The organism is Streptomyces verrucosisporus (assembly GCF_017114865.1).
Classification (GTDB): Bacteria; Actinomycetota; Actinomycetes; order Streptomycetales; family Streptomycetaceae; genus Streptomyces; species Streptomyces fenghuangensis.
Genome location: NZ_JADEYH010000028.1, coordinates 1 through 56,398 on the forward strand (window position 1 = coordinate 1; position 56,398 = coordinate 56,398).

48 protein-coding genes (1 of these 48 cut by a window edge) are annotated in these 56,398 nt (G+C 73.1%); 21 read left to right on the forward strand and 27 right to left on the reverse strand.

Going from position 1 to position 56,398, the window contains the following annotated elements:
* Positions 1-167: 167 nt before the first annotated feature.
* Positions 168-596, reverse strand: a complete 429-nt coding sequence (locus tag IQ279_RS23180; protein WP_206351106.1) for a hypothetical protein — start codon at positions 594-596, stop codon at positions 168-170.
* 516 nt (positions 597-1,112) lie between these two features.
* On the opposite strand from IQ279_RS23180, the gene IQ279_RS23185 reads away from it, so the two are divergent.
* Positions 1,113-1,538 carry a cupin domain-containing protein gene (locus tag IQ279_RS23185; RefSeq protein ID WP_206351108.1) on the forward strand — a complete coding sequence of 142 codons (426 nt, stop codon included), beginning with the start codon at positions 1,113-1,115 and terminating at the stop codon, positions 1,536-1,538.
* A gap of 458 nt (positions 1,539-1,996) precedes the next feature.
* The gene (locus IQ279_RS23190) at positions 1,997-2,653 is read left to right on the forward strand and encodes a lytic polysaccharide monooxygenase (protein ID WP_241028600.1); all 657 of its coding nucleotides are present in this window, start codon (positions 1,997-1,999) and stop codon (positions 2,651-2,653) included.
* Positions 2,654-2,743: 90 nt separating this feature from the next.
* Here the strand turns inward: IQ279_RS23190 and IQ279_RS23195 are convergent, their stop codons facing one another.
* From IQ279_RS23195 to IQ279_RS23215, 5 genes are all read right to left on the reverse strand, one after another.
* On the reverse strand, positions 2,744-3,478 hold the full coding sequence (locus IQ279_RS23195; protein WP_206351112.1) for an HAD family hydrolase: 735 nt from the start codon (positions 3,476-3,478) through the stop codon (positions 2,744-2,746).
* Between the two features lie 31 nt (positions 3,479-3,509).
* Positions 3,510-3,911, reverse strand: a complete 402-nt coding sequence (locus IQ279_RS23200; RefSeq protein WP_206351114.1) for a hypothetical protein — start codon at positions 3,909-3,911, stop codon at positions 3,510-3,512.
* Positions 3,908-4,210: a hypothetical protein gene (locus IQ279_RS23205; RefSeq protein WP_206351116.1), complete on the reverse strand. Its 303-nt coding sequence runs from the start codon at positions 4,208-4,210 to the stop codon at positions 3,908-3,910. Before IQ279_RS23205 ends, IQ279_RS23200 begins: the two co-directional genes overlap by 4 nt.
* Positions 4,211-4,323: 113 nt before the next feature.
* Positions 4,324-5,655 (reverse strand): deoxyguanosinetriphosphate triphosphohydrolase, encoded by a 1,332-nt coding sequence (locus IQ279_RS23210; RefSeq protein ID WP_206351183.1) that lies wholly within the window; start codon positions 5,653-5,655, stop codon positions 4,324-4,326.
* A gap of 39 nt (positions 5,656-5,694) precedes the next feature.
* Complete coding sequence (locus tag IQ279_RS23215; RefSeq protein ID WP_206351118.1) at positions 5,695-6,546, reverse strand: sirohydrochlorin chelatase; 852 nt, start codon at positions 6,544-6,546, stop codon at positions 5,695-5,697.
* Between the two features lie 256 nt (positions 6,547-6,802).
* Between IQ279_RS23215 and IQ279_RS23220 the strand changes: the two genes are divergently transcribed.
* Positions 6,803-8,929 carry a molybdopterin oxidoreductase family protein gene (locus IQ279_RS23220; RefSeq protein ID WP_241028605.1) on the forward strand — a complete coding sequence of 709 codons (2,127 nt, stop codon included), beginning with the start codon at positions 6,803-6,805 and terminating at the stop codon, positions 8,927-8,929.
* A gap of 10 nt (positions 8,930-8,939) precedes the next feature.
* The gene (locus tag IQ279_RS23225) at positions 8,940-9,098 is read left to right on the forward strand and encodes a hypothetical protein (protein ID WP_206351122.1); all 159 of its coding nucleotides are present in this window, start codon (positions 8,940-8,942) and stop codon (positions 9,096-9,098) included.
* 64 nt (positions 9,099-9,162) lie between these two features.
* On the opposite strand, the gene cutA is transcribed toward IQ279_RS23225, so the two are convergent.
* Complete coding sequence (gene cutA, locus IQ279_RS23230) at positions 9,163-9,501, reverse strand: divalent-cation tolerance protein CutA (RefSeq protein WP_206351123.1); 339 nt, start codon at positions 9,499-9,501, stop codon at positions 9,163-9,165.
* Positions 9,502-9,599: 98 nt separating this feature from the next.
* On the opposite strand from cutA, the gene IQ279_RS23235 reads away from it, so the two are divergent.
* The 5 genes from IQ279_RS23235 (at position 9,600) to nirD (ending at position 16,284) form a co-directional block, all read left to right on the forward strand.
* Positions 9,600-10,295 carry a SanA/YdcF family protein gene (locus IQ279_RS23235; RefSeq protein ID WP_206351126.1) on the forward strand — a complete coding sequence of 232 codons (696 nt, stop codon included), beginning with the start codon at positions 9,600-9,602 and terminating at the stop codon, positions 10,293-10,295.
* Positions 10,296-10,457: 162 nt separating this feature from the next.
* Entirely contained in the window at positions 10,458-11,732 is a 1,275-nt protein-coding gene (locus IQ279_RS23240) for a cytochrome P450 family protein (RefSeq protein ID WP_206351128.1), read from the forward strand.
* A 129-nt stretch (positions 11,733-11,861) separates the two neighbouring features.
* Positions 11,862-13,217 (forward strand): NAD(P)/FAD-dependent oxidoreductase, encoded by a 1,356-nt coding sequence (locus IQ279_RS23245; RefSeq protein ID WP_206351130.1) that lies wholly within the window; start codon positions 11,862-11,864, stop codon positions 13,215-13,217.
* 2 nt (positions 13,218-13,219) lie between these two features.
* Positions 13,220-15,853, forward strand: coding sequence for a nitrite reductase large subunit NirB (gene nirB, locus IQ279_RS23250; RefSeq protein WP_206351132.1), 2,634 nt, complete (start codon positions 13,220-13,222; stop codon positions 15,851-15,853).
* Positions 15,850-16,284: a nitrite reductase small subunit NirD gene (gene nirD, locus IQ279_RS28560; protein WP_206351134.1), complete on the forward strand. Its 435-nt coding sequence runs from the start codon at positions 15,850-15,852 to the stop codon at positions 16,282-16,284. The genes nirB and nirD overlap by 4 nt, the downstream gene beginning before the upstream one ends.
* Positions 16,285-16,481: 197 nt before the next feature.
* Here nirD and IQ279_RS23260 read toward each other — a convergent pair whose 3' ends face one another.
* The gene (locus IQ279_RS23260) at positions 16,482-17,897 is read right to left on the reverse strand and encodes an endo-1,4-beta-xylanase (RefSeq protein WP_206351136.1); all 1,416 of its coding nucleotides are present in this window, start codon (positions 17,895-17,897) and stop codon (positions 16,482-16,484) included.
* Positions 17,898-18,089: 192 nt separating this feature from the next.
* Between IQ279_RS23260 and IQ279_RS23265 the strand changes: the two genes are divergently transcribed.
* The 6 genes from IQ279_RS23265 to IQ279_RS23290 all read left to right on the forward strand — a co-directional run bounded on the left by IQ279_RS23265 (position 18,090) and on the right by IQ279_RS23290 (position 26,324).
* Positions 18,090-19,109 carry a LacI family DNA-binding transcriptional regulator gene (locus IQ279_RS23265; RefSeq protein WP_206351185.1) on the forward strand — a complete coding sequence of 340 codons (1,020 nt, stop codon included), beginning with the start codon at positions 18,090-18,092 and terminating at the stop codon, positions 19,107-19,109.
* 157 nt (positions 19,110-19,266) lie between these two features.
* Positions 19,267-20,604: an ABC transporter substrate-binding protein gene (locus tag IQ279_RS23270; protein ID WP_206351137.1), complete on the forward strand. Its 1,338-nt coding sequence runs from the start codon at positions 19,267-19,269 to the stop codon at positions 20,602-20,604.
* Entirely contained in the window at positions 20,601-21,506 is a 906-nt protein-coding gene (locus IQ279_RS23275; protein WP_307792496.1) for a carbohydrate ABC transporter permease, read from the forward strand. The genes IQ279_RS23270 and IQ279_RS23275 overlap by 4 nt, the downstream gene beginning before the upstream one ends.
* Positions 21,503-22,423, forward strand: coding sequence for a carbohydrate ABC transporter permease (locus tag IQ279_RS23280; RefSeq protein WP_372445217.1), 921 nt, complete (start codon positions 21,503-21,505; stop codon positions 22,421-22,423). Before IQ279_RS23275 ends, IQ279_RS23280 begins: the two co-directional genes overlap by 4 nt.
* A 47-nt stretch (positions 22,424-22,470) precedes the next feature.
* Positions 22,471-24,738: a beta-xylosidase/alpha-l-arabinosidase gene (locus IQ279_RS23285; RefSeq protein WP_206351139.1), complete on the forward strand. Its 2,268-nt coding sequence runs from the start codon at positions 22,471-22,473 to the stop codon at positions 24,736-24,738.
* A gap of 428 nt (positions 24,739-25,166) precedes the next feature.
* Positions 25,167-26,324 (forward strand): alkaline phosphatase PhoX, encoded by a 1,158-nt coding sequence (locus tag IQ279_RS23290; protein ID WP_206351141.1) that lies wholly within the window; start codon positions 25,167-25,169, stop codon positions 26,322-26,324.
* A 429-nt stretch (positions 26,325-26,753) separates the two neighbouring features.
* On the opposite strand, the gene IQ279_RS23295 is transcribed toward IQ279_RS23290, so the two are convergent.
* Positions 26,754-29,549, reverse strand: coding sequence for a glycosyl hydrolase (locus IQ279_RS23295; protein WP_206351143.1), 2,796 nt, complete (start codon positions 29,547-29,549; stop codon positions 26,754-26,756).
* Between the two features lie 88 nt (positions 29,550-29,637).
* On the opposite strand from IQ279_RS23295, the gene IQ279_RS23300 reads away from it, so the two are divergent.
* Entirely contained in the window at positions 29,638-29,970 is a 333-nt protein-coding gene (locus IQ279_RS23300; RefSeq protein ID WP_206351145.1) for a Rid family hydrolase, read from the forward strand.
* Between the two features lie 50 nt (positions 29,971-30,020).
* Here IQ279_RS23300 and ppdK read toward each other — a convergent pair whose 3' ends face one another.
* Both ppdK and IQ279_RS23310 read right to left on the reverse strand, forming a co-directional pair.
* Positions 30,021-32,759 (reverse strand): pyruvate, phosphate dikinase, encoded by a 2,739-nt coding sequence (ppdK, locus tag IQ279_RS23305; RefSeq protein WP_206351147.1) that lies wholly within the window; start codon positions 32,757-32,759, stop codon positions 30,021-30,023.
* Between the two features lie 471 nt (positions 32,760-33,230).
* Positions 33,231-34,436, reverse strand: a complete 1,206-nt coding sequence (locus IQ279_RS23310; protein ID WP_206351148.1) for an ROK family transcriptional regulator — start codon at positions 34,434-34,436, stop codon at positions 33,231-33,233.
* 330 nt (positions 34,437-34,766) lie between these two features.
* On the opposite strand from IQ279_RS23310, the gene IQ279_RS23315 reads away from it, so the two are divergent.
* Positions 34,767-36,242: an MGH1-like glycoside hydrolase domain-containing protein gene (locus tag IQ279_RS23315; protein WP_241028601.1), complete on the forward strand. Its 1,476-nt coding sequence runs from the start codon at positions 34,767-34,769 to the stop codon at positions 36,240-36,242.
* Positions 36,243-36,284: 42 nt separating this feature from the next.
* Here IQ279_RS23315 and dusB read toward each other — a convergent pair whose 3' ends face one another.
* From dusB to IQ279_RS23330, 3 genes are all read right to left on the reverse strand, one after another.
* Positions 36,285-37,427, reverse strand: coding sequence for a tRNA dihydrouridine synthase DusB (dusB, locus tag IQ279_RS23320; protein ID WP_372445218.1), 1,143 nt, complete (start codon positions 37,425-37,427; stop codon positions 36,285-36,287).
* Between the two features lie 85 nt (positions 37,428-37,512).
* The gene (locus IQ279_RS23325) at positions 37,513-37,842 is read right to left on the reverse strand and encodes a hypothetical protein (protein ID WP_093849050.1); all 330 of its coding nucleotides are present in this window, start codon (positions 37,840-37,842) and stop codon (positions 37,513-37,515) included.
* A gap of 278 nt (positions 37,843-38,120) precedes the next feature.
* Positions 38,121-39,503, reverse strand: a complete 1,383-nt coding sequence (locus tag IQ279_RS23330; protein WP_206351154.1) for a glycine--tRNA ligase — start codon at positions 39,501-39,503, stop codon at positions 38,121-38,123.
* A gap of 172 nt (positions 39,504-39,675) precedes the next feature.
* Here IQ279_RS23330 and IQ279_RS23335 point away from each other — a divergent pair, with 172 nt between their 5' ends.
* The 4 genes from IQ279_RS23335 (at position 39,676) to IQ279_RS23350 (ending at position 43,040) form a co-directional block, all read left to right on the forward strand.
* A complete protein-coding gene (locus IQ279_RS23335) occupies positions 39,676-40,755 on the forward strand; it encodes a metal ABC transporter substrate-binding protein (RefSeq protein WP_241028602.1) in 1,080 nt (359 codons plus the stop codon).
* Between the two features lie 11 nt (positions 40,756-40,766).
* A complete protein-coding gene (locus tag IQ279_RS23340; RefSeq protein ID WP_206351156.1) occupies positions 40,767-41,570 on the forward strand; it encodes a metal ABC transporter ATP-binding protein in 804 nt (267 codons plus the stop codon).
* Positions 41,567-42,487 (forward strand): metal ABC transporter permease, encoded by a 921-nt coding sequence (locus IQ279_RS23345; protein WP_206351157.1) that lies wholly within the window; start codon positions 41,567-41,569, stop codon positions 42,485-42,487. Before IQ279_RS23340 ends, IQ279_RS23345 begins: the two co-directional genes overlap by 4 nt.
* 127 nt (positions 42,488-42,614) lie before the next feature.
* Positions 42,615-43,040 (forward strand): Fur family transcriptional regulator, encoded by a 426-nt coding sequence (locus IQ279_RS23350; RefSeq protein WP_307792497.1) that lies wholly within the window; start codon positions 42,615-42,617, stop codon positions 43,038-43,040.
* Between the two features lie 86 nt (positions 43,041-43,126).
* Here the strand turns inward: IQ279_RS23350 and IQ279_RS23355 are convergent, their stop codons facing one another.
* The 13 genes from IQ279_RS23355 to IQ279_RS23415 form a co-directional block, all read right to left on the reverse strand.
* Positions 43,127-43,990: an isoprenyl transferase gene (locus IQ279_RS23355; RefSeq protein ID WP_241028603.1), complete on the reverse strand. Its 864-nt coding sequence runs from the start codon at positions 43,988-43,990 to the stop codon at positions 43,127-43,129.
* A 90-nt stretch (positions 43,991-44,080) separates the two neighbouring features.
* Complete coding sequence (gene recO, locus IQ279_RS23360) at positions 44,081-44,830, reverse strand: DNA repair protein RecO (protein WP_206351159.1); 750 nt, start codon at positions 44,828-44,830, stop codon at positions 44,081-44,083.
* Positions 44,831-44,901: 71 nt separating this feature from the next.
* A complete protein-coding gene (locus tag IQ279_RS23365; RefSeq protein WP_206351160.1) occupies positions 44,902-45,594 on the reverse strand; it encodes a tellurite resistance TerB family protein in 693 nt (230 codons plus the stop codon).
* Between the two features lie 277 nt (positions 45,595-45,871).
* Positions 45,872-47,638: a 2-isopropylmalate synthase gene (leuA, locus tag IQ279_RS23370; RefSeq protein ID WP_206351161.1), complete on the reverse strand. Its 1,767-nt coding sequence runs from the start codon at positions 47,636-47,638 to the stop codon at positions 45,872-45,874.
* A gap of 309 nt (positions 47,639-47,947) precedes the next feature.
* Positions 47,948-48,919 (reverse strand): GTPase Era, encoded by a 972-nt coding sequence (gene era / locus IQ279_RS23375; RefSeq protein ID WP_206351163.1) that lies wholly within the window; start codon positions 48,917-48,919, stop codon positions 47,948-47,950.
* Between the two features lie 64 nt (positions 48,920-48,983).
* Positions 48,984-49,349: a cytidine deaminase-like protein gene (locus tag IQ279_RS23380; RefSeq protein WP_206351164.1), complete on the reverse strand. Its 366-nt coding sequence runs from the start codon at positions 49,347-49,349 to the stop codon at positions 48,984-48,986.
* A 107-nt stretch (positions 49,350-49,456) separates the two neighbouring features.
* Positions 49,457-50,830: a hemolysin family protein gene (locus IQ279_RS23385; RefSeq protein WP_206351166.1), complete on the reverse strand. Its 1,374-nt coding sequence runs from the start codon at positions 50,828-50,830 to the stop codon at positions 49,457-49,459.
* Complete coding sequence (gene ybeY, locus IQ279_RS23390) at positions 50,827-51,324, reverse strand: rRNA maturation RNase YbeY (RefSeq protein WP_206351168.1); 498 nt, start codon at positions 51,322-51,324, stop codon at positions 50,827-50,829. The genes IQ279_RS23385 and ybeY overlap by 4 nt, the downstream gene beginning before the upstream one ends.
* A gap of 21 nt (positions 51,325-51,345) precedes the next feature.
* Positions 51,346-52,374, reverse strand: coding sequence for a PhoH family protein (locus IQ279_RS23395; RefSeq protein ID WP_206351169.1), 1,029 nt, complete (start codon positions 52,372-52,374; stop codon positions 51,346-51,348).
* Between the two features lie 105 nt (positions 52,375-52,479).
* Positions 52,480-53,601 carry a PfkB family carbohydrate kinase gene (locus IQ279_RS23400; RefSeq protein WP_206351170.1) on the reverse strand — a complete coding sequence of 374 codons (1,122 nt, stop codon included), beginning with the start codon at positions 53,599-53,601 and terminating at the stop codon, positions 52,480-52,482.
* A 53-nt stretch (positions 53,602-53,654) separates the two neighbouring features.
* Complete coding sequence (locus tag IQ279_RS23405) at positions 53,655-54,971, reverse strand: enolase C-terminal domain-like protein (protein ID WP_206351171.1); 1,317 nt, start codon at positions 54,969-54,971, stop codon at positions 53,655-53,657.
* A gap of 249 nt (positions 54,972-55,220) precedes the next feature.
* Entirely contained in the window at positions 55,221-56,126 is a 906-nt protein-coding gene (locus IQ279_RS23410; protein ID WP_206351172.1) for a ribonuclease Z, read from the reverse strand.
* A gap of 5 nt (positions 56,127-56,131) precedes the next feature.
* A protein-coding gene (locus tag IQ279_RS23415) for a histidine triad nucleotide-binding protein (RefSeq protein WP_206351173.1) crosses the window boundary here: on the reverse strand, positions 56,132-56,398 show its 3' portion. Its footprint extends 108 nt past the window's final position; the window shows 267 of its 375 coding nt (coding positions 109-375); its start codon lies beyond the right edge, outside the window — the gene reads right to left on this strand; the stop codon is at positions 56,132-56,134.

Here is a 56,398-nt window from a genome sequence, read left to right on the forward strand (position 1 = left end):
CGTGGTGGCCGGGGGCGTGAAGGAACCCGCCCACCCGTCACGGAGCGTGCACACGATGCACGTCGCCGGACCGGGGAACAGCGAACGCGGGAACCCAGCGCATCCAACACCGTTCGGGATGCGCGCAGTTCCGGGAGCCGGCATCAGATGCCACTCCTGGACACTGTTTAGGAACGGTACAGGAAGACCACCGATCCCTGGTCGAGCCTGAGCCACTCGCGCCGGGCGCTGCCCCGGAGCGCGGTGAGGCTGAACCGGTGCGCCCGCACCTCGCTGCGGTACCGCAGGTCGATACGCGGATCGCCCTCCGCCTCGGCCAGTTCCCGGATCGCCCCGTCCAGCCCGGCGCCGCCGGTCCCCAGGAACGCCTCCGCCGCGCGCACCGCGCGGGCAGCGGCGGTGCAGTAGACGTCGTTCCGGCCCGCCACCCGCCGTACGTACCCCCGCAGCCACCCGTACTCCGCCGGGAGTCCGTCCGCCAGCTCGGCGGCCCGCCCGGCATGGCGCGCGGCCGCCTCCGCCGCCGGCGCCTGCACCTGTGGCAGTCCGCTGACCATCGCGTTCTCGGCCCGGATCATGGCGTCCAGGGAGTCCATCAGATGGAGCACCGCGCCGGCAGCCGCCCGGTCGGCGGGGAGGCCGGGCGCCCAGCCGACGGGCAGCGGGGGTCTCCAGTCCGCCGGGAGGCCCGGTCTCCTGATGCGGGGGGCGAGAGCCGTCGGGTGATCGGGGAAGCAGTCACGGACGGCGTCGAGGACGTCCCACAGCAGGCCGAAGTGGTAGGAGTTCTCCCACGCCTCCGCGACCTCGTGGAGCAGATAGCTCAGCAGCAGCGGGACACCGTACGGCTCGTCCCCGAGTTTTCCCAGGGCCGCCGACGTCCTTTCGTACGCCTTCCGCCAGCGGTCCCCGGGCCGCCTGAGGGTGGACCGCGGGTCCTCCGGCGGGCGGCGGGCGGCCCCCTCGCCGCCCGGCTCTCCGTCCGGTTCCCCCTCCGGTCCGCGGGCCGGTTCGGCGGAACTCCGGGAAACCTCCGAACCGGTCCCCGTGTTCTCCGTACACTCCCGCGAAACACCGGGAGCGGCGCGCGGAGATCACCGAGAATCGCGTCCATGACCGAGACCCCCGTACCCGCGTCCCAGTCCGCGCCCCGGCCCGTGAACCTGCCCGAGGCCCTGGCCTCCTTCACCGATGTCTACAGCCCGCGGATCGTGGCCCGGGTGAACGACTACGACGTGCGGATCGCCCACGCCGAGGGCGAGCACGTCTGGCACGTGCACGAGGACACCGACGAGTTCTTCCTCGTCCTCGACGGCCGCTTCGACATCGCCCTGCGCGACGCCGACGGCGGCGAGAGGACCGTCGAGTTGCACAAGGGCGACGTGTTCGTGGTGCCGCGCGGCACCGAGCACAGGCCGTCCTCGGCCGGCGGGTCGATCCTGATGTTCGAGCCCACCGGGACGGCCTCGACCGGGGACCGCCACGAGGGGAAGATCCCCGGCCACGTGGACAGCACCACCGGCCACGCCCTGGCCTGAGGGCATCCCGTCCCTTCCCCGCCGCGGTGCGGCGGGGAAGGGACGGGGGGGCGGGGGCAGAGGCCATTGGTACAGACCGGATTCGGTCAACGGACAGAGCAACCCTTTTCCGCCCTCTTCACCAAACCCCCGGACCCCTCCACCCGGACGGACGCCCCCCGTTGCGCCGCGTGCACCCGGCCGCACCCTCCGGGAACGGACCGGAAGTCGCCCTTAACGATTGGTCTGAACCAATCTATCGTCACCGGCGAGGCCCTGCGCACGGCAGGTCGCCACCCCCCGTACCGCTCCGCACGTCGGCCGAAGAGGCCGCGCGCGGAGGGAGGAGGAGCCCCCACATGCGACAGACCGGACACGCACCACGGACAGCACCGACGGCACCGACGGCGCGGAGGAGTCCCGCGAGGCTGCTGGCCTCGTTCTTCGCCTTCGCGCTGGCACTGCCCCTCATGATTGTCATGACCTCGGCAAGCTCGGCGGGCGCCCACGGCTGGATCACCTCCCCGCCCAGCCGCCAGGACCACTGCGCCACCGGCCGGGTCACCGGCTGCGACGGACTGCAGTACGAGCCGCAGAGCGTCGAGGCCCCCAAGGGCTCGCGCCTGTGCAGCGGCGGCACCCGCTGGACCTTCCTGGACGACGACAGCCGCAACTGGCCGGTCACCCAGGTCTCCAGCACCGTCACCTTCCAGTGGCGGCTGACCGCCGCGCACAGCACCAGCACCTGGGACTACTACGTCGACGGCGTCCTGTTCAAGCGGTTCGACCAGGGCGGCACCCGCCCGCCGTCGAACATCTCGCACACCCTGAGCGGCCTGCCCTCCGGCAAGCACAAGATCCTCGCCGTGTGGAACGTCGCGGACACCGCCAACGCGTTCTACAACTGCGTGGACGTCCAGGTCGGCAGCGGCGGCGGGGACGGTGGCGGCGGCGATGACGGCGGGACGCCCACCCCGCCGGCCGAGTGCGCCTCCTCCCCCACCTGGGACCGCTCCACCGCCTACACCGGCGGCCGGACCGTCACCCACCGCGGCCACGCCTGGCGGGCGGCCTGGTGGACGCGCGGCGAGGAACCGGGCGCCTCCGGTGTCTGGCGGGACCTGGGCCCCTGCTGAACCGCGCCTCCCCGCCATCTACGCGGACGGGCGGACGGCGGCCGGACAGAGGCCGCCGTCCGCCCGGCGTGCCCGCCGTACGAGCGGGGGCTACCCGTCGCCGATCCCGGCCAGCCGGAGAACCGCGTCCAGCCCCCGGACCTGTCCCGGGGCGGCTCCGGCCGGCAGCACGTAGGAGCGCAGTCCCGCGCCGACCGCCCCGCCGTCCTTGGCCGGGTGGTCCCCCACCATCAGGGTCTCGGCCGGACCGGCGCCCAACTCCCGGCAGACGTGCAGGAACAGCCGGGGATCGGGCTTCTCCGTGCCGTGCTCGAAGGAGTGCGTCCAGGAGGAGAACCAGTCGTCCAGCCGGTGGTGGGCGAAGGTGGCGCGCAGATCCCACCCGACGTCGCTGACCACGCCCAGGGCCACGCCCGCGGCGGCCAGCCGGGTCAGTACGGCCGTGCTGTCCGCGTACGGCACCCAGTGCTCGGGAGTCCGCAACTGCTCGTAGAGTTCCCCGGCCACCGGCGCCAGTTCCGGGACGGAGGCGTACCAGGTGGTGAAGGCGTGCCGGTGGGCCCGGGCCGACACGTCCCGGGCACGCTGGGCCCCGGCCACCGCCGGGTCCGACAGACCGGCTTCGAGCCCGCCCAGCAGGGCCTCCATCTCCGCCTCGCCCACCGGGCGCGCCAGCGCCGTCCGTATGCGGTCCGCGTACGTGCCGATCTGGAACAGCGTGCCGGAGAAGTCGAAGAGCACGGCCCGTACGGCGGCGGGCGACCCCTGCGGGGCCGTCACGGCGCGGATGGGGCCCTCGGGGCCGTGACCGGGCAGTCGGCTCATCCGGTCTTCCTACCACGCTCCGGGTGGGCGGTCAGAGCCTTGCGACCACCACGCGGTCGCCGCACAGCTTGCGCATGTCGTCCTCGTCGGAGGTGAAGACGGTGACGGCGCCGGGCTGCCGCAGGGCGACGGCCGCCAGGGCCGCGTCGATGGCGTACTTGTGGCCGTGCAGCCCGGTCTCCTTCAGGAGGCCGGTCGCGTCCCGGGCGACATCCTCGGTCACCGGCTCCACGTGGAGGCGGGACAGCGCCCACTGCCAGGCGGGGAGGTAGCGCGTCGGGTCGTACGCCTCGATGAGGGTCATCGAGGTGGTTATGACGCGGACGCCGAGCCGATGGGCTTCCTTCAGACGGAAACCCATACGGCGCTCCCCCCTGACCCACTGGGACAACCCCTCGCTGTCGAGCAGGTAGACCGTCCCGCCCCCGGTCACGCGACCTCCCGGTGCTGCTCGGGCGCGGGCGTCTCCACCTCCGCCCGCCGGGCACGGGCGAGCTCGGCGTGCATGCGCTCGATCTCCCGGCGCTCGGCCTCGGCCTCGGCCATCTCCGCCTCGGTGATCTCCCCGTACTCCTCCTCCCACCAGCTGACGGCCTCTCCCAGCCGGTCCTGCTCGCGCTGACGCTCTATGGCGTGCGTGACGTAGCGGCTGAAGCCGCCGGGGCCCACCTCGGCCCGGATGGCATCGGCCAGCTCCTCCGGCAGGGTCACGGTGTACTTCTTCGTTGCCATACCGCCGACCATACAGAGAGGGCCGGGCCGCCGGAACGCGAAGCCGGCCCGTTCATACGCATGTGTGATCGGTACTCACGCCTTTGACGCCGGGCGGCCGCCGGCCCGTCCCGTCACGCCGCCGGGCCCGTGAGGCGGGCGTGGAGGCGGCGGGCGGAGGCGTCGGTGAGGGAGGCGATCTGGTCGACGATCACGCGCAGCCGGGTTTGGTCGTCACCGGCCTGCGAGAACAGCGCGCGGAACTGCGGGTCCAGGCCGTCCGGGGCGCGGGCGGTCAGCGCCTGGGCCAGCCCGGCCAGGATGTCGCGCTGTTCGCCGCGCAGCCGCTCCTGGTCGGGGCGCTGCATGACGTACCGGTCGGCGACGGCCTTGAGCACGTCGCACTCCAGGCGGGCGGCGCGCGGGACCACCAGGCGGGCGCCGTAGCGGGTCAGGCGGCCCGAACCGTACGCCGCCCGGGTCGCGCCCTCGGCGGCCAGGCAGAACCGGCCGATGAGCTGGCTGGTGGCGTCCTTCAGCCGAGCCTGGGCGACGGCCGTGCCGTCGTAGCCGTGCGGCCACCACTCCTGGCCCAGCAGCCGGTCCAGGGCCTCGGCGAGTTCGGCCTCCTCGGTGCCGGGCGGCGCGTAGCGGGCGGCGGCGACGGCGAAGACCTCCCGGCGCTCGGGTTCGGCCAGCAGCAGGTTGGGATCGAGGTGGCCGGCGTGGAGGCCGTCCTCGACGTCGTGGACGGAGTAGGCCACGTCGTCGGACCAGTCCATGACCTGTGCCTCGAAGCACTGGGCGTGTTCGGGCGCGCCGCGCCGGAACCACTCGAAGACCGGCAGGTCGTCCTCGTAGAAGCCGAACTTCCGCGAGGCGGGATCGGCTGGGTGGCCGCCGCGCGGCCAGGGGTACTTGGTGGCGGCGTCCAGCCCGGCACGGGTGAGGTTGAGGCCGACGCATGCCGGAGGGCCGCCGTCCCCTTGCGCCGGTCCGGCGAACCGTTTCGGCTCCAGCCGCGACAGCAGCCGCAGCGACTGCGCGTTGCCCTCGAAGCCGCCGCAGGGCTCGGCGATCTCGTCCAGTACGCGCTCGCCGTTGTGCCCGAAGGGCGGGTGGCCCAGATCGTGGGCGAGGCAGGCGGTCTCCACCAGATCCGGGTCGCAGCCGAGCGCCGCGCCCAGTTCCCGGCCGACCTGGGCGCACTCCAGGGAGTGCGTCAGGCGGGTGCGGGGGGTGGCGTCCCAGGCGCCGGCGGCGGCGTCGGGGGTGACGACCTGGGTCTTGCCCGCGAGCCGCCGCAGCGCGGCGGAGTGCAGCACCCGCGCCCGGTCGCGCTGGAAGGCGGTGCGTCCGGGCCGTTTGTCGGGCTCGGGCACCCAGCGTTCCAGCGCCGCGCCGTCGTAGCCGGTGACGTGCTCCGCCGGTCCGTCGCCCCAGGGGCTGTACGTCGTGTCGTCCATGGCGTACGCATCGCCATACCCGCCGCTCATACACCGACGCTAGCCGCCCCGGGTGACAACGCGGGCCGGCGCGGGCGGACGCCGGCGGTCAGCGGGTGCGGGCCGGTGCGCCCCGCGCCGGACGGAGGAGGGACGTGCGGACGCCGTACGCGCCCGGGCGAGCGCCTCGTCGTAGCGGTGCAGTACGAGGCGGGCCAGCGCCGGGTGCGCGCCCAGCGGGGAGGCGGCCGGCAGGCCGGGGGCGTCGCCCGCGCACCGGGCGGCGAAGAGGCCCGGCGCGGTGAAGTACGAGGCCAGGGCGGTGTCATGGCGCCCGTCGGCGCGCAGGGCGGCCACGGCCTCGGGCACGGTCGGCCGTGCGGCCGAGGCGTAGGCGGGCAGCACCGGGACGCCGCCGAGGCGTGCGGAGAGCAGGGCGGCCGTCCGTTCGGCGTCCCGGGCCGAGTCCGCATCGCGCGAGCCGGCCGCCGCCAGCACCACGCCGCCGGTGCTCACCGCACCGGCGGCGTTCCAGCCCGTCTCGGCCAGCCGCCCGGCCAGCGCCTCGGCCAGCAGCGGGTGCGGTCCCAGCGGCGCCGCGGTCAGCACGGACAGGTGCCCGGCGGCGGCAGCTGCCTCGGGCAGGTCGTGTTTGACGTGGTGACCGCGGCCCAGGAGCAGCGGGACGAGGACCGCCCGGCCGGCCGGGAGCGTGTCGAGGGCGTCCGGCAGCAGGGGCTCGTTCAGCTCCACGTGCCCGAGTTCCACCCGCAGGCCGGGCCGCAGGGACCGCACGAGGCCGAGCAGTGCGGTGACGGTGCGCAGCGCCCGGGGGTCGCGGGAGCCGTGGGCGACCGCGACCAGCGGGGGCGCGGGGCAGGTGCGGGGGCGGACGCGGAAGGGGGAGGTCATGGGGCGAGTGTGGCGGGCCCCGGTTGCCCCGCCGTTGCGGCGTCGTGACGCCCGGTTGCGCACGGCTCACGGCACCCGCCGGAGCGGGCTGAGGCCGGTGTGCCGGGCCCGTAACCTGCGAGGGCGCGCGGCGTAACACGCGCGACGCACGCTGGGCGGCATGAGCGCGACGACTGCCCAGCCCGCCGGACAGGCCCCCCAGGCGCCCGAGGGGAGCGTGGACACCCACTGCCCGTACTGCGCCCTGCAGTGCGGCATGGGGTTGCGCCCCACCGGGGGCGAGGAGGGGGTCGAGGTCGTCGAGCGCACCGCGTTCGACGTCAACCGGGGCGCGCTGTGCGGCAAGGGCCGCACCGCCCCGGCCGTGCTCTCCTCCCGGGTGCGGCTGACCGGGCCGCTGGTGCGGCGCCGTGCCGGCGGGCCGCTGGAACCGGCCGGCTGGGACGAGGCGCTGGACCGCGTCGCGGCGGGGCTGTCGGATACGCGGGCCGCCCACGGGGCGGACGCGGTGGGGGTGTTCGGCGGGGGCGGGCTGACGAACGAGAAGGCGTACGCGCTGGGCAAGTTCGCCCGGCTGGTGCTGGGCACCTCCCAGATCGACTACAACGGCCGGTTCTGCATGTCCTCGGCCGCCGCCGCCCTGAACAGGGCGTTCGGGCTGGACCGGGGGCTGCCCTTCCCGCTGGCGGACGTCGCGCGCACCGGCTGCGTGATCCTGGTGGGCGCCAACCCCGCCGACACCATGCCGCCCGCCCTGCGCTACTTCACCGAGCTGCGCGAGCGGGGCGGGAAGCTGATCGTGATCGACCCCCGCCGCACCCGTACCGCCGAGCACGCCGACCTGCACCTGGCCCCGCGCCCCGGCACCGACCTGGCCCTCGCGCTGGGCATGCTGCATCTGGTGGTGGCCGAGGGAAGGGTGGACACCGACTTCGTGGCGGCGCGCACCAGCGGCTGGGAGGAGGCGCGCGCGGCGGCGATGGCGCACTGGCCGGAGCTGGTGGAGCGGATCACCGGGGTGCCGGTGCCCGCGCTGCGCGAGGCGGTGGCGCTGTTCTGCGACGCGGAGTCGTCGATGGTGCTCACCGCTCGCGGGCCCGAGCAGCAGTCCAAGGGCACCGACACCGTCGGCGCCTGGATCAACCTGTGCCTGGCCACCGGCCGGGCGGGACGCCCGCTGTCCGGCTACGGCTGCCTGACCGGGCAGGGCAACGGCCAGGGCGGGCGCGAGCACGGCCAGAAGGCCGACCAGCTGCCCGGTTACCGCAGACTGGACGACCCGGCGGCGCGCGAGCACGTGGCACGGGTGTGGGGCGTGGACCCGAATTCGCTGCCGGGGCCGGGGCGCAGCGCGTACGAGCTGCTGGACGCCCTCGGCCGCGATGTGCGCGCCCTGCTGCTGACGGGCTCCAACCCGGTGGTCTCCGCACCGCGCGCCGCCCATGTGGAGCAGCGGCTGCGGTCGCTGGACTTCCTGGCGGTGTGCGACGTGGTGCTGTCGGAGACGGCCGCGCTGGCGGACGTGGTGCTGCCGGTGGCGCAGTGGGCGGAGGAGACGGGGACGACGACCAGCCTGGAGGGCCGGGTGCTGCTGCGCCGCAGGGCCGTGGGCGCCCCGCCCGGGGTGCGCACCGATCTGGAGGTGCTGAAAGCGCTGGCGGGGCGGCTGGGCTGGGAGAAGGGCTTCCCCGCCGATCCGGAGGAGGTCTTCGAGGAGCTGCGGAGGGCCTCGGCCGGGGGGCCGGCGGACTACTCGGGGATCACCTACCGCCGTATCGCCGAGGAGGACGGGGTCTTCTGGCCGTGCCCGGAGGTTTCGGCCACGGACGAGGCCGACGACCCGGCGGTGGACCGCTCCCCCGCCCCCCACCCCGGCACCCCGCGCCTGTTCCTGGACCGTTTCGCCACCGGCGACGGCCGGGCCCGCTTCGCGCCCGTCGTCCACCGCCCCCCGGCGGAGGAACCGGACGCCGGCCACCCGCTGCTGCTGACCACGGGCCGGGTGCCGGCCCAGTACCAGTCGGGCGCCCAGACCCGGCGGGTGGCGGAGCTGAACGACGCGGCCCCGGGCCCGTTCGTCGAGCTCCACCCGCGGCTGGCCGAGCGGATCGGGGTGGCCGAGGGGGAGCCGGTGGCGGTGGTCTCGCGGCGGGGGCGGGCGGTGGCGCCGGCCCGGATCACACCGGGCATCCGCCCGGACACGGTGTTCATGCCGTTCCACTGGCCGGGCGAGGGGCGTGCCAACACCCTGACCAATCCGGCCCTGGACCCGGTCTCGCGCATGCCGGAGTTCAAGGTCTGCGCGGTCCGCGTGGAGTGTGCGGGGGACCGCCCGGCAGCGACCGGTCCGGCGGAGGACGAGGCGCGGGAGGACAGGCGGTAACGTCGTCGGCATGTGGACGGATGCGGGCTCCCCCGCCGCGGACGGGCCGTCACGCGCCCCGGAGCTCGAACAGGACTACGCGGCCGCCTGGCGGGAGTGGGACGAGGACGGGAACGCCGTTCTGTGGGACGCGACCGCCGCTGACGGGACCAGTGGCACAGCACGGTGACGTCCGCCCGGTCCGTCCGGCCGACCCGGCCGGGTCCTGTTCCCCCTGCCGGGCTCGCACCTGTTCAGGAGCCGTCCGCCTCCTCGGCTTCCCCGGCGACCCAGGCCAGGTAGTCCGTGCCTCCGCGGACGACCGGGGTGGCGATGATCTCGGGGGTGTCGTAGTCGTGCGCCGCGCGCAGATGCGCCTCCAGGGCGTCGTAGCGGGCCGCCGCCGTCTTCAGCAGCACCTGCCACTCGGGCTCGGCGCGCACCTCGCCCTCCCACCGGTAGACCGAGGTCACCGGGCCGGAGATCTGGGCGCACGCGGCGACGCGGGCCTCCACCGCGCCGCGCGCCAGCGCCTCGGCCTTCTCCTTGCTGTCGGTGGTGGTCAGCACCGTCAGGACGCCCGTCTCCGCCATGGCCGCCGCTCCTCTCCTTCTTCCTCACCGTCTTCGCGGTCCTGCCCGCCCACCGTAGCCGCGGCAACCGTGGCGCGGTCCGGTCCGTCTCCGTCGGTATGGTGATCAGCTCGGCGAAGGCCAGGGGAACGAAGAAGACCGCGAAGCCCGGGAGAAGCCCCGGGAGAAGACAGGTCCTCCAGACCGCGGTGCTGCTGTGCGTGCTGGGGCTGCTGCCCGCGACCTGGGTCGCGGTCTCCGCCGGCGACCGCGTCCGCACCGTCGGCGACGCACCCGCCGCCCCGGTCGCGGTCGTGTTCGGCGCCGGACTGTGGGACGGGGAGCCGTCCCCGTACCTGGCGCACCGGCTGGACGCCGCCGCCGAGCTGTACGGCCGGGGCCGGGTGCGCGCGGTACTGGTCACCGGTGACAACAGCCGCCGCGACTACGACGAGACGAGTGCCATGCGGGACTACCTGGTGCGCCGCGGCGTCCCCGCCGGGGACGTCGTCGGCGACCACGCGGGCTTCGACACCTGGGACCCCTGCGCCCGCGCCCGGCGGGTCTTCGGCATGGAGCGCGCGCTGCTGGTGAGCCAGGGTTTCCACATACGCCGCGCGCCGGCCCTGTGCCGGGCCGCCGGGATCGACGCACACGGCGTCGGTGTCGCCGAGCCGCACGACGCCACCTGGTACTACGGCGCGCTGCGCGAGGTGGCGGGCGCGGCGAAGGCCGGGCTGGAGGCGACGTTCACCCCCGATCCGCACTTCCTCGGCCCGCGCGAGCGGGGCCTCGAGCGGGCTCTGGCGGACTGATCCGTACCGCCCGGTGCCCGGCGGCTCACCCTTGAGTGGTATCCCAGGACTCTTTTCGGACAAGGCGGTTGACCGCTCCGGCCGCCGGCGCGTTGTCTGCCGGTGGTGCGGGCCGCCCCCGGACCTCTCCCCCTCTCCTCCCCCCTCTTCCGGAGCCACCACATGACCGCTGCTCCCCGCCGTCCCCAGGCCGAGACTCCACCGGACCGCCCCGGCGACCCCGGGCGCCCGGAGCGCCCCGGCCGCGCTCGCCACACCCCCCTGTACGGTTCGGGCCTCGACGGCGACGGCCTGCCCGCCCTGTACGAGCGGCTGCGCGCGGAGCACGGGCCGGTCGCGCCCGTCGCCCTGGCTCCGGGGGTGCACGCCTGGCTGGTCATGGGCTACGAGGAGCTGCTGCGGGTGACGCGCCGCGAACAGGACTTCAGCCACGACCCCCGGCACTGGCGCCTGCTGCGCGACGGACGGGTGCCGGCCGACTCCCCGCTGCTGGCGTTCCTCGACTGGCGTCCGGCCCTGATGTTCGCCGACGGGCGGCGGCACCGGCGGATGCGGTCGGCCGTCGCCGACGCGCTGGGCCGGGTCGACGGCGGTGAGCTGGGCCGCCTGGTGCGGGACACCGCCGACCGGCTGATCGACGCCTTCGCGGGGCGGAGCGAGGCCGATCTCGTACCGCACTACGCGCACCGCCTGCCGGCGCGGGTCGTCACCCGGCTGCTGGGGGCGGACGAGCCGGTCAGCCGCAAACTGGCGGAGGCCGTCGCCGGCACGGCCGCCGCCAACGCCGACTCCGTCCACGCCGGCCGCCGGCTGGAGCGCGTCCTGCTGGCCCTGGTGAGGGAGAAGCGGTGCGCCCCGGGCCCCGACCTCACCTCCTGGCTGCTGACCCACCCCGCCTCGCTGCGCGAGGAGGAGGTGCTGCACAACCTGGCCGTGACGGTGGTGGCAGCCCACCAGACGACGAAGAACTGGATCGCCACCACGCTGCGCCTGCTGCTGACCGATCCGGCCCTGCGCTCCTCGCTGGACGGCGGGCACCTGACCCTGGACGAGGCGCTGGATCTGGTGCTGTGGCGGTTCCCGCCCACCCAGAACCTCCCCGGCCGCTACGCCCTGCGCGACGTCCGGCTGGGCCGGCAGGAGGTGCGGGGCGGGGACATGCTCGTGCTGGGGCTGGCCGCCGCGGGCCGCGATCCCGGGGTGCTGCCCGCGTGCGGGCGGCCGGTGACGGGCAACCGCGCGCATGTGGCGTTCGGCGCGGGACCGCACGCCTGCCCGGCCCAGCCGCAGGCCCGGCTGATCGCGCGGACGGCCGTGGAGGTGCTGCGGCGGCGGCTGCCCGGCCTGCGGCTGGCGGTGCCCGAGGAGCGCCTGGCCTGGGCGTCGTCGCCGTGGACCAGGGGTCTTGCGGCGCTGCCCGTACGGCTGGCGCCCTGAGCGGCTCGTCCGGAGGCGGACCGCTCAGGGCGGGGCTCACAGCCTCCGGCCGGGTGCGCTGAGGGCGGTGTTGCCGCCGGGAAACAGCGGTGATCCGGGCGGGAAACAGCCGCGTCGCACGCTTTCCGCATGACCTCGAAGAAGCGTGTGGTGGTGATCGGCGGCGGGATGGCCGCCGCCCGGCTGGCCGGGCAGCTCTCCGCCGCAGGCGCCCTTGGCCCCGACGGGGCCGCCGTGGATCTGACGGTCGTCGGCGAGGAGCCCCACGCTCCGTACAACCGGGTGCTGCTGGCCGGGGTGCTGGCCGGGCGGTACGCACCGGAGGTGATCGGCCTGCCCGCCCCGCCCGCCGCACGCTGGCTGCGCGGTGTGCGGGCGGTGCGGCTGGACCGGGCCGAGCGGCTGGTGCGGTGCGACGACGGCTCCTCGCTGGCGTACGACGCCCTGGTGCTGGCCACCGGCTCCAACCCGGTGCTGCCGCCGCTGCGCGGGCTCTTCCCCGGCGGCGGGCACGAACCGCCCCGCGGCGTGCGTCCCTTCCGCACCCTGGCCGACTGCCGGGCGCTGGAGGCGGAGGTGCGTCCCGGGGCGCGGGCCGTCGTCGTCGGCGGCGGTCTGCTCGGGGTCTCGGCCGCCCGCGCGCTGGCCGGGCGGGGGGTGCGTACCGTCCTGGCCCACCAGGGCGAGCACCTCATGGAGCGTCATCTGGACGCCCGCGCCTCGGCGCTGCTGCGCGGGCATCTGGAGGGACTGGGCGTCGAGGTCCACACCGAGTGCCGCGTCCGCGGCCTGCTGACCGCGGGGAGCGCCGGGAGGGGAAGCGCGGACGCGGGAGCCGTGGCCCGCGGCGTGGAGCTGGCCGACGGCTACCGGCTGGAGGCCGAACTGGTCGTCCTCGCCTGCGGGGTGCGTCCGCGGACCGGGCTCGCCCGGGCGGCCGGGCTGGAGGTCCGCGAGGGGATCGTGGTGGACGACGAGCTGCGCACCGGCGATCCCCGCGTCCACGCCGTCGGCGACTGCGCCGAGCACGCCGGGACGGTCTACGGGCTGGCCGGCGCCGCCCAGGAGCAGGCCGACGCGCTGGCCCGCGTCCTGCTGGCGGACAGCGCCGTGGACAGCGCCGTGGACGGTGGCCCGGACAGCACCGCGGAGGGTACGGCCGCCGGTGCTCGGTCCCCCGCGTACACCGGCACCCGGGCGCTGACCCGGCTGACGCTGGCCCCGACCCCCTCCGGGCCCGGGGGCGCGCTGGACCTCGCCGCGTTCGGCGAGACCGTGCCCCGCGCGGGCGACGACGTCGTCCGCCTCGCCGACGCCACCCGCAGCGTCTACCGCAAGGTCGTCGTCCGCGGCGACCGGCTGGTGGGCGGCATCCTCCTGGGCGATCTCGGCACCGTCGGCGCCCTCGCCCGCGCCTGGGAGGGCGGCGAGCCGCTGCCCTCCGCCCCGCTGCTCCACCTGCTCACCAACGATGGAGGCCTGTAGACATGCCACGGACGCCACGCCCCACGATCGTGCTCGTCGGGCACGGGATGGTCGGACAGCGGTTCCTGGAGGAGCTCGCGAGCCGGGAGGTGACCGGCCGGGCCCGGGTGGTCGTGCTGTGCGAGGAGCCCAGGCCCGCCTACGACCGCGTGCAGCTCACCTCGTACTTCTCCGGCCGCACGCCCGAGGAGCTGTCCCTGGTGGACGAGGGCTTCATGGAGCGGCACGGCATCGAGCTGCGCCTGGGCGACCCGGCGGTCGCGATCGACCGCGAGGCGCGCACCGTGACCTCGCGCGCCGGGCTGGAGATCGGTTACGACACGCTGGTGCTGGCCACCGGCTCCTACCCGTTCGTGCCGCCCGTGCCGGGAAGCGACGGCACCGGCTGCTTCGTCTACCGCACGGTGGAGGATCTGCTCGCCATCGAGGAGTACGCGGGCCGAAGCCGGGTGGGCACGGTCGTCGGCGGCGGCCTGCTGGGCCTGGAGGCGGCCGGTGCGCTCAGCGGGCTGGGTCTTGAGACCCACATCGTGGAGTTCAACCCGCGTCTGATGGCCCTCCAGGTGGACGAGGGCGGCGGCGCCGCCCTGCGCCGCACCGTGGAGGGGATGGGCCTGACCGTCCACACCGGTGTGGGCGGCAAGGAGATCACCACCGGCCCGGACGGGGCCGTCACGGGCATGGCGCTGTCGGACGGTTCGGCGATCGCCACCGACCTGGTGGTCTTCTCGGCGGGCGTGCGCCCCCGCGACGAACTGGCCCGCGACTGCGGCCTGGAGGTGGGCGAGCGCGGCGGGATCGTCGTGGACGAGCACTGCCGCACCGCCGACGCGGCGGTGTACGCCGTCGGCGAGTGCGCCAGGACCGCGGACGGCATGGTGTACGGCCTGGTGGCGCCGGGCTACGAGATGGCGCGGGTGGCGGCCGGCGCGATCGACGGCGAGCTGGGCGGTGCCGGGGGCGCGGGCAGCCCGGGGGCGTCCTTCACCGGCGCCGACACCTCCACCAAACTCAAGCTGCTGGGCGTGGACGTGGCCTCCTTCGGCGACGCGCTGGGGAGGACGGAGGGCTGTCTGGACGTCGTCTACTCCGACTCCCGGGCGGGGGTCTACAGGAAGCTCGTGGTCGCCGCCGACGGCACCCTGCTGGGCGGTGTGCTGGTCGGCGACGCCGAGGCGTACGGCACGCTGCGCCCGCTGACCGGCAGCGTCCCGCCGGTGGCGCCCGAGCAGCTCGTCCTGCCGGCCGGTGCCGGTGCGCCCGCGGCGCTGGGGCCGTCCGCCCTGCCGGACGACGCGGTGGTGTGCAGCTGCCACAACGTCACCAAGGGCACCGTCCGCGCGGCCGTCACCGACCACGCGTGCACCACGGTGCCCGAGGTGAAGAAGTGCACCAAGGCGGGCACCGGCTGCGGAAGCTGTGTGAAGGTGCTCACCGCTCTCGTCAACGACGAGCTGGAGGCGAGCGGCGTCACCGTCGACAAGGGCCTGTGCGGCTGCTTCGCCCACACCCGCGGCGAGCTGTACGAGATCGCCCGCACCCGGCGGCTGTCCACCTTCGCCGAGCTGCTGGACGGCCACGGCCGCGAGGAGGCCCGCGGCGGGGAGGGCTGCGAGGTGTGCAAGCCGGCCGTCGCCTCGATCATCGCCTCGCTCGCCCCGGTGCTGGGGGCCAGCGGCTACGTGCTGGACGGTGAGCAGGCGGCGCTGCAGGACACCAACGACCACCATCTGGCCAACCTCCAGCGCAACGGCTCGTACTCGGTCGTGCCGCGCGTCCCCGGCGGTGAGATCAGCCCCGAGAAGCTGATCGTGATCGGCGAGGTGGCCCGCGACTTCGGTCTCTACACCAAGATCACCGGTGGTCAGCGGATCGACCTGTTCGGCGCCCGCGTCGACCAGCTCCCGGCGATCTGGGCGCGGCTGGTGGAGGCCGGTTTCGAGTCCGGTCACGCCTACGGCAAGGCGCTGCGCACGGTGAAGTCGTGCGTGGGGCAGACCTGGTGCCGCTACGGGGTGCAGGACTCGGTGCGCATGGCCATCGACCTGGAGTTGCGCTACCGGGGCCTGCGCGCGCCGCACAAGCTGAAGGGGGCGGTCTCCGGCTGCCAGCGCGAGTGCGCCGAGGCCCGGGGCAAGGACTTCGGCGTGATCGCCACGGCGAACGGCTGGAACCTGTACGTGGGCGGCAACGGCGGCGCGACCCCGCGCCACGCCGACCTGCTGGCCAAGGACCTGTCGGACGCCGAGCTGGTCCGGCTGATCGACCGCTTCCTGATGTTCTACGTCCGCACCGCCGACCGGCTGGAGCGCACCGCCGCCTGGCTGGAGCGGATCGAGGGCGGCCTGGACCATGTGCGCGACGTGGTCGTGCACGACTCGCTGGGGCTGTGCGCCGAACTGGAGGAGCTGATGGCCGGCCATGTGGCGAACTACCGCGACGAGTGGGCCGCGACGCTGGAGGACCCCGAGCGGCTGCGGCGCTTCGTGTCCTTCGTCAACGCCCCCGACGCGCCGGACCCGTCGGTGCGGTTCGTCGCCGAGCGCGAGCAGGTCCGGCCCGATCTGACGCTCCTGTCCGGCCCCGACATCCCCGTCCGCACACTCGAAGCCCTCGAAGGGAGCACGGCCCGATGACCACGGCGACGACCGGAACGAGGACCGAAGTGACGACCGCGGCGACGACCGAAGTTACGACCAGGACCGGGACCGCCGCCGTTTCGGGCGAGGACCGGACGGCCGGGTCGCGGGTGGAGGTGCGCGCCGGCGGCGGCTGGGCCGCGGTGTGCGGCCTGTCCGATCTGGTGCCGGGGCGGGGGGTGGCCGCGCTGCTGCCCGACGGCCGGCAGATCGCCGTGTTCCGGGACCGGGCGGGCCGGACGTACGCCGTCGGCAACCGCGACCCGTTCACCGGCGCCCGGGTGCTCTCGCGCGGACTGCTGGGCTCGGCCGGCGGCCGGGCGTTCGTCGCCTCCCCGCTGCTCAAGCAGCGCTTCGACCTGGCCACGGGCCGGTGTCTGGACGACGAGGCGGTGTCGGTTCCGGTGTACGCGGTCCGCACCCGCTGAGAAGCCCGGCGAGGGCGGCGGGAACCGCCGGGGAGGGACGAAGGACCCCGGCCGCGGCCCGTGTGGGGCGGGCCGCGACCGGGGCCCGGCTCCAGGTCCTGTGCGCAGCGGGCGGGATCCGCCGGACGGAACCTGTCCCCGTCCGGCACGGCGGCCGCCCTGCCCCGGCGGTTCGGCGCCCCGGACGGGAGCCGGTGTCAGCCCGCGGCGCACTCCTGTCCGCCGAGGCTGACGCGGGTGCCGTCCTGGGCGGCGCCCCCGCTGGTCTGGAATCCGAAGGAGATCGTCCCACCGGCCGGGACCGTGCCGTTGTAGGCGGCGTTGGCGACGGTGACGGTGCTGCCGCTCTGCGAGAAGGATCCGTTCCAGCCGTTGGCCAGGCTCACCCCGGCCGGCAGGTCGAACTGCGCGCGCCAGCCGCTGAGGGCCTGTCCGGTGCGGACGGTCACGGAGACGACCGAGCCGGTGTCCCAGCGGTTGGAGACGTTGAAGACGGCGGAGCAGTCGCCCGTGGGCGGCTCGGGGTCGTCCGGGTCGCCGGGGTCGCCGCCCGCCGCGACGAAGGCGTCGCGCAGCGCGTCGTAGGCCGGCTTGGGCCGGTAGTTCTCGTCCCAGGGGCAGGCGGCGCCCTGTCCCTCGAAGACGTCCGGCACCCAGGAGTCCCGGTCGCTGACGCCCCAGACGGTGATGCCGGAGCACCGGGAGACCGCCAGGCAGGCGTCGGCCACCGCGCGGTAGTCACGGGCCTGCTGCTGGAGCTTGGAGCTGTCGGACGGCATCTGCATCCGGATGTCCAGCTCGGTGACCGCGACCTCCAGGCCCAGGTCGGCGAAGCGCTGGAGGTTCTGCCGGATGGCGGGACCGTTGACGTTGCCGACGATGAGGTGGTTCTGGAAGCCGACGCCGTCGATCGGCACGCCCTGCGCCAGCAGGTCGCTGACCAGGCGGTACAGACCGTCGCTCTTGGCGTTGTCGAGCTCGGTGTTGTAGTCGTTGATGAACAGCTTGGCGTCCGGGTCCGCGGCGCGGGCGGCCCGGAAGGAGTCGGCGATGTAGGAGGCGCCGAGCTGCTGGTAGAACTTGCTCTGCCGCAGCGAGCCGTCCTCGTTGAACGCCTCGTTGACCACGTCCCAGCGCTGGACCTGGCCCTTGTAGCGGCTGACCTGGGTGGTGACGTGGTCGGTCATGATCTGGCGCAGCTCGTTGTTCGAGAACGACCCGTTCTGCAGCCAGCCCGGCATCTGGCTGTGCCAGACCAGGGTGTGGCCGTAGACGAGCTGGTCGTTGTCCTGGGCGAACTGGACCAGACGGTCGCCCCCGGCCCAGTTGTACTGGCCGCGCTGGGGTTCGACCGCCTCCCACTTCATGGCGTTCTCGGCGGTGACGCTGTCGAACTCGGTGCTGACGATGTCGCTGTAGGTCCCGTTGCTCAGCAGGCCGTCGTTGACGGCCGTGCCGATGAAGCGGCCGGTGGACTCGGCGACCTCGCGCAGGGAGGGGTCGGCCGCCTGGCTCGGGGCGCTGAACCCGAAGGCCAGGGCCGCGGCCGCGGCGGAGGCGGCTACGGTCGCCCGCGCTAAGCGGCGTACGGTGCTTACACGGTGTTGCCTCATGCTGGGGTGTCCCTCTCTCGACTCCCCGGAACTCTTTCCGGAAGACTGTTGGAAGGTTTCGAGGGTGCGCCGGGAACGGTAGAGCCGATGGGAACGCCCGTCAACGGTGTGCGCGTGTGGAGGAGAGAGAGCATGGGAGACGGCATGACGGACGGCGTGGTCGCCGCGGCCGGCAAGGTCGCGGAGCAGAGGATGGCATCCAAGGTGGAGCAGAAGGTCACGATCACGGCGATCGCCCAGGAGGCGGGGGTCTCGGTCCCCACGGTATCGCGGGTGGTCAACGGCCGCTCGGACGTCGCGCCCGCGACCCGGGCCAGGGTCGAGGAGCTGCTGCGGCAGTACGGCTACCGCCGCCGCACGGCCTCCTCCGGCGACCGGCCGGCCCTGATCGACCTGGTCTTCAACGATCTCGACAGCCCCTGGGCGGTGGAGATCATCCGCGGCGTGGAGGAGACCACGCACGAGGTCGGCTTCGGCACGGTGGTCTCGGCGATCCACGACCGCGCGGGCTCGGCCCGGCAGTGGATGCGCAATCTGCGGGCCCGCGCCTCCGGCGGCGTGATCCTGGTGACCTCGGTCCTGGAGCCGGTCCTCCACGAGGAGCTGCACCGCCTCGGCGTTCCGCTGGTGGTGGTGGACCCCTCCGGCTCCCCGGCCCTGGACGCGCCGACGGTGGGTGCCACCAACTGGGCCGGCGGCATGTCCGCCACCGAGCACCTGCTGGAGCTGGGCCACCGCCGCATCGGCTTCATCGCCGGGCCGCCCAGACTCCTGTGCAGCCGTGCCCGGCTGGACGGCTACCGCGCCGCGCTGGAGGCCGCAGGCGTCGGGGTGGACGACCGGCTGATGGTGCCGGGCGACTTCTACCACGAGGCCGGCTTCACCGGCTGCAACCGGCTGATGGACCTGGACGAGCCGCCCACCGCCCTGTTCGCCGCCAGTGACCAGATGGCGCTGGGCGCGATCGAGGCGCTGCGGCGGCGCGGGATGCGGGTGCCGGAGGACGTCAGCATCGTCGGGTTCGACGACCTTCCGGAAGTCCGCTGGTCCGCTCCGCCGCTGACGACGGTGCGTCAGCCGCTGGTGGAGATGGGCAAGGTCGCGGCCCGCACCGTACTGCGCCAGGCCAGGGGCGAGGAGATCGACTCCCCGCGCGTGGAACTCGCCACTGAGCTGGTCATTCGCGCCAGCACGGCACCGCTGCCCGGCTGACGCGGGCAGCGGACCGGACAACTCCATATAACGGGCGCATCACGCTGCCGGGCCTCGGGTCCCGTTTTTTGTCAGACCTGTTGACACCGCTGGAGCGCGTACGTACTTTCCCACCACCACTACCGATAATTTTCGGATTCCTTCCGGAAGGTACGCGATGCGAACAGCAGTGCAGGGCTCGGCCGCAAGAGGCCGCAAGGGATTCGGGCGGCGCCACGCCGCCGGGCTGACGGCGGCAGTACTGGCCGCCTCCGTACTCACCGCCTGCGGCAGCGGTGGGCCGGGCGAGGAGAAGGCCGGCGGGACCCTGAAGGTGTGGGTCTACCAGGACGCCTCGACCAAGGTGCAGCGCGAGGCGGTCGAGCGGTTCAACAAGACCTCCGACGTCAAGGCCGAGCTCGTCGAGGTGCCCGGCGAGGGCTACCAGGACAAGATGCGCTCTGCGATGGGCACGCCCAACGCACCGGACGTCTTCTTCAACTGGGGCGGCGGCAGCATCAGCAGCTTCGTCGAGAAGGACATGCTGGTCGACCTCACGCCCGAGATCCAGAAGGACGACAAGCTCAAGGACGCGTTCCTGCCCTCGATCCTCAACGCGGGCAAGGTGAACGACAAGATCTACGGCGTCCCGATGCGGGGCATGCAGCCGGTGGTCCTCTTCTACAACAAGGACGTCTTCGAGAAGGCCGGCGTCCAGCCGCCCGAGTCCTGGGACGACCTGCTGGAGCTGGTCGACACCTTCAAGAAGGAGGGCGTCACCCCCTTCGCGCTCGCCGGCACCGACGCCTGGACCGAGCTGATGTGGGTCGAGTACCTGCTGGACCGCATCGGCGGCGCCGAGGTCTTCCAGCGCATCCAGGACGGCGACTCCTCCGCCTGGGGCGACCCGGCCGTGCTGAAGACCGCCGAGACCATCCGCGACCTGGTGGACCGCGGGGCGTTCGGCAAGAACTACGCCTCGGTCAACTACACCGCCGACGGCGCCTCCACGCTCTTCGCCAAGGGCAGGGCCGCCATGCACCTGATGGGCAGCTGGGAGTACTCCAACCAGCAGGCCAACCAGAAGGAGTTCGCCGAGAAGGGCCTGGGCTGGACCACCTTCCCCGCGCTCCCCGACGGCAAGGGCGACCCCAAGAACGCGGTGGGCAACCCCACCAACTTCTGGTCGGTCAACTCCAAGCTGAAGGGCGACCAGCGCGAGGCGGCCCTGGAGTTCGTCAAGACCGCCGCCGAGGACTGGTACGCCGAGGCCCTGGTGGACAACGGCGACGTGCCCACCAACTCCGGTTCCGAGGACATGCTCACCGGGCACCCCGCCCCCGACTACGCCCTCTTCCAGTACGACCTGGTGCGCGACGCCCCGAACTTCACCCTCTCCTGGGACCAGGCGCTGCCGGCGCAGCAGGCCTCGCCGATGCTCACCAACATCCAGAAGCTCTTCAACAAGCAGCTCAGCCCCGAAGAGTTCGTCGACGCCATGAAGGCCCTGAAGTGAAGCAAGCACCAACCGCGTCGCCGCGCGTGGGCCGCCCGGGCATTGCCTGGGCGGTCCCCGGCGTGCTGTTCTTCGTCCTGTTCGCCGTCGGCCCGATGCTGCTGGTCGGCTATCTGTCCTTCACCGACTGGGACGGGCTCGGCGACTTCCCCTCGATCAGCGGAACGGGCAACTGGGAGCGGTTGTTCGACGACCCCACCATGCGGCAGGCCATCTGGCTGAGCGTCCTGCTCACCGGCGTGAGCTGGCTGATCCAGACGCCCGTCGCCCTGCTGCTGGGCGTGTGGTCGGCCGGCCGGCAGAAGAACCGGGCCGTCCTCAGCGCGATCTTCTTCCTTCCGCTGCTGGCCTCCTCGGTGGCGCTGGCACTGCTGTGGAAGTCGCTGCTGGACCCCAACTTCGGCCTGATCTCCGACATCGGCCCGTGGCTGGGGATCGAGGACGGCAACCTGCTCGGCACCGGTGACGGCGCCTTCGCCGCCGTCGCCTTCGTCGCCGCCTGGCAGTTCATCCCGTTCCACACCCTGCTCTACCAGGGCGGCGCCCGGCAGATCCCCAGGTCCTTCTACGAGGCCGCCTCCATCGACGGGGCGAGCACCGTGCGGCAGTTCTTCACCATCACCCTGCCGCAGCTGCGCAACACCATCATCACCTCCTCGGTGCTGATGGTCGTCGGCGCGCTGACCTTCTTCGACACCGTCCTCATCCTGACCGAGGGCGGGCCGGGAACGGACACCACGATCGTGCCCTACCTGATGTACGAGACCGGCTTCCAGGCGTACGACATGGGCTACGCCAGCGCCATCGCCACCACCTTGGTGATCGTCGCCACCGCCATCTCCCTGCTGATGGTCCGGGTCACCGGCTTCAGCAAGATGCGCAGCACCCGGGAGGGGATGTGAAGACCGCCGCCAGGCCGGAACACCGGCCCTCCCCCGCCGCGGAACGGGCCGAGAAGCCCCAGAGGCGCAACGACCGGGGCCTGCTCGGCAGGCTGCGCCGCGTCCGCAAGTGGAACATGCCCGCGGGCGTCGCCTCCGTGCTCTGGCTGGTCGTCGTCGGCCTGCCGCTGTACGTCCTGGTCCTCACCACGCTGCGGGACCGCGACTCCTACTTCGACGAGGGCGCGCTGAGCCTGCCCGGCGAGCTCACGCTCGACAACTACCGCACGGTGCTGGAGAGCGACTTCCTCACCTATCTGCTCAACACCGCGGTCGTCACGGTCGCCACCGCGGCGATCGTCATCGTGCTCTCGGTGGGTATCGGCTACACCGTGGTGCGCACCCTCAGCCGGACCTCGCAGCGGATCTTCCAGTTCTTCCTGCTGGGCCTGGCGATCCCCGCCCAGGCGGTGATCATCCCCATCTACCTGCTGATCACCGAGATGCGGCTGTACGACAGCCTGCTGGCGATCATCCTGCCCGTCTCGGCGTTCTGCCTGCCGGTGTGCGTGCTGATCCTGTCCTCCACGATGCGCGACATCGAGGAGGAGATGTACGAGTCGATGGCCCTGGAGGGAGCGAGCCAGACCCGCGTCCTGCTCCAGCTCGTCGTGCCCCTGTCCAGGGGCGGGATCTCCACCGTCGGCGTCTACGCGGCGCTGCAGGCCTGGAACAACTTCCTCTTCCCGCTGATCCTCACCCAGTCGCGCGAGAGCCGGGTCCTCACCCTCGGCCTCTACGACTACGTCGGCCAGTTCCGGGTGGACATCCCCGCGCTGCTCGCCGCGGTCGTGCTGTCGATCGTGCCGATCTTCGTCGTTTACCTCTTCGCGCGCCGTCAGCTCATCAACGGCCTCATGGGCGCCGGCGGGCGCTGAGTCCCACGGGGACGCGCGAGACACGCTGACGCCTGACAAGGAGCCTCATGCATCACCACCCCTGGCAGGACACCTCCCGACCCGTCGAGGAGCGCGCCGCCGATCTGCTGTCCCGGATGACCCTGGAGGAGAAGCTCGCACAGCTCTCCAGCGTCTGGCCGGGTTCCGAGTCCGACGGCGAGGACGTCGCCCCGCTCCAGCACGAGGTCTCCGAAACCGTCGACCTGGACGCCCTGCTGCCCCACGGCCTGGGCCAGCTCACCCGCCCCTTCGGCACCGCCCCCGTGGAGCCGGCCGAGGGCGCGCGGGCCCTGGCCGCCTTCCAGACGAAGGTCGCCGGGGCCAACCGCTTCGGCATCCCCGCCCTCGCCCACGAGGAGTGCCTGACCGGTTTCACCGCCTGGCAGGCCACCGTCTTCCCCACCCCGCTGGCCTGGGGTGCCACCTTCGACCCGGCACTGGTGCGCGAGATGGCCGCGGCCATCGGCGACTCCATGCGCTCGGTCGGCATCCACCAGGGACTCTCGCCGGTCCTGGACGTGGTGCGCGACCCGCGCTGGGGCCGCACCGAGGAATCCATCGGCGAGGACCCCTACCTGGTGTCGACGGTGGCCACCGCCTATGTGGCGGGCCTGGAGTCCACCGGCATCGTCTCCACCCTCAAGCACTTCGCGGGCTACTCCGCCTCCCGCGGCGCCCGCAACCACGGCCCCGTCTCGATCGGCCCGCGCGAGCTGGCCGACGTGATCCTGCCGCCGTTCGAGATGGCCCTGCGCGAGGGCGGGGCCCGCTCGGTCATGCACGCCTACAACGACCTCGACGGTGTCCCGGCCGCCGCCCACACCGAACTCCTCACCGATCTGCTGCGCGAGGAGTGGGGCTTCACCGGCACGGTGGTCTCCGACTACTTCGGCGTCTCCTTCCTGGAGATGGCCCACCGCGTCGCCGACTCCCCCGCCCGCGCCGCCGCCCTGGCGCTGACCGCGGGCGTGGACGTGGAGCTTCCGGGCCTGCGCTGCTACGGCGAGCCGCTGCTGAAAGCGGTGCGCTCCGGCGAGGTGCCCGAGGAACTGGTGGACCGCGCGGCGCTGCGGGTGCTGCGGCAGAAGTGCGAGCTGGGCCTGCTCGACCCCGGCTGGTCGGCCGCCCCGCCCGCAGCCCCGGCGGACACCGTGGACCTGGACCCGCCCGCGATGCGGGCGCTGGCCCGGCGCATGGCCGAGGAGTCCGTCGTCCTGCTGGACAACTCCGGCGGCGCCCTGCCCCTGCACCCCACCGCCCGCATCGCCGTGGTCGGCCCGTACGCGGACGAGCGGGCCGCCATGCTGGGCTGCTACACCTTCCCCCGGCACGTGGGCGTCGAGCACCCCGAGCTGCCCCTCGGCGTGGAGATCCCCACGCTGCTGGACGCCCTGGGCGCCGAACTGCCCGGAGCGGTCCTGACCGACTCCCCCGCCGACGCCGACATCGTCATCGCGGCGCTCGGCGACCGCTCCGGCCTCTTCGGCCGCGGCACCTCCGGCGAGGGCTGCGACGCCGCCGACCTCACCCTCCCCGACGGCCAGGCCGCGTTCCTGGACGCCCTGCTGGAGAGCACCGACAAGCCCGTGGTGCTGGTGCTGCTCACCGGCCGCCCGTACGCGCTCGGCCGGTGGGAGGGCCGCCTGGCCGCCGTCGTGCAGGCGTTCTTCCCCGGCGAGGAGGGCGGACCGGCGGTCGCCGGGGTCCTCACCGGGCGGGTCAACCCCTCCGGCCGGCTCCCGGTCAGCGTGCCGCGCGGCACCGGCGGCCAGCCGTGGACCTACCTCGTGCCGCCGCTGGGCCTCAAGGGCGACGCCAGCAACATCGACCCGACGCCGCTGTACCCCTTCGGACACGGCCTGTCCTACACCTCCTTCGAATGGGAGGCCGCGGACACGGGCGCCGGCACGCTGCCGACCGACGGCTCCGCCGAGGTACGCGTCACCGTGCGCAACACCGGCGAGCGGGCCGGCACCGAGGTCGTCCAGCTCTACCTGCACGACCCCGTGGCGCGGGTGGCCCGGCCGGTCGTCCAGATGGTCGGCTACACCCGGGTGACGCTGGAGCCGGGGCAGGCGGCCGAGGTCGTCTTCGACTTCCACGCCGACCTGGCCTCGTACACCGTGGGGCCCGGGCAGCGGGTCGTCGAGCCCGGGGCGGTGGAGCTGCGCCTGGCCGCCTCCAGCACCGATGTGCGCCACACCGTGCCGCTGACCCTGACCGGGCCGGAGCGCACCGTCGGCTTCGACCGCCGGATGACCTGCGGGGCGGAGGTCCGCGTCCTGCAGCCCTGATCCGGCCCCGAGCCGGGGCACTCGCTCCGGGGCCCTTCGAGCCGGCGCCCGTCCCGCCCCCCGGCGGGCGCCGCGCTCCTCGCCCCGGCGTCCCGTCCGGCCTGCGCTGTGCCGCGCGAAGGAGACGATCGCGCCGTCACCGTGGGACCGGGCGCGCGCCGGGGCGAGGAGTTGTGACACCGATGGGCTGGACGGGGCGGGACATCCCCGGCCTCGGCGGGCGTACCGCCGTGGTGACCGGGGCCAACAGCGGCCCGGGCCACGTGACCGCGCGTGAACCGGCCCGGCGCGACGACCGGTGTTGGGGCAACCGGCCGCCCGGCGCGGCCGGTTGTTCATGCTCCGTCAAATCGAGCTCTCTACCGTTCCACGTCGTTCGACCCCGCGCCCGACCGGCCGCGGGGCCAGACGACTTCGGTGGAGTGACCATGGAACGCCGTAACTTCCTGCGCGGAGCCGTACTCACCGGATCAGTGGCCGCCTTCGGCGGCTCCCTGTGGCGCGGAGCCTCCCACGCCGCACCCGCCCAGCCCGGCGCCGGACCCTACGGGGCCCTGCAGCCGGCCGACGCCAACGGCATCCGGCTGCCCCAGGGGTTCACCAGCCGGGTGATCGCCCGCTCCGGGCAGAAGGTGTCCGGCACCTCCTACACCTGGCACAACGCACCCGACGGCGGCGCCTGCTACGCGGACGGCGGAGGCTGGATCTACGTCTCCAACTCCGAGATCAACCCCGGCGGCGGCGCGAGCGCCGTCCGCTTCGACTCCTCCGGCGCGATCACCGGCGCCCACCGCGTCCTGTCCGGCACCCGGCAGAACTGCGCGGGCGGCAAGACCCCGTGGAACACCTGGCTGTCGTGCGAGGAGGTCGACCGCGGCTACGTCTACGAGACCGACCCGTGGGGCGTGATGCCCGCCGTGCGCCGGGACGCCATGGGCCGCTTCAAGCACGAGGCCGCCGCCGCCGACCCGGTGCGCAAGGTGGTCTACCTGACCGAGGACGTCTCCGACGGCTGCCTCTACCGCTTCCGCCCCACCGTCTGGGGCGACCTGTCCTCGGGGACGCTGGAGGTGATGACGGGCGGCTCCGGCACCTCCGGATCCATCGGCTGGGCCCGCGTCCCCGACCCGTCGGCCGCCTCCACCGCCACCCGCCACCAGGTCTCGGCCGCCAGGCACTTCAACGGCGGCGAGGGCTGCCACTACGCCGACGGCACCTGCTGGTTCACCACCAAGGGCGACGGCCGGGTGTGGCAGCTCGACGCGGCGAGCGACACGATCGAGCTGGCCTACGACGACTCCCTGGTCTCCGGCGGCGCACCGCTGACGGGCGTGGACAACGTCACCGCCTCGTCCTCGGGCGACCTGTTCGTCGCCGAGGACGGCGGCAACATGGAGATCTGCGTGATCACCCCGGACGACGTGGTCGCGCCCTTCCTGCGGATCGGCGGCCAGTCCTCCTCGGAGATCACCGGTCCGGCCTTCTCCCCCGACGGCTCCCGGCTGTACTTCTCCAGTCAGCGCGGCACCAGCGGCCGCAGTTCGGGCGGCATCACCTACGAGGTGCGCGGCCCGTTCCGCTCCTGAGCGCGGGCGGACGCGTCGCGGGCCGCCTTCGGCCCCGGGCTCGGCCTCCGCGACGAGAGGGCGGCGGACTCCTCGGCCTCCGCCGAGGCGGAGGCGATGCCGCGCAGTTCCTCGGAGGCGGGCCCGGCCGACTCCTCCGTGACCGCGGAGGGAGAGGGCGAGGGGCCGCCGCCCGCCTCCCGGTCCGCGCTCCCGGAGCAGGCGGACAGCGCTAACGCGACGGGGACGGCGAGCGCGGCGGCTCGGGCACGGCGGGTACGTACGGTGTGGTCTCCTAACGGGCGGTCAGCGGTCAACTGTCGCGCCGACCAAAGGAGTTCACCGGCCGGGGCCACCCTCCGACCGTACGCCATGCCGCCGGGGCCGCCGTGCGCGCACCGGGGTGGCGGGGTGCGCGCACGGCGGGGCCCGGTCATCCGGGGAGGGGTGTCACCCGAAGGGGACGGTCAGCACCGAGCCGGAGCCGACCCGGAGCTTCGCCTCGCCGTCGCCGATCACGCCCCAGACCTCGACGCGGACCGTTCCGCCCCGCAGGTCGCCCAGGCTGCCCGAGGCCGACTTCAGGCCGGCGCGGGAGGCCTCGTACTCCTCCCAGCCGTCCACCGGGTCGGTGGCGAAGTAGCGGTAGGTCTCCACCCGGTCGAAGGTGCCGTCGCCGGTCAGGTCGTACGACACCCTCGCCTGCTGTCCGAGTCCGACGGCCGTGCCCGCGTCCACCTTCAGGCGGAAACCGGTGGTGCCGCCGGGCTCGTATGCGCCGTCGACGTTCCCGATCTCGTAGACCAGCGGCCGGTGGGGGGTGCCGTCGTGGTTGGCGCCGCCCGCCGAGGCGATGGTGTCGGCCGACGCGGTGGCGGCCTCGGTGGTGCTCAGCGTCCCGCCGGAGCGCAGGTGGAAGGTGTCGCCGGTGGCGGGCGGGTCCTGCGGGTCGCCGGGGTCGCCCGGATCCGCCGTGCCGGTGCCGGTGGCCGTGGAGCGGGCCGGGACGGTCAGCTTCCCGCCGTCGGAGAACGTCACGGTCACCGCCGAACCGGAGTGGTTGTGGGCGACGTAGGTGCGGGTGCCGTCCTTGGCGAAGACCGCGGCGGTCGGGCTGTCGGCGGTGACGGAGGTGTCGGGGGCGCCGATCGCGTCCAGGGTGGTGACCCAGTGGTAGGTGTGGGCCCTGCTCTCGCCCGCCTCCGGCTCGTACCCGCCGTTCTGCGCGTCCCAGGCGGCCTTGCCCTTGGCAGGGTCGGCCAGTGCCTGGAACTCCCAGAAGATGTCGCGCCACTCCACGGCCGGGCCCCCGTTGGCCTTCTCCATCTCGGCGATGCTGCGCCGGATGGCGTCCTTGTTGCGGGCCAGGTGGAGGGAGCCGCCGGTCACGGGGAGGACGTTGATGCCGTGGATCTCCTCGGGGTTGGCCGTCCACCAGGTGGAGTAGGCGCCGCCACTGCCCCAGACCATGCCAACGACGTCGTGGCCGAAGTCCTCGGGGTAGACCTCCCGGTCGGCGTCGAACCAGTACTGGGCGATGGCCTCGGACTCGGTGGTCAGCAGGTAGACGCCCAGGTCCCGCAGGGAGTCGTCGCCGGTGGCCGATCCCCACAGGACCAGCCCGGCGCTGAGGTTGACCGACTCCGAGGAGGACTCCTGGTTGTTGCCCGCGGCGAAGCCGGCGTGCCCGGCGGCCCAGCTGTGGCCGGCGTAGACGTCGAAGCCGCGCAGGAAGGGGAACAGCTCGTCGGTACGGCTGGGGTTGGCGGCGTCCCTCACCAGGGTCTTGACCATCCCGCCCCACTCGGAGTCGGCCGCCCAGGCCCGGTCGTACTGGGCCACGATGGCGGCTGCCATCACGTAGTACGAGTAGTGGAAGTGGTGGTCGTTGAGTTCCTTGTCGCTGCCGTAGGAGGCGGGGTAGCCGATGAGGGTGCGCCAGTCGCGGTCGTAGGAGAACTCCGAGGCCCCGCCGACGGTGAACCACTCCTGGAGCCGCCCCTTGATCAGGCCGAGCAGCTTGTCGCGCAGGCCCGTCTCGCCGATCCGGTCGGCGACCGGCACCAGCTGGGCGAGCTTGCCCAGCTGCTTGCCCGTCCAGTAGGTGTCGGTGGCGCCGTCGAACGGATCGGCGGCGTTCGCGACCTGTTCGATGTAGCCCTTGAGCCTGGCCTCGTCCACGGCGTCCGGCACGGGCAGGCCGGGCAGTACGCCGGTGACCTTCTGGGAGGTGGTGAAGGACGCGCCCTCGCGGACCTTCATCTCACCGCGCGGCGAGGCGTAGGTCCAGCCGGTCAGGGCGTCGGAGGTGTGCAGCCACTGGTGGCGGTAGAGGGCCTGGAGGGTACCGCGCTCGCCGCCCTCCTTGGCCGTCGTGGTCAGGGTGTAGGTGGCCTTCATCCGGCCGGCGGCCTCGTCGTAGTCCCAGGCCACCTTGGAGCCGGTGACGAAGCTGAAGGCGTACTTGCGGAAGGTGGCCAGTGCGTCCTGGCTGGGCAGGACGGCCAGCGAGAAGTAGTCCCTGCCGCCGAGGTTCGCGCGGATGTCGGTGCCGGAGACGGTCCAGTCGCTGCCGGAGGGGGCGAACAGCGCGTAGTGCCGGCCGCCGATGGTGATGCCGAGCACGTTGCCGTCGTCGGCGAAGACGTCCGGGGTACTCGCGGCGGAGATCCGCGCGGCGCCGCCGCTGCCCTGCGCGTACACGTACGGCAGGCCGTGGCCGATGGTGGCGCGCAGGGTGCGGGAGCCGTCGGACCAGTAGGGGGTGACGGTCCAGTCGCTCCATCCGTCCGCCTTGGCGTCGGGGGAGTTCAGGCCGGCGAGGCCGAGGGTCAGGTCGCGCTTGTGCGTGAACTCGTACTGGCGGCCCTCGCCCACGACGGCGTGCGAGACGGGGTAGCCGACCTCCAGGCCGCCGGAGACGGCCCGGTAGGTGAGGGGGTGGCCGTACATGTTCTCGGAGTACGGGTTGTCGGGGTAACGCTGGAAGGCCAGGGAGGACCACCAGTCGTTGGTGGGCACCGGCCTGTCCGCCGCGGCCGCGGTGACCTTGGGCTTCACCGGCGCCCCGGCGTTGTTCTCCGGCCCGGCGGCCCCCGCGGGGCGGGTGTCGCTGTAACCGCCCCGGCCGACGGGGACGGTGGCTGCCTGGGCGGTGTCCGCCCCGACGGCGCCGAGGCCGGTGGCGACGGCCGCCGTGGCCGCCACCGCCGCCAGCAGCGCGGCGGGACGTCTGCGGAATCTCATGAACGGCTCCTGTGGGGGGTGTGCGTGGAGGTTTGTGAGAGCGCTCTCAGATCCCGGCAACGTAGATTTCGCCTGACCGTGCGTCAAGATGTTCGACGGAAACAATCTTGAAAAGCCGCCAAGCGTTCAGGAGTTGACACCTTCGCCTCCGGTACGTCCACCGGGTCCGCGCGGCCGCACCGCACCGGGCATCGGGGACGACGGGGCCACCGTCGGGCGGGGCGACGTCTACGCCCAGACCGCCAGGTGCCTGGACATCGCGGAGGCGGCACTCGGGGCCGCGGGCGCGTCGCTGGAGGACGTCGTCCGCACCCGTGTCATGCTCACCGACGCGGACAGCCGGCGCGGACGCGGAAGGGCGGCGCCTCCGCACAGGCGCCGCCCTTCCTTCGGGTGCCGGGACCGCCGTTCCCGCCGGTGAGGGTCGGCCGGCGGGACGGTCCCGGTGTCAGGTGGTCCTTGATCAGCCGGTCAGCGGCTGTCGCTGCCCTCCCCGCTCTCCATGGCCGCGGCGCGGCCCGCCTCCAGGCGGGCGACGGGGATGCGGAACGGGGAGCAGGAGACGTAGTCCAGGCCGATCCCGTGGAAGAAGTGGACCGACTCCGGGTCGCCGCCGTGCTCTCCGCACACGCCCAGCTTGAGGTCGGGGCGGGCGGCCCGGCCGGCCTCGACCGCGCCCCGCACCAGCGCGCCGACGCCGTCCCGGTCGATGGTCTCGAACGGCGAGACCCCGAAGACGCCCTTCTCCAGGTAGGCGGTGAAGAAGCTCGCCTCCACGTCGTCCCGGCTGAAGCCCCAGGTGGTCTGGGTCAGGTCGTTGGTGCCGAAGGAGAAGAAGTCGGCGCACTCGGCGATCTGGCCGGCCGTCACCGCCGCGCGCGGCAGCTCGATCATGGTGCCGATCAGCAGTTTCAGGTCCACGCCACGGGCCTGCTGGACCTCGGCGATGACCTTCTCGGCCTCCTCCCGGACGCACTCCAGCTCCTGGACGGTGCCCACCAGCGGGATCATGATCTCCGCGCGGGGGTCGCCGCCGGCGGCGGCCCGGTCGGCGGCGGCCTCGGCGATGGCCCGCACCTGCATGGTGAACAGGCCGGGGGTGACCAGGCCCAGGCGTACGCCGCGCAGGCCCAGCATCGGATTCTGCTCGTGCAGCCGGCGGACGGCCCGCAGCAGCCGCTGGTCGTCCTCGTCCACCTCGCCGCGGGCCTCGGCGAGCGCGACCCGCACCGACAGTTCGGTGAGGTCGGGAAGGAACTCGTGGAGCGGCGGGTCCAGCAGCCGCACCGTCACCGGCAGGCCGTCCATGGCTTCGAACAGCTCGGTGAAGTCGCCCCTCTGCAGCGGCAGCAGCGCGGCCAGCGCGGCCTCGCACTCCTCGTCGGTCTCGGCCAGGACCAGGCGCTCGACCAGTTCGCGGCGCTCGCCGAGGAACATGTGCTCGGTGCGGCACAGGCCGATGCCCTGAGCGCCGAAGCGGCGGGCGCGGGCGGCGTCCTCTGCGTTGTCGGCGTTGGCCCGCACCCGCAGGCGGCGCTCGCCGTCGGCCAGGGTCATGATCCGGTGCACGGCCCGGACCAGCTCACCGGCCTGCTCGTCGGGCCGGGTGCGGCCCTCGAAGTACTCCACGACCGGGGAGGGCACGACGGGCACCTCGCCGCGGTGGACGCTGCCGGTGGAGCCGTCGATGGAGATGACGTCGCCCTCTTCGACGACCAGGCCGCCGGGGGCGGTCATACGGCGCCGCTTGAGGTCGACCTGGAGTTCCTCGGCGCCGCACACGCAGGTCTTGCCCATGCCTCGGGCGACGACGGCGGCGTGCGAGGTCTTGCCGCCGCGGGAGGTGAGGATGCCCTCGGCGGCGATCATGCCGTCGAGGTCGTCGGGGGTGGTCTCGCGGCGCACCAGGATGACCTTCTCCCCGGCGCGGGCGCGGGCCACTGCGGTGGCGGAGTCGAAGACGGCCGCGCCGACGGCGGCGCCGGGCGAGGCGGCGATGCCCCGGCCGATCCGCTCGACCGCGCCGTCACCGGTCCGGCTCTCGTCGAAGCGCGGGAACATCAGCTGGGCGAGCTGGGCGCCGTTGACGCGGCGCAGCGCCTCGGTCTCGTCGATCAGGCCCTGGTCGGCGAGCTGGGTGGCGATGCGGAAGGCGGCGGCGGCGGTGCGCTTGCCCACCCGGGTCTGGAGCATCCACAGTTTGCCGCGCTCGATGGTGAACTCGATGTCGCACAGATCCCTGTAGTGGTTCTCCAGGGTCTCCATGATCCGCATGAGCTGGTCGTAGGACTTCTTGTCGATCGTCTCCAGCTCGGCCAGCGGCACGGTGTTGCGGATGCCGGCGACGACGTCCTCGCCCTGGGCGTTGGCGAGGTAGTCGCCGTAGACGCCCTGCTGGCCGGTGGCCGGGTCGCGGGTGAAGGCCACACCGGTGCCGGAGTCGGGGCCGAGGTTGCCGAAGACCATCGAGCAGACGTTGACGGCCGTGCCCAGGTCGTGGGGTATGCGCTCCTGGCGGCGGTAGAGCTTGGCGCGCTCGCCGTTCCAGGAGTCGAAGACCGCACGGACGGCGAGGTCCATCTGCTCGCGCGGGTCCTGCGGGAACTCGCGGCCGGTCTGCTCCGAGACGATGCCCTTGAACTGCTCGACCAGGCTCTTGAGGTCGCCGGCGTCCAGGTCGACGTCGGTGGAGGCGTTCCGGGCCCGCTTGGCCTCCTCCAGCGCCTCCTCGAACAGGTCGCCGTCGACGCCGAGGACGGTCTTGCCGAACATCTGGATCAGGCGCCGGTAGGAGTCCCAGGCGAAACGTTCATCCCCTGACTGGGCGGCGAGTCCGGCCACGGAGACATCGGACAGGCCGATGTTCAGGACGGTGTCCATCATCCCCGGCATGGAGAACTTGGCGCCGGAGCGGACGGACACCAGCAGGGGATCGTCCGCCTGGCCGAGCTTCTTGCCCATCTTCTCCTCCAGGGCGTCGAGGTGGGCGCTCACCTCGTCGCGGAGGGCCGGCGGCTCGGAGCCGGAGTCGAGGTAGACCTTGCAGGCCTCGGTGGTGATGGTGAACCCGGGAGGGACCGGGAGACCGAGGTTGGTCATCTCGGCGAGGTTGGCTCCCTTGCCTCCGAGGAGGTCCTTGAGGTCCTTGTTGCCCTCGGTGAAGTCGTAGACGAACTTCTGGGTTACGTGAGGCTCTTGGTTTTCCGGCAAGAGAATCGCGCTCCTCGCTGGATCCCCTCGGCGGAGGCCGGGGGAAGGCTGCCCTGACGGCGGGGAGCGTACCCAGATCGAAGGATTTCGAGTATGGCCACCAGTGGTCCATAGGGGCGTAACCGCTGATCCGCCGAAGGATCGAAAGTAAAGGCTGATTCAAGTGGTTCAAGTTGATCCATTCACTACTCGAAGCCTTCGATGCGCTGAGTAGTTGATTCGAGCCACTGTCGCCACCCTGAGCGATATCCGCGGCGTCCGATTGAACGGAACAGGTATGGCACCGAGTGCCACTCTTTGAAAAGTGCAGGACCGTTCTGAGTGCTCATATGAGCATGAGCCTTATCAGAGTGGCGAGCATCACCCTCTTGACGGGCTCGGTATCTCAGCCATTGGACACATAAGGGAGCTACGCCGCTCGAATGAGCGCCCGGTAGACGCGCCCCCGCCCGGCCACTCCGGCGCCCCGCCTCACAGCCCCATGGCGGCCAGCCGGGCATCGGCCCGCTCCGGCGCGTACAGGTGCTCCACGACCATCGCCCCCGCCCCCACCAGACCCGCCCGCTCCCCCAGCCGGGAGGTGACCACGGTCAGATGAGCGGTGCTGCGGGGCATCGCCCGCTGGTAGAGCAGCTCGCGCACCCCGGTGGTGAACGGGGCGCCGGCCAGATCGCCCGCGATCATCAGCACTCCGGGGTTGAGCACGGTGACGACGGTGACCAGCACCTCACCCACCCGGCGCCCCGCCTCCCGGGCCAGCCGCACCGCGTCGGGCTGCCCGGCCGCCAGCAGCTCGCGCACCCCGGTGCCGGAGGCGGCCGGAACGCCGGAGCCGGTCAGCCGCGTCGCCAGCGCCCACCCGCTGGCGACCGCCGCCAGGCAGCCGTACGAGCCGCACATGCACAGCGCGTCGGGCCGGTCGTGCAGTCTGATGTGCCCGATGTCCCCCGCGCCGCCGTCGATGCCGCGGTACATCTCGCCGTCCACCACCAGCCCCGCGCCGATGCCGGTGGAGACCTTGACCAGCAGGAAGGCACCGCAGTCGCGCCAGCCGGTGCGCTGCTCGGCGTACGCCATGAGGTTGGCGTCGTTCTCCACCAGCACCACGGGGCCCTCGCCGTCCGCACCGGTGTGCCGCAGATACGCCCGCCGCATCCGCTCCGGCACCGGGTAGCGGTCCCAGCCCGGCATGATCGGCGGCTGGACCACCTGCCCCGACTCCCACTCCACGGGCCCCGGCACCGAGACCCCGATGCCGCAGACGTCTCCCGGCGCCGCCCCCGCCCGCTCCAGCAGCGGCGGGAACCACCTCGCCACCCGGTCGATCACGTTCTCCGGGCCGTCCTCGATGTCCAGCGACCCGGTGTGCTCGGCCAGTACCCGGCCGTTGAGGTCCAGCGCGGCGGCCAGCCCGTGCCGGGTCTCCACGTCCACGGCGAGGACCACGGCGTGCGAGCCGTCGAACTCCAGGCGGTTCGACGGGCGCCCGCCCGCCGGGCCGCCCACGGGCACGGTGGCGCCGTCGCGGATCCAGCCCGCCCCGAAGAGCTGGTCGAGGCGGTGGCCGACGGTGGATCGGGACAGTCCGGTGGCACGCTGGAGTTCGCCGCGGGTGGTCGCCTGCCCGCCGCGGATCAGTCGCAGCAGATGTCCCGCGCTGGATTGGTTCCCGGTCATACGGCCATCTTCTCCACCCCTCCCGGCCGCCGCCGTCCCGCCCCTGTCGAACGCCCTGCTCAGCCCCCGTCCGCCCGCCCGCCGTGCGCACCCGGCCGACCCCCGCGCCCTCCTGTGTCGGGTCTCACAGCATCACTTCTGCCTTTTCACGAGACAGAACCATAGGCTTATGGAGGCGTAACCTAGGAGTCGTACAGACACCGGAGTTCTCGTGGAGCGCGTCGCCCAGTCCACCGACACCCCCATATGCCCACCCGCCCCCCGGGCCGGGGGGCCACGGCCGTGCGCGGCACGCTCCACCGCCCGCTCCGGCACGGGTGCGGCGGTCCGATGAAGCCCGTCCCGCTCCCCCTCACCACGGCCCGGCCGTTCATCCCCGCCCAGCGGCCGCCCGTCGGCGTCACCGCGGCCGAGCTGCGCCAGGCCGCGCGCCAGGTGCTGCTGCGCAACTGGACGGGCGCCTCGACCGTTCCCTCCCGCAGCCTGTACCCGCACCAGTGGAGCTGGGACTCGGCGTTCGTCGCGATCGGCCTGCGCCACCTGTCGGCGCCGCGCGCCCAGCGCGAGCTGGAGACACTGATGGCCGCCCAGTGGGGCGACGGCCGCGTCCCGCACATCGTCTTCAATCCGTCCGTGCCGCTCGGCGCGTACTTCCCCAGCCCGGACTTCTGGCGCTCCTCGACCGCCGGGACCGGGGCCGGGGCGCCCGGGCACGTTGAGACCTCGGGAATCGTGCAGCCACCCGTCCACGCGCTCGCCGCCTGGCTGGTGCACCGCGCCGACCCGGCGACCTCGCGGCGGCGCGGCTTCCTCAGACGCCTCTACCCGCGGTTGGTCGCCTGGCACCGCTATCTGACCGCTCACCGCGACCTGGGTGGGCACGGACTGGTGTCGGCCGTCCACCCGTGGGAACCGGGCATGGACAACAGCCCGGCCTGGGACGCCCCCCTGTCCCGGGTGGAGCCGGCCGACCCCTGCTCCTTCCGCCGCTGCGACCTCGACCACGGCTCGGCCGCCGACCGCCCCACCGACCTGGACTACGGCCGGTACGTGCGGCTGGCGGCCGACTACCGCGACCACGGCTACCGGGACGCCGACGCCCCGCACCCGTTCGCGGTGGAGGACCCCGGTGTCAACGCCCTGCTGATCGCCTCCGAGCACGCCCTGGCGCAGATCGCCGCCGAGGTCGGGGCCGAGGGCCCGGAAGGCGACCCCGGCGGGCACCGCGCACGGGCCGCGCGGCTGACCGGCGCCCTGGTGGGACGCCTCTGGGACGAGCACAGCGGCATGTTCCTGTGCCACGACGTACGAGCCGGGCACAGCGGCGAGCCGATCCGGGAGCGCAGCGCCGCCGGACTGGTGCCGCTGATCGTCCCCGGTCTGCCGCAGCGCATCGTCCGCACACTGCTGCGCACCGTCGGCGGCGAGCACTTCGGGCTGGGCGACACCGTCCGCCTGGTGCCCAGCTACGACCTGCAGGGCCACGCCTTCGACTCGTGCCGCTACTGGCGGGGACCGGCCTGGTTCAACGTCAACTGGCTGGTGGAGCGGGGACTGAGGCAGTACGGGCACACCAACCGGGCCGACTCCCTGCGCGCCGCGGTGCTGGCCTCGGCCGCCGCCTCCGGCTTCGCCGAGTACGTCGACCCGCACACCGGAGCGGGCCGGGGCGCCCGGGAGTTCAGCTGGACGGCGGCCCTCTGCCTGGACCTGCTCTCCCGCACCGCCGACCGGTCCGCGGACCGCGCGGCGGTGCGCACCGGGATGCGCGTCGGGGCGCTGGTGCGCAGCGGCACGGCGGGCTGAACGGGCTCCCGGGGCCCCGAAGGCCCCGGGGCCTGGGCTGGTTCAGCCGCCGGAGGTGTCCAGCTCGGCCTCGGCCGCGACGCCCGCGCGGTCGTGCGGGTCGTCCAGCCAGCCGTCGGGCAGGGCCACCCGGTTGCGTCCGGAGGTGCGCCCGCGCGGGCCGTCCGCGCCCTTCGGCCACGGCTGGTCCGGGTCGAGTTCGCCCAGCAGGTCCTCCAGCTCGGCGAGCGAGGACGCTACGGCCAGCTTCCGGCGCATCTCGGAGCCGACCGGGAAGCCCTTGGTGTACCAGGCCACGTGCTTGCGGAAGTCGATCACCCCGCGCGCCTCGTCCTCCAGCCACTCCCCCAGCAGCCGGGCGTGCCGCAGCATCACCGCGGCGACCTCGCCGAGGGAGGGCTCGGCCCGCTCCGGCCTGCCCTCGCAGGCGGCCACCAGATCGCCGAAGAGCCACGGCCGGCCCAGGCAGCCGCGTCCGACCACGACGCCGTCGCAGCCGGTCTCGCGCATCATCCGCACCGCGTCGTCGGCCGACCAGATGTCGCCGTTGCCCAGCACCGGGATCTCGGGCACGGCCTCCTTCAGCGCGGCGATGGCGTCCCAGTCGGCGGTGCCGCCGTAGTGCTGGGCGGCGGTGCGGCCGTGCAGGGCGACGGCGGTGACGCCCTCCTCCACCGCGATGCGCCCGGCGTCCAGATAGGTGAGGTGGTCGTCGTCGATGCCCTTGCGCATCTTCATCGTCACCGGCAGCCCGCCGGCGCCGGTGACGGCCTCGCGCAGGATGGCCCGCAGCAGGTTCCGCTTGTACGGCAGCGCCGAGCCGCCGCCCTTGCGGGTCACCTTGGGCACCGGGCAGCCGAAGTTGAGGTCGATGTGGTCGGCCATGTCCTCGTCGGCGATCATGCGGACGGCCTTGCCGACGGTCGCCGGGTCCACTCCGTAGAGCTGGATGGAGCGCGGCTTCTCGGTCTCGGCGAAGTGGACGAGCCGCATGGTCTTGGCATCCCGCTCGACCAGTGCCCGGGTGGTGATCATCTCGCTGACGAACAGTCCCCGGCCACCGCTGTACTCGCGGCACAGCGTCCGGAACGGCGCGTTGGTGATCCCGGCCATCGGCGCGAGGACCACGGGTGGCCGGACCGTGTGCGGACCGATGGCGAGCTGCTGTGACATGGGGGCGGGCATCCTCGTGGTCGCTCGGGAGCGGGGGGCGGTCCTCAATTGTCCCCCATCCGGAGCGCTCCCCCGTATGCCCCCGCCCCCGGCGGGGTCAGTGCCCCAGGAAGGCGGGAGTGAAGACCGCGAGGAAGCCGGCCAGCCCGATCAGCCCGAGGATCCAGGGCGCGGGGCTCAGCCGTTGCCCGCCGCCGGACCGCGCGCCGTGCTCGGCCAGATGGTGTGCGGCCTCGGCGCGTGCGAGACCGCGGGCCGTGAAGCGGCGGTCGCAGGTGCCGCAGACCAGATGGCGTCCCTCCCCCGTGCCGCGGCCCCCCGTACCGCGTCGCAGGCACAGCTCACGGGTGATCCTCACCTCGTGGATGCGCCCGTCCTGTCCGTAACCGCTGACCGTGCCCGTGGTCACCGTGCCCGTCGTCAGCATCCGTCCCCCTTTTTCGCCCTCCGGATCCCGTCCGTGTGTGCCCGGCCGATTCTGAAAGGCGGCGCGTGGTGGCGCCAGAGCCGAGTGGGGCAGTGTTCGGCGGCGGCCGGTTTCCGGATCCCGGCAAGCGGGAAGCGGCCGGGGCGGCGGCAGGGCAGTCCCGCTTTCCGGACCCGGCGCGGGCCCCGGAGACGGCCGGAGGCCTCCGCACCCGCACCGGGTCCGGAGGCCTCCGTACACGAGCCGCGCGTGCCGCGCGTGCCGCTCTTACGGCGGGTTCAGCAGCCGATCAGCCGCGCCGCGAGGTAGGACTCGATCTGGTCGAGCGAGACGCGCTCCTGCTTCATGGTGTCGCGCTCGCGCACCGTCACGGCGTTGTCGTCGAGGGTGTCGAAGTCGACGGTGACGCAGAACGGCGTGCCGATCTCGTCCTGGCGGCGGTAGCGGCGGCCGATGGCGCCGGCGTCGTCGAACTCGATGTTCCAGTGCCTGCGCAGCGTCTCCGCCAGGCCCTTGGCCTTCGGGGAGAGCTGCGGGTTGCGCGACAGCGGCAGGACGGCGACCTTGACCGGCGACAGGCGCGGGTCGAGGCGCATCACCACGCGCTTCTCCATCTTGCCCTTGGCGTTGGGCGCCTCGTCCTCGGTGTAGGCGTCCAGCATGAAGGCCAGCATCGTGCGGCCGACACCGGCCGCGGGCTCGATGACGTACGGCGTCCAGCGCTCGCCGGCCTCCTGGTCGAAGTACGACAGGTCCTGGCCGGAGGCCTTGGAGTGCGAGTTCAGGTCGTAGTCGGTGCGGTTGGCCACACCTTCCAGCTCACCCCACTCGCCGCCGCCGAACCGGAAGCGGTACTCGATGTCGGCGGTGCGCTTGGAGTAGTGGGAGAGCTTCTCCGCCGGGTGCTCGTACCAGCGCATGTTCTCCTCGCGCAGGCCCAGCCCGGTGTACCAGTTCCAGCGCTGCTCCATCCAGTACTCGTGCCACTTCTCGTCCTCGCCCGGCTTGACGAAGAACTCCATCTCCATCTGCTCGAACTCGCGGGTGCGGAAGATGAAGTTGCCCGGGGTGATCTCGTTCCGGAAGGACTTGCCCATCTGCGCGATGCCGAACGGCGGCTTGCGGCGCGAGGTCTGCTGCACCTGGGCGAAGTTGGTGAAGATGCCCTGCGCGGTCTCGGGGCGCAGGTAGGCGACCGAGCCGGAGTCCTGGGTCGGGCCGAGGTGCGTGGACAGCAGGCCGGAGAACTGCTTGGGCTCGGTGAACTGGCCCTTGACGCCGCAGTTGGGGCAGTTGACGTCCGACAGACCGGCGGCGGGGAGGCGGCCGTGTTTGGCCTCGTACGCCTCCTCGAGGTGGTCGGCGCGGAACCGCTTGTGGCACGAGGTGCACTCGGTCAGCGGGTCGGTGAAGGTGGCCACGTGGCCGGAGGCGACCCAGACCTCGGAGGCGAGGATGACCGACGAGTCGATTCCGACGACGTCGTCGCGCGAGGTGACCATGTGGCGCCACCACTGGCGCTTGATGTTCTCCTTCAGCTCCACACCCAGCGGACCGTAGTCCCAGGCGGCCCTCTGCCCCCCGTAGATCTCGCTGCAGGGATAGACGAAGCCACGGCGCTTGCTGAGGCTGACGATGGTGTCGATCTTGTCGGCGGCCACGGTGCTCTCTTCGGTACAGACGACGGAATGCCTCAGGTTACCGGCGATGACCGGTGCGGGATCAAATCGGTTCGGGGTTCGGACGCGGGATGCCGGAAACCCGGTCGTCGCCGGTCGCCGGAAACACCATCTCATTTGACAATCATTTCCAACTGGGGCGAAAATGAGTGTCATGAACGCTCGACGCCGCCCTCTCATACCCCGCCCCCGCCGCCTCGCCGCCTCCCGTACCGCACTGGCCGGAGCCGCCGCCCTGGGCATGCTCGGCCTGACCGCCTGCGGCTCGGGCGGCACCGGGGAGACGGGAGGCGGAGCGGGCGACGGGGTGAACGTGGTCGCCTCGTTCTACCCGATGCAGTTCCTCGCCGAGGAGATAGGAGGGGAGCACGTCTCGGTCAGCTCCCTGGTCGAGCCCGGCGTCGAGCCGCACGATCTGGAGCTGAGCCCGCGGCAGACCGCCGAGCTGGGCGAGGCGGACCTCGTGGTCTACCTCAAGGGGTTCCAGCCGGCCGTGGACAAGGCGATCGAGCAGTCCGGCGTGGAGAACGTCGCCGAGGCGACCTCCTACACCGAGCCTCTGGAGCACGGCCCGGGCCATCAGGATGAGCACGGGGACGAGCACGCCTCCGAGCACGGGGAGGGCCACGGGGAGGAGAACCACGGGGAGGAGAACCACGGGGAGGAGCCCGCCGAGGAGGGCCACGAGGGCCACGACCACGGCGGCGAGGGAGCCGCCGACCCGCACGTCTGGCTCGACCCGGTGAAGTACGCCGAGGTGGCCGAGGGCGTCGGCGACGCCCTGGCGAAGGCGGACCCGGACCACGCCGACGACTACCGGAAGAACGCCGACGCCCTGGCGAAGAAGCTCCAGGACCTGGACACGGACTTCCGCGAGGGCCTGGAGAACCGCAGGACCGACACCTTCATCACCGCCCACGCGGCCTTCGGCTACCTCGCCGACCGCTACGGCCTCCACGAGGAGTCCGTCGCCGGTCTCGACCCCGAGTCCGAGCCCAGCGGCGCGAGGATGAGGCAGCTGCACCGGGTGGCCGAGGAGGACGAGGTCGACACGGTCTTCTTCGAGGCGGCGGCCGGCGAGCGCACCGCGAAGACCCTCGCCGACGACCTCGGGCTGCGCACCGACGTCCTCGACCCCGTCGAGGGGGTCACCGACGCCTCCCCGGGTGACGACTACTTCGAGATCATGCGGGCCAATCTCCAGGCCCTGCGGAAGGCGCTCGGCGCCCGGTGAGGAGGCCGATCATGACGGACGGGCACACCGCCGCGGCACGGAACGCGGCAGACGCGACGGTACGGGCGACGGCGCACCCGGTGCTGTCCCTGCGGGGCGTGACCGCCTCGCTCGGGGCGCGGCCGGTGCTGCGCGGCATCGATCTGGCCGTGGGGCGGGGCGAGGTCGTCGCCCTGCTCGGCGCCAACGGCTCGGGCAAGTCCACGACGGTGCGGGCCGCCGTCGGCCAGGTGCCCACCTCGGGCGGCGAGCTGGAGCTGTTCGGCACCCCGCTGCGCCGCTTCCGCGACTGGCACCGCGTGGGCTACGTACCGCAGCGCTCGACCGCGGCGGCCGGCGTGCCCGCGACCGTGCGCGAGGTCGTCGCCTCCGGGCGGCTGGCCCGCAGGCGGCTGGGGCCGCTGGGCCGCGGCGACCGGGCGGCGGTACGGCGGGCCCTGGAACTGGTCGGGCTGGCCGACCGGGCACGGGACTCGGTGAACGCGCTCTCCGGCGGCCAGCACCAGCGCGTGCTGATAGCCCGCGCACTGGCCGGCGAGCCCGAGCTGCTGGTCATGGACGAGCCGCTGGCCGGTGTGGACCTGCTCAGCCAGGGCGTCCTGGCCGAGGCGCTGCGCGAGCAGACCGGCGAGGGTGCCTCCGTCCTGCTGGTGCTGCACGAGCTCGGCCCGCTGGCTCCGCTGATCGACCGCACGGTCGTCCTGCACGACGGCCGCGTGGAGCGCGTGGAGGGCACCGCGCACCTCCACGACCAGGCGTGCCACCCGCACGCCGACTCCCTGGCCGAACCGACCCGGACCGGACTGCTGACATGATCGAGATCCTCCAGCCCGCCTTCATGCAGCGCGCGCTGCTGGCCGCGCTGCTGGTCGGCGTCGCGGCCCCCGCCATCGGCATCTACCTCGTCCAGCGCCGCCAGGCGATCATGGGCGACGGGATCGGGCACGTGGCCCTCACCGGTGTGGCGCTGGGCTTCCTGCTGAGCACCAGCCCGGTGTGGACGGCCGTGGTGGTCGCCTCGCTCGGCTCGGTCGCGATGGAGCTGATCCGCTGGTACGGCAGAACGCGCGGCGACGTGGCCCTGGCCATGCTGTTCTACGGCGGCATGGCGGGCGGCGTCCTGATCATCAACCTGGCGCCGGGCGGCACCACGGCCGATCTCCTCTCCCCGCTCTTCGGGTCGGTCATGACCGTCTCGCCCGAGGACGTCACCGCCATCGTGGTGCTGTCCGTCCTCGCCCTGGCGGTCTCCTTCGGACTGCGCCGACAGCTCTTCGCCGTCTGCCAGGACGAGGAGTTCGCCCGGGTCAGCGGGCTGCCGGTGCGGCTGCTCAACCTGCTGCTGGCCGTCACCGCCGCCGTCACCGTGACCGTGGCCATGCGGGTGGTGGGCCTGCTGCTGGTGAGCGCCCTGATGGTGATCCCGGTGGCCGCGGCCCAGCAGGTCACGCGCGGCTTCGCGACCACCATGGGACTCGCGGTGGGCATGGGTGTGCTGGTGTCCGTGTCCGGCACCGCCACCTCGTACTACGCCGACGTACCGCCCGGCGCCACCATCGTGCTGCTGGCCATCGTGCTGTTCGCCCTCCTGTCCGCGACGGCCCCCCTGCTGAACCGCGCGCGGCTGAGGGCGCGGGCACGGGACGAGGAGGAGTCCGGACGGGAGGAACGGGGAGAAGACCGGGAGGGGGAGGGCCGACGGGCGGCCGGAGGCGTTACGGTCGTGCGGTGACCGATGGTCGTCGGCGGACGGCGCGGCCGATGACACCACCGGTGCGGAGTGCGCCCGGCGGCGCCCGTCGCACCTGGCACAATGGCCGATCAGCTACGCGAGGTAGCGCCGACTCTAGGAGGCAATGGTGGCGACCGCAGGTCCCCCCGTACGCGGCCGGTCGACCCGGCAGCGCGCCGCTGTGGCGGCGGCGCTCGGCGAGGTCGACGAGTTCCGCAGCGCCCAGGAGCTGCACGACATGCTCAAGCACCGAGGCGACTCCGTCGGTCTGACCACCGTCTACCGCACGCTCCAGTCGCTCGCCGACGCCGGCGAGGTGGACGTGCTGCGCACCGACGAGGGCGAGGCCGTCTACCGCCGGTGCAGCACCGACGACCACCACCACCACCTGGTCTGCCGCAACTGCGGCAAGGCCGTGGAGGTGGAGGGGCCCGCGGTGGAGAAGTGGGCGGACTCCATCGCCGCGGAGCACGGCTTCGTGGACGTGGCCCACACCATCGAGATCTTCGGCACCTGCGGCGAGTGCGCCGCCGCCCGGAGCGCCAAGGCCTGAGGGCTCGGACACGCGGCGCGGCCCGGACGCTCCCGGCGGGAGCGTCCGGGCCGCGCCGCGTGTCCGGACCGGTGACCTCAAACCGGTCAGGCCTGCGGCGTTACGGTCCCCTCCGGCCGCGCGGGCGCGGCCTCCTCCCGCGAGGCGGGCGCGACGGGCTCCGCGCCGCCGAAGCGGCGGTCGCGGCGGGCGTACTCCAGGCACGCGTCCCACAGGTTGCGGCGGTCGAAGTCCGGCCACAGCACGTCCTGGAAGACCATCTCGGCGTACGCGCTCTGCCATATCAGGTAGTTGGAGGTGCGCTGCTCGCCCGAGGGCCGCACGAAGAGGTCCACGTCCGGCATGTCCGGGTAGTACAGGTACTTCGCGACCGTCTTCTCGTTCACCTTCGACGGGTCCAGCCGCCCGGCCCGCACGTCCGCCGCGATGGCCGCCGCCGCGTCGGCGATCTCGGCCCGGCCGCCGTAGTTGACGCAGAAGTACAGCGTCATGGCGTCGTTGTCCTTCGTCTGCTCCTGCGCCACCTGGAGCTCCTGGACGACCGACTTCCACAGCTTGGGCATCCGGCCGACCCATCGGATGCGGATGCCGAGCGCGTCCATCTCGTCGCGGCGGCGGCGGATGACGTCGCGGTTGAAGTTCATCAGGAAGCGGACCTCCTCGGGGGACCGCTTCCAGTTCTCGGTGGAGAAGGCGTACAAGGAGAGGTTCCTCACGCCCATCTCCAGACAGCCCTTGAGCACGTCCATTACGACGCCCTCGCCGACCTTGTGCCCCTCGGTGCGCGGCAGCCCGCGCTGCTTGGCCCAGCGCCCGTTGCCGTCCATCACCACCGCCACGTGTTTCGGCACCAGGTCGGCGGGGATGCGCGGCGGGCGCGCACCGGAGGGGTGCGGTTCGGGGGTGAGGTACTCGCGACGCTGCCGGGACAGCATTCCGCGCCGTGCCATGCGGTTCATCTCCAGTCGGGCGGGGCCGGGGAGGGCCGCGCCTGGGTGAGGACGGGGAAGGGATACCGGGAGCGTAGCCGGTCGGCTCCCTCAGGTCTTCTCGACGTAGCGCAGGGAGCGCAGACCCCGCTCCAGGTGCCAGTGCAGATACGCCGACACCAGTCCGCTGCCCTCGCGCACGTGCCGGGCCTCGGCCGCGTCGGCCGTCGCCCAGTCGCCCGTCAGCAGCGCGCCCAGCAGCCGCAGCGCCTCGGAGGACGGCACGACGCTGCCCGGCCTGCGGCAGTCGGCGCACACCACCCCGCCGGCGGCGACGGAGAAGAACCGGTTGGGGCCGGGCATCCCGCACTGGGCGCACGCATCGAAGCTGGGCGCGTAGCCGCCCACCGCCAGCGAGCGCAGCAGGAAGGCGTCCAGCACCAGCGCCGGGGCGTGCTCGCCGGCGGCGAGGGTGCGCAGGCCGCCGATCAGCAGCAGGTACTGCTGGACGTTGGGCTCGCCCTCGTGGTCGGTGAACCGCTCGGCCGTCTCCAGCATGGCCGTCCCGGCGGTGTAGCGGGCGTAGTCGTCGACGATGTTCCGCCCGTACGGCGCGATGGTCTCGGTCTGGGTGCACAGCGGCAGGCCGCGGCCGATCAGATCGCTGCCGCGCGCGAAGAACTGGATGTCGACGTGGGAGAACGGCTCCAGCCGCGCCCCGAACTTCGACTTGGTGCGCCGCACACCCCTGGCCACGGCCCGTACCCGTCCGTGTCCGCGCGTGAGCAGCGTGATGATGCGGTCGGCCTCGCCCAGCTTCTGGGTGCGCAGGACCACGCCGTCGTCGCGGAACAGACTCATTCCCCCATTGTCCCCCACCCTTCCCCCGGCCGGGGGACACGGGCCGGGGGAAGGGTGGGGGCCGGGAAGTGTCAGGAAGGGGTGGTGCGGGCGGCGTCCAGCAGCCGGTCGGTCTCCTCCCCGCACAGCCGCAGCGTCCGGCCCACCAGGCCCAGCGTCCTGCGCTCGCCGGGGGTGTAGGGGCCGTCGGCGAGCGCGATCCGGGCGCCCAGCAGCAGCAGGCTCTCGCGGCCGGGCCCGGCCAGGTGCGGTGCGAGCGGGGCCAGGGCCTCGTGCAGCTCTATCTCCATGGTGACCCCGTCGGAGCCCACCGCCGCGAGAAGGGCGACCAGCTGCTCCTCGGAGCAGCCGGTGAAGCCGGCGGTCCGCACGCCCTCCACGGCCGCCTCGCGGGCCGACCGCGCCTCGCAGCCGCCCACCGCCAGCACCGCCAGCGCGACGGCGTGCACGGCGTCACGGAGCATGGCGCTCAGCCGGGTGGTGGTGGGGTGGTCGAGGGCGTCGGTGCCGAAGTGCCCCTCGCAGGCCGCGCACTCCAGCACGGGCCCGGCCTCGCCGCGCGGCAGCACGGGCAGGCCGAGCAACACCAGGCGGCGGCGCCCGGTGCGGCGTCTGTAGTTGCGGTCGCCGCCGCAGGAGGGACAGAAGAACTCGCCGTCGTCGACCGTGTGCCAGGCCGTGCGGACGCCCGCCAGCCGCAGTCTCCGGCCGTCCCGGCCCCGGGGGTGCACCACTGCCGTACCTCCGTCACGCTCCTGCGCCATTGCCGCGTGGGCGTGATGTTAACCACACCGATGAGGTGCCGTCAGTACCCCGGGAGACACCCATCCCTTCCCCCTGTGGCCCTTGCAGGCCGGGCCGGAAGGCGTACGCGCAGGTCGGAAAGGGTTGCGCGGTGTCCGTGCGCCGGGCGGAAACCTTTGCGAAAGCATGGGACGCCCAGGACGCCCGGAGCCCTGCGGTGGCCCCGTGGAAACGGCCCGCCCCCGCCGGACGGGCGTCCGGCGGGGGCGGGCGGTGCTCACGGCGGAGGGTGCCGCGTCAGCGGAAGGCGCGGTTGACGGCGGAGACGATCGCCTTCAGGGAGGCGCGGGTGGTGTTGGGGTCGATGCCGATGCCCCACAGCACCTTGCCGTCGATGGCGCACTCGATGTACGAGGCGGCCTGCGCTGAGGCCCCCTCGCTCATGGTGTGCTCGGTGTAGTCCAGCAGCCTGGCGTCGATGCCGATGCCCTCCAGCGCGTCGAAGAACGCGGAGATCGGGCCGTTGCCGCTGCCGGTCAGCACGGTGTCGGCGCCGTCGACGGCCGCCTCGACGGTGAGGGTGTCCACCCCGTCGGTGTCGGTGGTGGTCTGGCCGTTGCGGACCTGGATACGGCCCCAGGGGTTCTCGGGGTTGGGCAGGTACTCGTCGCGGAAGGTCTCCCAGATCTGCGCCGGGGTGATCTCGCCGCCGTCGGCGTCGGTCCTGGCCTGGATGATCTTCGAGAACTCGATCTGCATCCGGCGCGGCAGGTCCAGCTTGTGGTCGTTCTTCAGGACGTAGGAGACGCCGCCCTTGCCGGACTGGGAGTTGACGCGGATGACCGCCTCGTAGGAGCGTCCGACGTCCTTGGGGTCGATGGGCAGGTACGGCACCGCCCACTCGGTCTCCTCCACCGGCTTGCCGGCCGCGGCCGCGTCGGCCTCCATGGCCTCGAAGCCCTTCTTGATGGCGTCCTGGTGGGAGCCGGAGAAGGCGGTGTAGACCAGGTCTCCCGCGTACGGGTGGCGCGGGTGGACCTCCATCTGGTTGCAGTACTCGGCGGTGCGGCGGATCTCGTCGATCCGGCTGAAGTCGATCTGCGGGTCGATGCCCTGGCTGAACAGGTTCATCCCCAGTGTGACCAGGTCCACGTTGCCGGTGCGCTCGCCCTGCCCGAACAGGCAGCCCTCCACCCGGTCGGCGCCGGCCATCACGGCCAGCTCGGCGGCGGCCACGGCGGTGCCGCGGTCGTTGTGCGGGTGGGTGGACAGGCAGACGAACTCGCGCCGCGACAGGTTCCGCGACATCCACTCGAAGCGGTCGGCGTGGGTGGAGGGCGTGGAGCGCTCGACGGTGGCGGGCAGGTTCAGGATGATCTCGCGGCCCTCCTCGGGCTGCCAGACGTCCATGACCGACTCGCAGACCTCCAGGGCGAAGTCCAGCTCGGTGTCGGTGAAGATCTCCGGGCTGTACTGGTAGCCGAAGACCGTCTCGTCGCCCAGGATCTTCTCGGCGTACTCGACCACCAGGCGGGTGCCGTCCACGGCGATCTGCCGGATGTCGTCCCTGCTGCCGCGGAAGACCACGCGGCGGAAGACCGGGGCGGTGGCGTTGTACAGGTGGACCGTGGCCCGGTGGGCGCCGGCCAGGGACTGCACGGTGCGCTCGATCAGGTCCTCGCGGGCCTGGGTCAGCACCGAGATCGTCACGTCCTCGGGGATGGCGCCCTCTTCGATGATGGAGCGCACGAAGTCGAAGTCGGTCTGGCCGGAGGAGGGGAAGCCGACCTCGATCTCCTTGTAGCCCATGCGGACCAGCAGGTCGAACATCTCGCGCTTGCGGGCGGGCGACATCGGGTCGATCAGTGCCTGGTTGCCGTCGCGCAGGTCGGTGGACAGCCAGCGGGGGGCCTTGGTGATCCGCTTGCCGGGCCAGGTGCGGTCGGGCAGTTCGACGGCCTCGTAGCCGCTGTAGCGGTGGATCGGCATACCCGAGGGCTTCTGGGTCACCGTGGCTGCGGTGACGGGCGTGGGGCGGCCTACGCGGGAGGAATCACTGCTCATGTGGAACTGGGCTCCTGTGGAGGGCGATGGGCTTCGAAACGCTTTCCGAACGCTTTCGAAGGGGCCGACGACGGCATCACCGAACTCCGCGGGGAGGGGGTCGGCCGTGTGACTACAGGCCCTCGCCGCGGCAGCTAAGGAGAAGCAGCCCAAAACGCATGATGCGATTCAGCGTAACCGAGGCGGACGGTGCGTGGCGGCGCGTATCAGTATGCGAGAACTCACATGGGTGAGCACGGCTTTTGCGGGCCGTCCCCCGCAAAAGCCGTGCTTCTGAAGCCGTAAGAGGCCGGACCCGGGAGCCGTGCCCTAGAAGCCGAGCCTGCGCAGCTGCTTGGGGTCGCGCTGCCAGTCCTTGGCGACCTTGACGTGCAGGTCGAGGTAGACGGGGGTACCCAGCAGCGCCTCGATCTGCTTGCGGGACTTGGTGCCGACCTCCTTGAGCCGGCTGCCCTTGGGGCCGATGACGATGCCCTTCTGGCTGGGACGCTCGATGAAGACGTTGGCGTGGACGTCCAGCAGCGGCCGGTCCGCCGGGCGTCCCTCTCGCGGCGTCATCTCCTCGACCACCACGGCGATGGAGTGCGGCAGCTCGTCGCGCACCCCTTCCAGCGCCGCCTCGCGGATCAGCTCGGCGACCATGACCTGCTCGGGCTCGTCGGTGAGGTCGCCGTCCGGGTAGAGCTGCGGCCCCTCGGGCAGCAGGGGGGCGAGCAGGTCGGCCAGCAGGCCCACCTGGTCGCCCGCGGTGGCGGAGACGGGGACGATCTCGGCCCACTCGATGCCCAGTTCCTTGCCGAGCCGGTCGACTGCGACGAGCTGCTCGGCCAGCGCCCTGGAGTCCACCAGGTCGGTCTTGGTGACGATCGCGACCTTCGGGGTGCGCTTCAGAGTCGCCAGTTCGCCCGCGATGAAGCGGTCGCCGGGGCCGATCCTCTGGTCGGCCGGCAGGCAGAAACCGATCACGTCGACCTCGGCCCAGGTGGTGCGCACCACGTCGTTGAGGCGCTCGCCCAGCAGGGTGCGCGGCTTGTGCAGGCCGGGGGTGTCCACCAGGACGAGCTGCGCGTCGGGGCGGTGGACGATGCCGCGCACGGTGTGGCGGGTGGTCTGCGGGCGGTTGGAGGTGATCGCGACCTTCGTTCCCACCAGGGCGTTGGTGAGGGTCGACTTGCCCGCGTTGGGGCGGCCGACGAAGCAGGCGAAGCCCGCGCGGTGCGGCGCGGAGTCCGCCTGCTGCTCGGGCCGGGGGGAGGGGGAACGGTCGCTCATGTTGGCCATTCTCCCCGATCCGCGGGGCGCCCCCGTACCGGCCGCGTCCCGCCCCCTCTCCCCGCCCGGCGGCTCAGCCCGCGGTGACGGTGGAGCGGACCGCGCCGTCGGGGCCGGCCAGCAGCACCGGGGTGGCCGGACCGCCCAGGTCGTGGACGGCGGCGAGGTCGGCGGAGGGCACGGCGGGCGCCTCGGAGACCACGGCCGCGGCCTCCAGGGACTTGGCACCGGAGGCCACCGCCATCGCGACGGCCGTCTGCAGCGCGCTCAGCCGGAGCGACTTCAGGGCGACGGTTCCGGCCACGTACGTGCGCCCGGTCTCGTCGCGCACCGCCGCGCCCTCGGGCACGGCGTTGCGGGCCCGCGCGCTGCGGGCGAGGGTGACGATCTTGCGGTCTTCGGGGTCCAGGTCGGCGGGTTCGCTCATGCGGGTGAGCATATGTGCTCGCCCGCGCGAAGGGGCGGCCCGGACCGGGAACGGGCGCCCCGCCGTCCCCTTCCGGCCGCCCGCGACCTCCCGCGACCGCCGCCCTCCGTTCCCGGCCGTCAGCCGCCGGTCCCGGCCGCCGCCTCGTCGTCGTCCGGCTCCGGCGCCGGGGCGCGGACCGGCTCGACCAGGACCGTGACGATGCGGTTGCGGCGGCCGGCCGGGGACTCGGCGGTCAGCCGCAGACCGCGCAGCGCCGGCTCGCCCCGGTGGTCGGTGTGGTGGCCGCCGCGGTGCTCGCCGCGCCCCTCCGGCACCTCCACCGTCGCGGTGGCGCCCGCGATGGGGACGCGGCCCAGGAGCTTGGCCAGCAGCCCGCCGACCGTCTCCACGTCCTCGTCCTCCAGGTCCAGGCCGTACAGCTCGCCCAGGTCGCCCAGGTCCAGGCGGGCGGTGACCCGGTGGCGGCCCTCTCCCAGGTCCTCGACGGGCGGCAGCTCCCGGTCGTACTCGTCGGTGATCTCGCCGACGATCTCCTCCAGGATGTCCTCGATGGTGACGATCCCGGCGGTGCCGCCGTACTCGTCGACCACGACGGCGACGTGGTTGCGGTCCTTCTGCATCTCGCGCAGCAGGTCGCCGGCGTTCTTGGTGTCGGGGACGAAGACGGCCTGCCGCATCGCCGTGGAGACCAGGTCGTTCTCGGTCTCGCGGTTGATGTGGACCTTCCGGGAGAGGTCCTTGAGGTAGACGATGCCGACGATGTCGTCCTCGTTCTCGCCGGTCACCGGGATGCGGGAGAAGCCCGAGCGCAGGGCCAGGGTGAGCGCCTGGCGGATGGTCTTGAACCGCTCGATGGAGACCAGCTCGGTGCGCGGCACCATCACCTCGCGCACCAGGGTGTCGCCCAGTTCGAAGACCGAGTGCACCATGCGGCGCTCCTCGTCCTCGATCAGCGCCTCCCGCCCCGCCAGGTCCACCATGGCCCGCAGTTCGGCCTCGGTGGCGAACGGGCCCTTGCGGAAGCCCTTGCCCGGGGTCAGGGCGTTGCCCAGGAGGATCAGCAGCTGCGGCAGCGGGCCGAGCACACGGGCCAGCGGCAGCAGCACGTACGCGGCGGCCGTGGCGGTGTTCAGCGGGTGCTGGCGGCCGATGGTGCGCGGCGAGACCCCGACGGCGACGTAGGAGACGAGCACCATCGCGCCGCCGGCCGCGGCCAGCGCCTGCCAGGTGCTGTCGAAGGTGTGCAGGAAGCCGTAGGTGACCAGGACTCCGGCCGACATCTCCGCGGTCACCCGCAGCAGCAGGGCGAGGTTGAGGTACCGGGTGGGGTCGGCGGCGACGGCGGCGAGCTTGGCCCCGCCGCGCCGCCCGGAGCGTACGGCCTCCTCGGCGCGGTAGCTGGTGGTGCTGGCCAGGCCGGCCTCGGCGCAGGCGGCCAGCCAGGCGAGGCCGACCAGCAGGACCGCCGCGGCGATCAGCGGGGTGCTCATGTCGTCGTCGGGGCCGGGGAGGGCCCCTCCATGCCGCGCTCGGCGCGCCAGCCGTCGACGATCGCCGCCTGGAGGCCGAACATCTCGGTCCGCTCGCCGGGCGTCTCGTGGTCGTAGCCGAGCAGGTGGAGCACCCCGTGGACGGTGAGCATCTGCAGCTCCTCGTCCATGGAGTGCTTCGTCGGGGCGTCGGCGCCCTGCTTCTCGGCGACGTCGGGGCAGAGCACGATGTCGCCGAGGAGGCCCTGCGGGGGCTCGTCGCCGTCCTTGGAGGGCGGGCGCAGCTCGTCCATGGGGAAGGACATCACGTCGGTCGGGCCGGGGAGGTCCATCCACTGCTTGTGGAGCTGCTCCATGGCGTCGGTGTCGACGGCGATCACCGACAGCTCCGACAGCGGGTGGATGCGCATCCGGGCGAGGGCGTAGCGGGCGATGTCGAGGATCGCCCGCTCGTCGATCTCGCGGCCGGACTCGTTGTTGACGTCGATCGACATGTGGGTGGCGGTTGCTTTCCGTTACTTTCGGTCACTGCCGTCGGTGGTGCCGTGGCTGTCGTCGTAGCGCTGGTAGGCGTCGACGATACGGCCGACCAGCTTGTGCCGCACGACGTCGGTGCTGGTGAGCCGCGAGAAGTGGACGTCCTCCACGCCTTCGAGGATCTCCTGCACCTGGCGCAGGCCGCTCCTGGTGCCGCCGGGCAGGTCGACCTGGGTGACGTCGCCGGTGATCACGATCTTGGAGTCGAAGCCGAGCCGGGTGAGGAACATCTTCATCTGCTCGGGATTGGTGTTCTGCGCCTCGTCCAGGATGATGAAGGCGTCGTTGAGCGTCCGGCCGCGCATGTACGCCAGCGGCGCGACCTCGATCGTCCCGGCGGCCATCAGGCGCGGGATCGAGTCGGGGTCGAGCATGTCGTGCAGCGCGTCGTACAGCGGCCGCAGATACGGGTCGATCTTCTCGTAGAGGGTGCCGGGCAGGAAGCCCAGCCGCTCCCCCGCCTCGACGGCGGGCCGGGTCAGGATGATGCGGGTGACCTGCTTGGACTGCAGGGCCTGCACCGCCTTGGCCATGGCGAGGTAGGTCTTGCCGGTGCCCGCCGGGCCGATGCCGAAGACGACGGTGTGCTTGTCGATCGCGTCCACGTAGCGCTTCTGGTTGAGCGTCTTGGGGCGGATCGTGCGGCCGCGGTTGGACAGGATGTTCTGCGTGAGCACCTCGGCGGGTGTCTCCTGGGCGCCGCCGTCCGCGTCGCGGAGCATGGCGATCGATCGTTCCACCGCATCCTCCGTCAGCGGCTGGCCGGTGCGCAGCACCAGCATCATCTCGTCGAAGAGCCGCTGGACGAGTTCGACCTCCGCCGTCTCGCCGGTCGCGGTGATCTCGTTCCCGCGCACATGGATGTCCGTCGACGGGAAGGACTTCTCGATCACACGGAGGAGGGAGTCGCCGGAACCCAGCACCGTCACCATCGGGTGCTTGGCCGGGACGGTGAAACGGGCACTCGCTTGGGTGGACCGTGCCTGGTCCGTCTGTGTCTGAGTCATGGGCCGGCTCTGTGGCCTGCGCGTCCCTCTCTGTCGCTGCTGTGCCGCCGGTCTGTGTAGCCGCCGCGCGCCTGGACTTCCAGGGTACGACGTGGCGCTGACAGGTCAGTAGCGATTTGTATGCCCGGGCTCCGCGGGCGGGCGCCGCGGGGCGGGTCGGGGCCGGCGGAAGCCGATGGTCGGCACCGCCCGGCGCAGCGGCCACGGCCGGGCGCAGCCGGGCAGCAGTGCCTCCAGGAAGCCGTAGCGGCTCAGGGCGGCCGGATCCTGCTCGTCGAAGTCGCGCACCCGCTGCCACCAGGCGGCGACCTCGACCCAGCCCGGCGCGGACAGCGAGCCGCCGAACTCCTGTACCGACAGGGCGGCGGTCAGTCCGGCGAAGGCCAGCCGGTCGGCCAGCGGCCAGCCGGCCAGGGTGCCGGTGACGAAGCCGGCCACGAACACGTCCCCGGCGCCGGTGGGGTCCAGCGCCTCCACCGAGATGGCGGGCACCTCGGCGGTCTCGCCCGTGGCGCCGTCCACCGCGACGGCGCCCTCGGCCCCCATGGTCACCACGGCCAGCGGCACCCTCTCGGCCAGGCGGCGGGCGGCGGCGCGGGGGCAGTCGGTGCGGGTGTAGCGCATCGCCTCCTGCGCGTTGGGCAGGAACGCCTCGCAGTGCTCCAGGTCGGCGAGGTCGTCCGGGTCCCAGCGACCGGTCTCGTCCCAGCCGATGTCGGCGAAGACCCGGCTGCCGGACCGGGCCGCACGCGCGATCCACTCCTGGCTCCCGCCGGGCCGGAGGGAGGCGACGCAGGCGCGGGCGGCGGGCGGGTCGCCGGGGGCGGGCTCCTCGGGCCGGGGGGCCTCGTGCCCGTGGGAGACCATCGTCCGCTCGCCCTCGTAGGCCATCGAGACGGTGACCGGCGAGTGCCAGCCGGGTGCGGTGCGCGACAGCGACAGGTCGATGCCCTCGCCCTTCTCCAGCGCCTCCCAGCAGTACTCGCCGTACATGTCGTCGCCGAAGGCGGCGGCGAGCGAGGTGCGCAGGCCGAGCCGGGCCAGGGCGGTGGCCATGTTGGCGACACCGCCGGGGCTCGACCCCATGCCCCGCGCCCAGGACTCGGTACCGCGCACCGGCGCCGAGTCCAGACCGGTGAAGACGATGTCCAGGAAGACCGTCCCGGTCAGATAGACGTCGCGGGGCGGGTCGTCGGGGGTGCGGAGCGCGGCGAGCGGGTCGAGCATGCGGCCAGTGTGCACGATCGGCGCGGTGGGCCGGCCGCGGGTTGCGCACGGCGTCACCAGCGCGGTACGGAGGGGGCTTCCCAGTCCGGATCGGCCCGGCGCATGGCGGCGGCGTCGTCCCGGTCGCGCATCGGGCCGTCGTCGGCCAGCCACCGGCGGTGGAGAGCGTCGAGGCGCTCGCGGTCCAGGACGACGCCCAGGCCGGGGGCGTCGGGGACGGTGACGGCGCCTTCGCGGAAGGCGATGCGCTCGGTGAGCACCTCCTCGGTCTGCCAGGGGTAGTGGGTGTCGCAGGCGTGCTCCAGGCCGGGGACGGTGGCGGCGACATGGGTCATGGCGGCGAGGCTGACGCCCAGGTGGGTGTTGGAGTGCATGGACACCCCGACGCCGAAGGCGCGGCAGACCGCGGCCAGTTGCTGGGTGTTGCGCAGCCCTCCCCAGTAGTGGTGGTCGCTGAGCAGCACCTGGACGGCTCCGGTGGTGAACGCCCCGGCGATCTCCGGGAAGGTGGTCACGCACATGTTGGTGGCCAGTGGCAGCCCTCCGGCCCGCGCGGCGACCTCGGCCATCGCGGGTGTGCCGGCGACCGGGTCCTCCAGGTACTCCAGCACGTCGCGCAGTTCGTCCGCGGCCTTCAGCGAGGTCTCCACCGACCAGGCGCCGTTGGGGTCCAGGCGCAGGGGCCTGCCGGGGAAGGCATCCGCCAGCGCCCGCACGGCGGCGATCTCCTCCTGGGGCGGGAAGACCCCGCCCTTGAGCTTGAAGGAGCCGAAGCCGTGGTCGGCCGCGAGACGGCGGGCCTGAGCGACGATCCCGGCCGGGTCGAGGGCGGCGCCCCAGTCGTCGCCGACCGCTCCCCGGCCGTCGCTGCCGCCCACCGCACCGCCGGGGTGGGCGGCCCAGCGGTAGAACAGGTAGGCGCTGTACTCGACCCGGTCGCGCACCTTCCCGCCGAGCAGGGCGTGCACGGGCATTCCCAGCGCCTTGCCCAGAGCGTCCAGGCAGGCCACCTCGAAGCCGGAGACGACGGACAGCCGCAGCTTGCCGGCGGTCTGGACGCCGCGCAGTCCGCCGACGTCCACCGAGCCGTCCGTGCGGTGGCCGTCCAGGGGGAGTCCGCCGGCGAGGGCGAGCAGCCCGTTCAGGTCGCTGACCGGGTGTCCGGGCAGCCGCCGGGCGAGGGAGCGCGCCAGGTCCAGGTACTTGGTGTCGCCGTAGGTCTCCCCGACCCCGGTGGCGCCGCCGGCCGTGACCACCTCGACGATCAGGCGCGGGGTGTACGGCTGGTGGACACCCTGGGTGTTGAGCAGGGGCGGGTCGGCGACGAGGATCGGGGTCAGGCGCACCTCGGCGACGGTCAGGTCCTTCATCGGCGACTCCTGTCGGGTCGGGGCCGACTGCGGCGGGCGCCCGGGTCGGGACCGCCCCACCACCGGCCTGTTCTCCTATGTGAACCCTGTCCATGTGCGAAGACGGAGACTAGGTACGGCGGAGGTGGGCGTCAAGAGTGCCCGTACGTTTCCGGAAAGGGGCGCGCCCCGGCGCCGGCCGGAAGCGGGCCGGGCCGGCGCTGAGAGGGGCGCGGACCGGGGCTCGGGGGGGCAGGAAGCGGGCGGCGGTCAGCGCCGCCGGGGCACCGGCACCCGCATCAGGTCCTCGGCCACGGTCAGCTCCCCGGCGAACCCCGCCTCCCGGGCCTGGGCGGCGAACCGGGCCGGGTCGTCGTAGCGCTGCGAGAAGTGCGTGAGCACCAGGTGCCGCACCCCCGCCCGCGCCGCGACGGAGGCGGCCTGGCCCGCTGTGAGATGGCCGTACTCCTGCGCCAGGGCCTCCTCCTCGTCGAGGAAGGTGGCCTCGATGACCAGCATGTCGCAGCCCTCGGCGAGCGCGTACACGCCCTCGCACAGCCGGGTGTCCATCACGAAGGCGAAGCTCTGCCCGGGACGGGTCTCGCTCACCTCGTCAAGGGTGACCCCGCGCAGCTCGCCCTCGCGCTGGATGCGGCCGACGTCCGGGCCGGAGATGCCGTGGGCGGCGAGCCGCCCGGGCAGCATCCGGCGCCCGTCGGGCTCGACCAGGCGGTAGCCGTAGGACTCCACAGGATGGGACAGGCGCCGCGCCTGGAGGGTGTACGCGGCGGTGGCGGCCAGCGTGCCGTCGGCGCCGACCGGCTCCTCGCGCAGCTCGGCCGTCTCTCGGTAGGCGGTGGCGTACCGCAGGCGGTCGAAGAAGCGCTGCCCGCTCGCCGGGTAGTGCGCCGTGACCGGGTGCGGCACCCGGTCGAGGTTGATGCGCTGGATGACCCCGGCAAGGCCCAGGCTGTGGTCGCCGTGGAAGTGGGTGACGCACAGCCTGGTGAGGTCGTGGGCGGCCACGCCCGCGCGGAGCATCTGGCGCTGGGTGCCCTCGCCGGGGTCGAACAGCAGCGCCTCGCCGTCCCAGCGCAGCACGTAGCCGTTGTGGTTGCGCCGACGGGTGGGCACCTGGCTGGCGGTGCCCAGCACGACCAGTTCGCGTACGGACAACGGGCTTACCCGGGGGGCCAGTTCAGACCGCGTCCGCCCAGGACGTGGGCGTGCGCGTGCCAGACGGTCTGCCCGGCGCCCGCGCCGGTGTTGAACACGATCCGGTAGCCGACGGTGGCGCCCCCGGGCGGGGCGATGTTCTCCTGCTCGGCGACCTCGCCCGCCGCGCGCAGCACGTCGGCGGCCAGTTGCGGGGCGGCGGCGGCCAGCGCGGCGGCGTCGGGGTGGTGCTCCTTGGGGATCACCAGCACATGGGTGGGCGCCTGCGGGTT

What these genes read in the sequence shown, in the direction of transcription:
- IQ279_RS23190 (WP_241028600.1), top strand. Translation starts at nt 1,997, where the DNA reads ATGACCTCGGCAAGCTCGGCGGGCGCCCACGGCTGGATCACCTCCCCG.
- IQ279_RS23180 (WP_206351106.1), bottom strand. Translation starts at nt 596, where the DNA reads ATGGACTCCCTGGACGCCATGATCCGGGCCGAGAACGCGATGGTCAGC.
- IQ279_RS23345 (WP_206351157.1), top strand. Translation starts at nt 41,567, where the DNA reads ATGATCGAGATCCTCCAGCCCGCCTTCATGCAGCGCGCGCTGCTGGCC.
- IQ279_RS23405 (WP_206351171.1), bottom strand. Translation starts at nt 54,971, where the DNA reads ATGAAGGACCTGACCGTCGCCGAGGTGCGCCTGACCCCGATCCTCGTC.
- IQ279_RS23325 (WP_093849050.1), bottom strand. Translation starts at nt 37,842, where the DNA reads ATGCTGACGACGGGCACGGTGACCACGGGCACGGTCAGCGGTTACGGA.
- IQ279_RS23300 (WP_206351145.1), top strand. Translation starts at nt 29,638, where the DNA reads ATGTTCGACGGAAACAATCTTGAAAAGCCGCCAAGCGTTCAGGAGTTG.
- IQ279_RS23220 (WP_241028605.1), top strand. Translation starts at nt 6,803, where the DNA reads ATGGGGTTGCGCCCCACCGGGGGCGAGGAGGGGGTCGAGGTCGTCGAG.
- IQ279_RS23195 (WP_206351112.1), bottom strand. Translation starts at nt 3,478, where the DNA reads ATGAGCCGACTGCCCGGTCACGGCCCCGAGGGCCCCATCCGCGCCGTG.
- dusB (WP_372445218.1), bottom strand. Translation starts at nt 37,427, where the DNA reads ATGCCCGCCCCCATGTCACAGCAGCTCGCCATCGGTCCGCACACGGTC.
- era (WP_206351163.1), bottom strand. Translation starts at nt 48,919, where the DNA reads ATGGCCAACATGAGCGACCGTTCCCCCTCCCCCCGGCCCGAGCAGCAG.
- nirB (WP_206351132.1), top strand. Translation starts at nt 13,220, where the DNA reads ATGCCACGGACGCCACGCCCCACGATCGTGCTCGTCGGGCACGGGATG.
- IQ279_RS23380 (WP_206351164.1), bottom strand. Translation starts at nt 49,349, where the DNA reads ATGCTCACCCGCATGAGCGAACCCGCCGACCTGGACCCCGAAGACCGC.
- IQ279_RS23385 (WP_206351166.1), bottom strand. Translation starts at nt 50,830, where the DNA reads ATGAGCACCCCGCTGATCGCCGCGGCGGTCCTGCTGGTCGGCCTCGCC.
- IQ279_RS23235 (WP_206351126.1), top strand. Translation starts at nt 9,600, where the DNA reads ATGGTGATCAGCTCGGCGAAGGCCAGGGGAACGAAGAAGACCGCGAAG.
- IQ279_RS23215 (WP_206351118.1), bottom strand. Translation starts at nt 6,546, where the DNA reads ATGACCTCCCCCTTCCGCGTCCGCCCCCGCACCTGCCCCGCGCCCCCG.
- recO (WP_206351159.1), bottom strand. Translation starts at nt 44,830, where the DNA reads ATGAGTCTGTTCCGCGACGACGGCGTGGTCCTGCGCACCCAGAAGCTG.
- cutA (WP_206351123.1), bottom strand. Translation starts at nt 9,501, where the DNA reads ATGGCGGAGACGGGCGTCCTGACGGTGCTGACCACCACCGACAGCAAG.
- IQ279_RS23270 (WP_206351137.1), top strand. Translation starts at nt 19,267, where the DNA reads ATGCGAACAGCAGTGCAGGGCTCGGCCGCAAGAGGCCGCAAGGGATTC.
- IQ279_RS23185 (WP_206351108.1), top strand. Translation starts at nt 1,113, where the DNA reads ATGACCGAGACCCCCGTACCCGCGTCCCAGTCCGCGCCCCGGCCCGTG.
- IQ279_RS23355 (WP_241028603.1), bottom strand. Translation starts at nt 43,990, where the DNA reads ATGGCACGGCGCGGAATGCTGTCCCGGCAGCGTCGCGAGTACCTCACC.
- IQ279_RS23365 (WP_206351160.1), bottom strand. Translation starts at nt 45,594, where the DNA reads ATGGCGCAGGAGCGTGACGGAGGTACGGCAGTGGTGCACCCCCGGGGC.
- ybeY (WP_206351168.1), bottom strand. Translation starts at nt 51,324, where the DNA reads ATGTCGATCGACGTCAACAACGAGTCCGGCCGCGAGATCGACGAGCGG.
- IQ279_RS23295 (WP_206351143.1), bottom strand. Translation starts at nt 29,549, where the DNA reads ATGAGATTCCGCAGACGTCCCGCCGCGCTGCTGGCGGCGGTGGCGGCC.
- IQ279_RS23340 (WP_206351156.1), top strand. Translation starts at nt 40,767, where the DNA reads ATGACGGACGGGCACACCGCCGCGGCACGGAACGCGGCAGACGCGACG.
- IQ279_RS23395 (WP_206351169.1), bottom strand. Translation starts at nt 52,374, where the DNA reads ATGACTCAGACACAGACGGACCAGGCACGGTCCACCCAAGCGAGTGCC.
- IQ279_RS23400 (WP_206351170.1), bottom strand. Translation starts at nt 53,601, where the DNA reads ATGCTCGACCCGCTCGCCGCGCTCCGCACCCCCGACGACCCGCCCCGC.
- IQ279_RS23260 (WP_206351136.1), bottom strand. Translation starts at nt 17,897, where the DNA reads ATGAGGCAACACCGTGTAAGCACCGTACGCCGCTTAGCGCGGGCGACC.
- IQ279_RS23315 (WP_241028601.1), top strand. Translation starts at nt 34,767, where the DNA reads ATGAAGCCCGTCCCGCTCCCCCTCACCACGGCCCGGCCGTTCATCCCC.
- IQ279_RS23240 (WP_206351128.1), top strand. Translation starts at nt 10,458, where the DNA reads ATGACCGCTGCTCCCCGCCGTCCCCAGGCCGAGACTCCACCGGACCGC.
- IQ279_RS23265 (WP_206351185.1), top strand. Translation starts at nt 18,090, where the DNA reads ATGGCATCCAAGGTGGAGCAGAAGGTCACGATCACGGCGATCGCCCAG.
- IQ279_RS23225 (WP_206351122.1), top strand. Translation starts at nt 8,940, where the DNA reads ATGTGGACGGATGCGGGCTCCCCCGCCGCGGACGGGCCGTCACGCGCC.
- IQ279_RS23290 (WP_206351141.1), top strand. Translation starts at nt 25,167, where the DNA reads ATGGAACGCCGTAACTTCCTGCGCGGAGCCGTACTCACCGGATCAGTG.
- IQ279_RS23205 (WP_206351116.1), bottom strand. Translation starts at nt 4,210, where the DNA reads ATGGCAACGAAGAAGTACACCGTGACCCTGCCGGAGGAGCTGGCCGAT.
- leuA (WP_206351161.1), bottom strand. Translation starts at nt 47,638, where the DNA reads ATGAGCAGTGATTCCTCCCGCGTAGGCCGCCCCACGCCCGTCACCGCA.
- IQ279_RS23310 (WP_206351148.1), bottom strand. Translation starts at nt 34,436, where the DNA reads ATGACCGGGAACCAATCCAGCGCGGGACATCTGCTGCGACTGATCCGC.
- IQ279_RS23285 (WP_206351139.1), top strand. Translation starts at nt 22,471, where the DNA reads ATGCATCACCACCCCTGGCAGGACACCTCCCGACCCGTCGAGGAGCGC.
- IQ279_RS23210 (WP_206351183.1), bottom strand. Translation starts at nt 5,655, where the DNA reads ATGGACGACACGACGTACAGCCCCTGGGGCGACGGACCGGCGGAGCAC.
- IQ279_RS23245 (WP_206351130.1), top strand. Translation starts at nt 11,862, where the DNA reads ATGACCTCGAAGAAGCGTGTGGTGGTGATCGGCGGCGGGATGGCCGCC.
- IQ279_RS23335 (WP_241028602.1), top strand. Translation starts at nt 39,676, where the DNA reads ATGAACGCTCGACGCCGCCCTCTCATACCCCGCCCCCGCCGCCTCGCC.
- nirD (WP_206351134.1), top strand. Translation starts at nt 15,850, where the DNA reads ATGACCACGGCGACGACCGGAACGAGGACCGAAGTGACGACCGCGGCG.